Source organism: Pseudomonas cyclaminis (assembly GCF_015163715.1).
Lineage (GTDB): Bacteria > Pseudomonadota > Gammaproteobacteria > Pseudomonadales > Pseudomonadaceae > Aquipseudomonas > Aquipseudomonas cyclaminis.
The window spans coordinates 1-54,058 of record NZ_JADDUM010000059.1; the positions used below are offsets into that span (position 1 = coordinate 1).

At 59.0% G+C, this 54,058-nt stretch carries 41 protein-coding genes and 4 pseudogenes; 33 read left to right on the forward strand and 12 right to left on the reverse strand.

Going from position 1 to position 54,058, the window contains the following annotated elements; genetic code table 11:
• Positions 1–36: 36 nt before the first annotated feature.
• From tsaC to IQK56_RS09185, 3 genes and pseudogenes are all read right to left on the reverse strand, one after another.
• Positions 37–594, reverse strand: a complete 558-nt coding sequence (gene tsaC, locus IQK56_RS09175; RefSeq protein ID WP_150761162.1) for an L-threonylcarbamoyladenylate synthase type 1 TsaC — start codon at positions 592–594, stop codon at positions 37–39.
• A 75-nt stretch (positions 595–669) separates the two neighbouring features.
• Entirely contained in the window at positions 670–1,773 is a 1,104-nt protein-coding gene (dprA, locus tag IQK56_RS09180) for a DNA-processing protein DprA (protein WP_193862173.1), read from the reverse strand.
• Between the two features lie 63 nt (positions 1,774–1,836).
• A pseudogene (locus IQK56_RS09185) lies at positions 1,837–2,603 on the reverse strand (peptidoglycan-binding protein).
• Positions 2,604–2,738: 135 nt separating this feature from the next.
• On the opposite strand from IQK56_RS09185, the gene def reads away from it, so the two are divergent.
• The 5 genes and pseudogenes from def to IQK56_RS09210 all read left to right on the forward strand — a co-directional run bounded on the left by def (position 2,739) and on the right by IQK56_RS09210 (position 7,287).
• A complete protein-coding gene (gene def / locus IQK56_RS09190; RefSeq protein ID WP_099586151.1) occupies positions 2,739–3,245 on the forward strand; it encodes a peptide deformylase in 507 nt (168 codons plus the stop codon).
• Between the two features lie 69 nt (positions 3,246–3,314).
• The gene (fmt, locus tag IQK56_RS09195; RefSeq protein ID WP_150761160.1) at positions 3,315–4,268 is read left to right on the forward strand and encodes a methionyl-tRNA formyltransferase; all 954 of its coding nucleotides are present in this window, start codon (positions 3,315–3,317) and stop codon (positions 4,266–4,268) included.
• Positions 4,265–5,574 (forward strand): annotated as a pseudogene (rsmB, locus tag IQK56_RS09200) (16S rRNA (cytosine(967)-C(5))-methyltransferase RsmB). Before fmt ends, rsmB begins: the two are co-directional and overlap by 4 nt.
• Positions 5,575–5,595: 21 nt before the next feature.
• Positions 5,596–6,969: a Trk system potassium transporter TrkA gene (gene trkA / locus IQK56_RS09205; protein ID WP_112192829.1), complete on the forward strand. Its 1,374-nt coding sequence runs from the start codon at positions 5,596–5,598 to the stop codon at positions 6,967–6,969.
• A gap of 18 nt (positions 6,970–6,987) precedes the next feature.
• On the forward strand, positions 6,988–7,287 hold the full coding sequence (locus IQK56_RS09210; RefSeq protein WP_193862175.1) for a tetratricopeptide repeat protein: 300 nt from the start codon (positions 6,988–6,990) through the stop codon (positions 7,285–7,287).
• A 73-nt stretch (positions 7,288–7,360) separates the two neighbouring features.
• Here IQK56_RS09210 and IQK56_RS09215 read toward each other — a convergent pair whose 3' ends face one another.
• Complete coding sequence (locus IQK56_RS09215) at positions 7,361–8,248, reverse strand: lysophospholipid acyltransferase (protein WP_122306920.1); 888 nt, start codon at positions 8,246–8,248, stop codon at positions 7,361–7,363.
• A 40-nt stretch (positions 8,249–8,288) separates the two neighbouring features.
• Entirely contained in the window at positions 8,289–8,846 is a 558-nt protein-coding gene (locus IQK56_RS09220; RefSeq protein WP_193901643.1) for a DNA-3-methyladenine glycosylase I, read from the reverse strand.
• Positions 8,847–8,927: 81 nt separating this feature from the next.
• Between IQK56_RS09220 and glyQ the strand changes: the two are divergent.
• From glyQ to IQK56_RS09240, 4 genes and pseudogenes are all read left to right on the forward strand, one after another.
• Positions 8,928–9,880, forward strand: a pseudogene (glyQ, locus tag IQK56_RS09225) (glycine--tRNA ligase subunit alpha).
• Complete coding sequence (gene glyS, locus IQK56_RS09230) at positions 9,877–11,931, forward strand: glycine--tRNA ligase subunit beta (protein ID WP_122306922.1); 2,055 nt, start codon at positions 9,877–9,879, stop codon at positions 11,929–11,931. The pseudogene glyQ and the gene glyS overlap by 4 nt, the downstream one beginning before the upstream one ends.
• A gap of 2 nt (positions 11,932–11,933) precedes the next feature.
• Complete coding sequence (gene gmhB / locus IQK56_RS09235; protein ID WP_183140497.1) at positions 11,934–12,470, forward strand: D-glycero-beta-D-manno-heptose 1,7-bisphosphate 7-phosphatase; 537 nt, start codon at positions 11,934–11,936, stop codon at positions 12,468–12,470.
• Between the two features lie 83 nt (positions 12,471–12,553).
• A complete protein-coding gene (locus IQK56_RS09240) occupies positions 12,554–13,324 on the forward strand; it encodes a lysophospholipid acyltransferase family protein (protein WP_193862177.1) in 771 nt (256 codons plus the stop codon).
• 179 nt (positions 13,325–13,503) lie between these two features.
• Here IQK56_RS09240 and IQK56_RS09245 read toward each other — a convergent pair.
• Positions 13,504–15,784: pseudogene (locus IQK56_RS09245) on the reverse strand (CHASE2 domain-containing protein).
• Positions 15,785–16,161: 377 nt separating this feature from the next.
• Here IQK56_RS09245 and IQK56_RS09250 point away from each other — a divergent pair.
• The gene (locus IQK56_RS09250) at positions 16,162–16,884 is read left to right on the forward strand and encodes a response regulator transcription factor (RefSeq protein ID WP_122306925.1); all 723 of its coding nucleotides are present in this window, start codon (positions 16,162–16,164) and stop codon (positions 16,882–16,884) included.
• Positions 16,885–16,989: 105 nt separating this feature from the next.
• Here IQK56_RS09250 and gyrB read toward each other — a convergent pair whose 3' ends face one another.
• From gyrB to dnaA, 4 genes are read right to left on the reverse strand one after another with little or no spacing between them, the layout of a single operon-like run.
• Positions 16,990–19,407, reverse strand: coding sequence for a DNA topoisomerase (ATP-hydrolyzing) subunit B (gene gyrB / locus IQK56_RS09255; protein ID WP_122306926.1), 2,418 nt, complete (start codon positions 19,405–19,407; stop codon positions 16,990–16,992).
• Positions 19,408–19,411: 4 nt separating this feature from the next.
• A complete protein-coding gene (gene recF / locus IQK56_RS09260; RefSeq protein ID WP_122306927.1) occupies positions 19,412–20,515 on the reverse strand; it encodes a DNA replication/repair protein RecF in 1,104 nt (367 codons plus the stop codon).
• A 20-nt stretch (positions 20,516–20,535) separates the two neighbouring features.
• A complete protein-coding gene (dnaN, locus tag IQK56_RS09265) occupies positions 20,536–21,639 on the reverse strand; it encodes a DNA polymerase III subunit beta (RefSeq protein WP_150761155.1) in 1,104 nt (367 codons plus the stop codon).
• 38 nt (positions 21,640–21,677) lie between these two features.
• Positions 21,678–23,198 (reverse strand): chromosomal replication initiator protein DnaA, encoded by a 1,521-nt coding sequence (gene dnaA / locus IQK56_RS09270; protein ID WP_099586139.1) that lies wholly within the window; start codon positions 23,196–23,198, stop codon positions 21,678–21,680.
• Positions 23,199–23,784: 586 nt separating this feature from the next.
• On the opposite strand from dnaA, the gene rpmH reads away from it, so the two are divergent.
• The 23 genes from rpmH (at position 23,785) to IQK56_RS09385 (ending at position 45,830) form a co-directional block, all read left to right on the forward strand.
• Complete coding sequence (rpmH, locus tag IQK56_RS09275) at positions 23,785–23,919, forward strand: 50S ribosomal protein L34 (protein WP_003213577.1); 135 nt, start codon at positions 23,785–23,787, stop codon at positions 23,917–23,919.
• Positions 23,920–23,935: 16 nt separating this feature from the next.
• On the forward strand, positions 23,936–24,340 hold the full coding sequence (gene rnpA / locus IQK56_RS09280) for a ribonuclease P protein component (RefSeq protein ID WP_053128141.1): 405 nt from the start codon (positions 23,936–23,938) through the stop codon (positions 24,338–24,340).
• Positions 24,333–24,578 (forward strand): membrane protein insertion efficiency factor YidD, encoded by a 246-nt coding sequence (gene yidD / locus IQK56_RS09285; protein ID WP_010207715.1) that lies wholly within the window; start codon positions 24,333–24,335, stop codon positions 24,576–24,578. The genes rnpA and yidD overlap by 8 nt, the downstream gene beginning before the upstream one ends.
• Positions 24,579–24,580: 2 nt before the next feature.
• Complete coding sequence (gene yidC / locus IQK56_RS09290; RefSeq protein ID WP_193862178.1) at positions 24,581–26,263, forward strand: membrane protein insertase YidC; 1,683 nt, start codon at positions 24,581–24,583, stop codon at positions 26,261–26,263.
• A 79-nt stretch (positions 26,264–26,342) separates the two neighbouring features.
• The gene (gene mnmE, locus IQK56_RS09295; RefSeq protein WP_122306931.1) at positions 26,343–27,713 is read left to right on the forward strand and encodes a tRNA uridine-5-carboxymethylaminomethyl(34) synthesis GTPase MnmE; all 1,371 of its coding nucleotides are present in this window, start codon (positions 26,343–26,345) and stop codon (positions 27,711–27,713) included.
• A gap of 550 nt (positions 27,714–28,263) precedes the next feature.
• Positions 28,264–30,156 carry a tRNA uridine-5-carboxymethylaminomethyl(34) synthesis enzyme MnmG gene (gene mnmG / locus IQK56_RS09300; RefSeq protein ID WP_193862179.1) on the forward strand — a complete coding sequence of 631 codons (1,893 nt, stop codon included), beginning with the start codon at positions 28,264–28,266 and terminating at the stop codon, positions 30,154–30,156.
• Positions 30,153–30,797 (forward strand): 16S rRNA (guanine(527)-N(7))-methyltransferase RsmG, encoded by a 645-nt coding sequence (gene rsmG / locus IQK56_RS09305; protein ID WP_122306933.1) that lies wholly within the window; start codon positions 30,153–30,155, stop codon positions 30,795–30,797. The genes mnmG and rsmG overlap by 4 nt, the downstream gene beginning before the upstream one ends.
• Before the next feature lie 18 nt (positions 30,798–30,815).
• Positions 30,816–31,613 carry a ParA family protein gene (locus tag IQK56_RS09310; protein WP_032885161.1) on the forward strand — a complete coding sequence of 266 codons (798 nt, stop codon included), beginning with the start codon at positions 30,816–30,818 and terminating at the stop codon, positions 31,611–31,613.
• A 9-nt stretch (positions 31,614–31,622) separates the two neighbouring features.
• Complete coding sequence (locus IQK56_RS09315; RefSeq protein ID WP_017135124.1) at positions 31,623–32,495, forward strand: ParB/RepB/Spo0J family partition protein; 873 nt, start codon at positions 31,623–31,625, stop codon at positions 32,493–32,495.
• Between the two features lie 148 nt (positions 32,496–32,643).
• On the forward strand, positions 32,644–33,051 hold the full coding sequence (locus tag IQK56_RS09320; protein WP_010565865.1) for a F0F1 ATP synthase subunit I: 408 nt from the start codon (positions 32,644–32,646) through the stop codon (positions 33,049–33,051).
• Between the two features lie 16 nt (positions 33,052–33,067).
• Positions 33,068–33,937, forward strand: coding sequence for a F0F1 ATP synthase subunit A (gene atpB, locus IQK56_RS09325; RefSeq protein ID WP_017736231.1), 870 nt, complete (start codon positions 33,068–33,070; stop codon positions 33,935–33,937).
• A 133-nt stretch (positions 33,938–34,070) separates the two neighbouring features.
• Positions 34,071–34,328, forward strand: coding sequence for a F0F1 ATP synthase subunit C (gene atpE, locus IQK56_RS09330; RefSeq protein WP_002555987.1), 258 nt, complete (start codon positions 34,071–34,073; stop codon positions 34,326–34,328).
• Between the two features lie 56 nt (positions 34,329–34,384).
• Entirely contained in the window at positions 34,385–34,855 is a 471-nt protein-coding gene (locus IQK56_RS09335; protein WP_008439543.1) for a F0F1 ATP synthase subunit B, read from the forward strand.
• A gap of 12 nt (positions 34,856–34,867) precedes the next feature.
• Positions 34,868–35,404: a F0F1 ATP synthase subunit delta gene (locus tag IQK56_RS09340; RefSeq protein ID WP_017528669.1), complete on the forward strand. Its 537-nt coding sequence runs from the start codon at positions 34,868–34,870 to the stop codon at positions 35,402–35,404.
• Positions 35,405–35,425: 21 nt separating this feature from the next.
• Positions 35,426–36,970, forward strand: coding sequence for a F0F1 ATP synthase subunit alpha (gene atpA / locus IQK56_RS09345; RefSeq protein ID WP_003177064.1), 1,545 nt, complete (start codon positions 35,426–35,428; stop codon positions 36,968–36,970).
• Between the two features lie 50 nt (positions 36,971–37,020).
• Positions 37,021–37,881 (forward strand): F0F1 ATP synthase subunit gamma, encoded by an 861-nt coding sequence (gene atpG, locus IQK56_RS09350; protein WP_028618578.1) that lies wholly within the window; start codon positions 37,021–37,023, stop codon positions 37,879–37,881.
• Positions 37,882–37,908: 27 nt separating this feature from the next.
• Positions 37,909–39,285, forward strand: a complete 1,377-nt coding sequence (gene atpD / locus IQK56_RS09355) for a F0F1 ATP synthase subunit beta (RefSeq protein ID WP_003177062.1) — start codon at positions 37,909–37,911, stop codon at positions 39,283–39,285.
• A 44-nt stretch (positions 39,286–39,329) separates the two neighbouring features.
• Entirely contained in the window at positions 39,330–39,746 is a 417-nt protein-coding gene (locus tag IQK56_RS09360) for a F0F1 ATP synthase subunit epsilon (RefSeq protein WP_003177061.1), read from the forward strand.
• Between the two features lie 123 nt (positions 39,747–39,869).
• Positions 39,870–41,237, forward strand: a complete 1,368-nt coding sequence (glmU, locus tag IQK56_RS09365) for a bifunctional UDP-N-acetylglucosamine diphosphorylase/glucosamine-1-phosphate N-acetyltransferase GlmU (RefSeq protein ID WP_150674556.1) — start codon at positions 39,870–39,872, stop codon at positions 41,235–41,237.
• 228 nt (positions 41,238–41,465) lie between these two features.
• Positions 41,466–42,233, forward strand: a complete 768-nt coding sequence (locus IQK56_RS09370) for a DeoR/GlpR family DNA-binding transcription regulator (RefSeq protein WP_193862180.1) — start codon at positions 41,466–41,468, stop codon at positions 42,231–42,233.
• Positions 42,234–42,243: 10 nt separating this feature from the next.
• The gene (gene glmS, locus IQK56_RS09375) at positions 42,244–44,076 is read left to right on the forward strand and encodes a glutamine--fructose-6-phosphate transaminase (isomerizing) (RefSeq protein ID WP_122306938.1); all 1,833 of its coding nucleotides are present in this window, start codon (positions 42,244–42,246) and stop codon (positions 44,074–44,076) included.
• Between the two features lie 60 nt (positions 44,077–44,136).
• The gene (locus IQK56_RS09380) at positions 44,137–44,502 is read left to right on the forward strand and encodes an avidin-fold protein (protein ID WP_150674613.1); all 366 of its coding nucleotides are present in this window, start codon (positions 44,137–44,139) and stop codon (positions 44,500–44,502) included.
• 125 nt (positions 44,503–44,627) lie between these two features.
• Positions 44,628–45,830, forward strand: coding sequence for a Fic family protein (locus IQK56_RS09385; protein ID WP_246500186.1), 1,203 nt, complete (start codon positions 44,628–44,630; stop codon positions 45,828–45,830).
• Between the two features lie 7 nt (positions 45,831–45,837).
• On the opposite strand, the gene pbpC is transcribed toward IQK56_RS09385, so the two are convergent.
• Positions 45,838–48,135: a penicillin-binding protein 1C gene (pbpC, locus tag IQK56_RS09390; RefSeq protein ID WP_193862181.1), complete on the reverse strand. Its 2,298-nt coding sequence runs from the start codon at positions 48,133–48,135 to the stop codon at positions 45,838–45,840.
• Entirely contained in the window at positions 48,116–53,923 is a 5,808-nt protein-coding gene (locus IQK56_RS09395) for an alpha-2-macroglobulin (protein ID WP_193901645.1), read from the reverse strand. The genes pbpC and IQK56_RS09395 overlap by 20 nt, the downstream gene beginning before the upstream one ends.
• Positions 53,924–54,058 lie beyond the last annotated feature (135 nt).

Below are 54,058 nucleotides of genomic sequence, written 5' to 3' on the forward strand. Positions count from 1 at the left end.
GGAGCCGGGCTTGCCCGCGATGGCCACAACTCGGTCTCAGGAAGGCCGCACCACCTCACCCGTCACCAAATCCCGAATCAAGCTCGGGTTCTTGCGCCCACCCAGGGCGCCACCCAACACCACGTCCACTTGGCCACGAAAGTATTGCTCCACGCGGATCCGCGTGCGCGCGGCTGGGCGACCCTGAGGGTTGGCCGACGTAGAAATCAACGGCCCTACCAACGAGCACAAGTCCCGCACCAGTGGATGGTCAGACACCCGCAGCGCCACGGTGTCATGCACACCCGTAACCCATTGCGGCAGTAAATCCTGATGCGGCACCAACCAGGTATTCGGCCCAGGCCAGGTGCTGGCCATGCGGTCGATCCAGGTATCCGGGAAGTCTTCGAACAGGAAGTCGAACTGACGGATATTGTCGGCAACCAGGATCAGGCCCTTGTCCACCGAGCGATTCTTGATCGCCAGCAGCCGGTCCACCGCCTCTTCGTTCCAAGGGTCGCAACCCAGGCCCCAGACCGCCTCGGTTGGATAGGCAATCACCGCGCCTGCGCGAATTTCCCGTGCGGCTTCCAGCACACGCCACCTGTTGACCATTGTTTACTCTCCGGACTAAAGCTCTGCGCAGTTTACCCATCTTCGTTACAAAACCTAGTTCCAAAAAACTTGCCGCTACGAAAGCTGGCAGCGCGCCAGCCAGCGCCCGCTTTCGCAGATGACCAAGCCTTCCAGTTCCAACTCGGTGAGGGTCGCCAACACCTGGGACAAAGGCCGACCGCTGGCAATCGCCAGGGCTTCGCTGGTGTGAGGTGCCGCGTGCAGCAACGCCACCAACGGATGGGTCACCGGCATCGGCGCCGGGCGCGACAATGCCTGCCAGCCCCGCAAGCCTTCAAGGATGTGTTCAATGGTTTCCACCAGCGTCGCACCCTCGCGGATCAACTGATGACAACCCTTGGCCCCAGGGTGATGGATTGAGCCAGGGATCGCGTACACCTCACGGCCCTGCTCGGCGGCCAGCTTCGCGGTGATCAGCGAGCCACTGGCCACGCTGGCCTCCACTACCAGTACGCCCAACGACAGACCACTGATGATGCGATTGCGCCGGGGAAAGTTGCTCGCCTGGGGCCCGGCGTCCAGCGGGAACTCGGACACCACGGCACTGCCTTGGGCAATCATCGCCTCGGCGAGCCGTCGGTGGCGCTGTGGATAAAAATTTTCCAGGCCCGTGCCAAGCACGCCGATGGTATGTCCACCCACATCCAATGCCGCTTGATGCGCGGCGCCGTCGATACCCAGCGCAAGGCCACTGGTGATGACAAAACCGGCACTGGCCAAACTGCGGGAAAACGCGGCGGCGGTGTCCATGCCAGGGCGCGATGCGCGCCGGCTGCCGACCATCGCCAGTTGCGGTTTTTCCAGGATTGAAGGGTCGCCAGCGACGAATAACAACGGCGGCGCATCGTCGATCTGGGCGAGCAAAGCGGGGTACTCCGGCTGGTCCCACATCAGCAAATGCTGGGCCGGGCGCCCTGACCAGGCCAATGCTTGACTGGCGCCATCACGGATTTCCGGACTGCGCCGGGCGTCGGCACTGATGGGGGGCAACCCCAGCGCACGCCAGGCACTGGCCGGCGCACTCATAGCCTTTGAAGCGCTGCCGAACGCTTCGATCAACAACCTGAAACGCTTCGGGCCTACTTCCGGCAGCCTGTGCAAGCGTAGCCGGGCTTCCAGCTCTGACGGGGAAATTTCACTGCTGTTTATCGGAAACATCTGATCATCCTTGACCGGAACAAGCTGTGGATAACTCTGTTGGTAACTTATTTAGCAGGCTATTTATTGCGTTTGCTCAGCAGTCTCGAAACGGTCCATAACGGCCAGTGGCCGCGAGGCATTGAGAACCAGGCCATAACTGAGTTTTTCGTAGGTGCGGAACACCAACAGCGTGCCGGCGCGCTCATCGGGTAACTTCGTCGGGGCGCCGGTGAGCGGGTCACGGACGGTGGCGCCGGTTTTGATAACGGCCAGCAATTGGCCCTCGACCAGCCCATCACGCCGGCCTTTGTTCAGGGTAACGGCGTCCAGCACGCCGATCTGGGTCACGCCCCTGGGGATATCGATGATTTTTCCTTCAATGAAAGGCGCTGATTTCTGAGGCTCCAGCGCCGTGGGCAATTGGGCGCGGAGCAGACGGTCCCCAGGACGCACCTCCTGGGTGACCCGTTGCACGGCGAGCGTGCTGAGGTCCCCCGCCATCACAAAGCGAGCAGTACCGATGTCATCGGCGTTGATACCCAGCAATTCATGGGTCTGGGGGTCGGTGTAGACCTTGCCTCGGCGAAAGATCCCATAGCTCGGCTGGGCCGGGTCCAGGTCGCCCTGGCGTGCACACGCTCGCCCTGAGAGCCCAGCACGCGCCCGGCCTCGGCCGCGACAATGTAAGGCGCTGTGTCCAGATCCCGGGGCGTATCAAGAATGCGGTTATGCAATAAAAAGCGCTGGATGGCCTGTTGCGTCGGTAGATCCAGACGCTGGCCGGGTGAAGGAACCAGCGCTGCGGCAAACGGAACCCACAGCAGCAAGACGAGTAGCGATTTCCTCATGGGGTGAATCTCCTTTATTATGTGCGTTCGCGTGAAATGCCAGAGCCCTCGCGGCTTTCGAAGCTTTCACACCGGCCGTATGGGTCCATCCCACCGCCGATTTGCCTTTACCTCACATGTGCAGCAATTACGCTTATGGCTATTTTGAACATCCTCGAATTCCCCGACTCGCGCCTGCGCACGATCGCCAAACCGGTGGCCGTAGTGGACGACAAGGTTCGTCAGTTGGTCGATGACATGTTTGAAACAATGTATGAAGCCCCGGGCATCGGCCTCGCCGCCACCCAGGTCAACGTGCATCAGCGCATCGTAGTCATGGACCTGTCGGAAGACCGCAGCGAACCGATGGTGTACATCAACCCTGAGTTCGAACCGCTGACCGAAGAGATGGGCGAATACCAGGAAGGCTGCCTGTCGGTGCCGGAGTTCTACGAGAACGTCGAGCGCCCGCTGCGCGTCAAGATCAAGGCCCTGGACCGCGACGGCAAGCCGTTCGAGCTGATTGCCGAAGGCCTGCTGGCGGTCTGCATCCAACACGAATGCGACCACCTCAACGGCAAGTTGTTTGTCGATTACCTGTCCACGCTCAAGCGTGATCGGATCAAGAAGAAGCTGGAAAAAAAGCATCGCCAGCAAGCTTGATGCCCTCCTTCCAAAGGCTTGCTGCGGCAAGCCTTTTTCTTTTGTGACTGCTTTTAACCGAGACCTTCCATGACCGAGCCACTGCGCATTGTTTTTGCCGGCACCCCCGAATTCGCCGCCGAACACCTCAAGGCGCTGCTTGCCAGCCCTTACGATGTCATTGCGGTGTATACCCAGCCGGATCGCCCGGCCGGTCGCGGGCAAAAACTGATGCCGAGCCCGGTCAAGCAGTTGGCTTTGGAGCACAACATTGCTGTGCTGCAGCCGCCGACCCTGCGCAACGCCGACGCCCAGGCCGAACTGGCCGCGCTCAAGCCCGACCTGTTGGTGGTGGTGGCCTACGGTTTGATCCTGCCGCAAGTGGTGCTGGATATTCCGCGCCTGGGCTGCATCAACAGCCACGCGTCGCTGCTGCCACGCTGGCGCGGTGCGGCGCCGATCCAGCGCGCGGTGCAAGCCGGTGATGCTGAAAGCGGTGTCACCGTGATGCGCATGGAGGCGGGCTTGGACACCGGCCCGATGCTGCTCAAAGTGGTGACGCCGATCACCGGCGCAGACACTGGCGGCAGCCTGCACGACCGCCTGGCCGAAATGGGCCCGCCTGCCGTGATCCAAGCGATCGATGGTCTCGCTGCCGGCACTCTGGAAGGCGAAGTGCAGGACGACAACCTGGCCACCTACGCCCACAAATTGAATAAAGACGAAGCGCGTATCGACTGGAGCCGCCCGGCGGTGGAACTGGAGCGCCTGGTGCGTGCCTTCAACCCGTGGCCGGTCTGCCACAGCACCCTCAATGGCGAAGCCTTGAAAGTGTTGGCCGCCTCCCTGGCGGACGGCAAAGGCGCCCCCGGTGAAATCATTGGCGCCAGCAAAGACGGCCTGTTGGTCGCCTGTGGCGAGCAGGCCCTGTGCCTGACCCGTCTGCAATTGCCCGGCGGCAAGGCGCTGAATTTCAGCGATTTGTTCAACAGCCGTCGTGAGAAATTTTCCCTGGGCACCGTACTTGGGGTGGCCGCGCAATGAACCCACGTCTGGCCGCCGCCAAGGCTCTCGCCGCCGTACTCAACGGCAAGGCTTCGCTGAACAGTTCACTGCCGACGCAGTTGGATAAGGTCGAGGACCGCGATCGCGGCTTTACCCAGGACCTGGCCTTTGGCACCGCCCGTTGGCAGCCGCGCTTGTCGGCGCTGGCGGCCAAGCTGCTGCAAAAGCCATTCAAGGCGGCCGATGCTGACGTCGAAGCGCTGCTGCTGGTGGGGCTTTATCAGTTGCTCTACACCCGCGTGCCGGCCCACGCCGCCATCGGTGAAACCGTCGGTTGCGCCGACAAGCTGAAAAAGCCCTGGGCCAAGGCCTTGCTCAATGCCGTACTGCGCCGCGCCCAGCGCGAAAGCGAAGCGCTGCTGGCCGAGCTGGAACATGACCCGGTGGTGCGCACCGCCCACCCGCGCTGGCTGCAAAAATCCCTGAAGGCGTTCTGGCCCGAGCAGTGGGAAGCCATCTGCGCGGCCAACAATGCGCATCCACCGATGATTTTGCGGGTCAACCGTCGTCATCACGCGCGTGACGCCTACCTGCAATTGCTCGCCGACGCGGGTATCAACGCCACGCCGTGCGTGTACAGCGTCGATGGCATTGTGCTGGAAGCCGCCACTGACGTGCGCAGCCTGCCGGGCTTTGCCGAGGGTTGGATCAGCGTGCAGGACGAAGCCGCGCAATTGGCTGCCGATTTGCTCGACCTGGCGCCCGGCCAACGCGTGCTCGACGCCTGCTGCGCCCCGGGCGGCAAGACCTGTCACATCCTGGAAGTCGAAAAAGACCTGGCCGGTGTCGTCGCCGTCGACCTGGAAGCCAAGCGCCTGGTGCGCGTACGGGAAAACCTCGCACGCCTTGGCCTGAGCGCGACCTGATCGCCGCCGATAGCCGCGACACCGCCACCTGGTGGGACGGCAAACCATTCCAGCGCATCCTGCTCGATGCGCCATGCTCGGCCACCGGCGTGATCCGCCGCCACCCGGACATCAAGCTCACCCGCCAACCCGACGACATTGTCGCCCTGGCCACCCTGCAAGGTGAACTGCTGGACGCCCTGTGGCCGACCCTGGAAGTCGGCGGCATCCTGCTCTACGCCACCTGCTCCACCTTGCCCACCGAAAACACCGAGGTGATCCAAGCCTTCCTCGCCCGCACCAGCGGCGCCCGGGAGCTGGACCTCGCCACGACGGCCGGCATCAAGCAGCCTCACGGTCGCCAATTGCTCGCGCAAGAAGGCGGACACGATGGCTTCTACTACGCCAAACTGATCAAGATCGCCGCCGCACGCGGCTGAATGGTTTAAGGGAGTGACCGGATGAAAATCATCATCCTTGGGGCAGGGCAGGTGGGCGGCACACTGGCGGAACATTTGGCCAGTGAAGCCAATGACATCACCGTGGTGGACACCGACGCTGAGCGTCTGCGCGACTTGGGCGACCGCCTGGACATCCGCACCGTACAAGGTCGTGCGTCGTTTCCTACGGTGCTGCGTCAGGCCGGTGCCGACGATGCCGACATGCTGGTGGCCGTGACCAACAGCGACGAGACCAACATGGTCGCGTGCCAGGTCGCCCACACCCTGTTCCACACCCCGACCAAGATCGCCCGTGTCCGCGAAGCCGCCTACCTGACCCGCGCCGGCCTGTTCGATAACGACGCCATCCCGGTCGACGTGCTGATCAGCCCGGAGCAGGTGGTGACCCACTACATCAAGCGCCTGATCGAAATTCCGGGCGCCCTGCAGGTGATCGACTTCGCGGGTGGCAAAGCGCAGTTGGTCGCAGTGAAGGCCTATTACGGCGGCCCACTGGTCGGCCAGCAACTGCGCCAGTTGCGCGAACACATGCCCAATGTGGAAACCCGCGTAGCAGCGATTTTTCGGCGTGACCGGCCGATCCTGCCCCAGGGCGATACGGTGATCGAGGCCGACGACGAGGTATTTTTCATCGCGGCCAAAGCGAATATTCGCGCCGTGATGAGCGAAATGCGCCGGCTCGACGAAAACTATAAACGCATCGTCATCGCCGGCGGCGGGCAGATCGGTGAGCGCCTGGCCGAGGCCATCGAAAGCCGCTATCAAGTGAAGATCATCGAGATGAATCCGGCGCGCTGCCGGCATTTGTCCGACACCCTCGACAGCACGGTCGTCCTGCAAGGCAGCGCCTCGGACCGCGACCTGCTGATGGAAGAAAACATTGCCGACGCCGACATCTTCCTGGCCCTGACCAACGATGACGAAGCCAACATCATGTCCTCGCTGCTGGCCAAGCGGCTGGGGGCGAAGAAGGTGATGACCATCATCAACAACCCGGCCTATGTCGACTTGATCCAGGGCGGCGACATCGACATCGCTATCAGCCCGCAACTGGCGACCATCGGCACCTTGCTGGCCCACGTACGCCGTGGCGATATCGTCAGCGTGCACTCACTGCGCCGGGGCGCGGCGGAAGCCATAGAAGCGATCGCACACGGCGATGCCAAGTCGAGCAAAGTGATCGGCAAGGCCATCCGCGATATCGGCCTGCCACCGGGCACCACCATTGGCGCGATTATTCGCGATGAAGAAGTGATCATTGCCCACGACGATACGGTGATCGCTACCGGCGACCACGTCATCCTGTTCCTTGTGGATAAAAAACACATCCGCGACGTGGAGAAGTTGTTCCACGTGGGGCTGAGCTTTTTTTGATCAAACGGAGTGGTTCAAATGCTCGAATCCCTGGAAAAAATGCTCGCCAAGGGTGTGGATAATTCGCTGCTGCGCTTTGGGCTGGGCAAGGGTTATCTGGATCTGAAGGACAATGCCAAGGCGACCGAGCATTTGCAGAAGTGCGTCGAGTTTGATCCGAAGTATTCGGCGGCGTGGAAGTTGTTGGGTAAGGCGCAGTTGGGGCAGGGTGACAATGCCGCAGCGCGACAGGCGTGGGAGAAGGGCATCGAAGCGGCCGACAAGCAGGCCGAGAAAGAGATGACGGTGTTCCTGAAGAAACTCGACCGCCAGGCCTAGGCGGAACTCAAATGTGGGAGGGGGCAAGCCCCCTCCACATTAGATGTGTGTTGTTCTTTAGATCAGCGATGAATCAATACCACCGTTCCTCACCCGGCGGGCGTTTCTTGAAGCGCTTCATGCTCCACATATACTGGCTCGGGTAAGCGCCGACATAGCGCTCCACCACCTTGCTCATCGCCGCGCAGGACGTGGCCGTGTCGGTGCTGTACATGTCTTCCGGCGCCGCTTCGAGGATGACTTTGTAGCCCGAACCGTCCGGCAGTCGCAGGGCGTGCAGGAACACACCAACAGCCTTGTGACCCGCGAGCATGTTGGGCACGAACTTGCTGGTCAGCGCCTGGGTGGCGAAGAACGGCACGAAGATCCCAGCCGATTCCGCCGGCTCCGGGTCAGCGGGAATACCCACCTGGCCACCTTTACGCACTTCCTTGATCACACTGAGAATGCCTTCCTTGGTGGAAGCCGCAACGCGGTTGCCCAACTGCACACGCTGTTTGCGCAGCAACTCATCCACCGCCTTGAGCTTGGGCGGGCGATAGAAAATGATCGGTTTGCACTGGTTGCAATAGAAGTGGTTCAACACCTCCCAATTACCCAGGTGGCTGGTGATGCCGACCACGCCTTTGCCCGAGGCCAATGCTTCGTGCAGCACTTCGAGGCCTTCGACTTCACGCACCAGGTCGATGGAACGTTGCGCCGGCCAGATCCAGGCACAGGCGCTTTCGGTCAGGGACTTGCCGATGTCCATCAGGCTCTGGCCGACCAGGCGCTCGCGGGCGGCCGGGTCCATGTCCGGGAAACACTTTGAGAGGTTGATCCGCACCGTCTCGCGAGAGCGGTTGGGGGTTTTCCACATGATCCAGCCAATCGCCGTGCCGACGGCCTGGACAGCACGCCAGGGCAGCAGGGCAAACAACCGAAGAGCGCCTACCAGCAAGGCGCCTTTAAACTTTTCCACAGGTCACTCCCATTCGTGTGTGGTGCGCAAAGCACGCATTCTAACCGGCGTTGACCAAGTCCGCGTAACGGTCGCAGTCCTGGGTGTGGTCCATGACCATGCCCGAGGCCTGCATGAACGCGTAGCAAATGGTCGGTCCGACAAAGGTGAAGCCGGCTTTTTTCAGGGCTTTGCTCATGGCTTCAGCCTCGGGCGTGATCGCCGGGACTTCGCTGCGATCCTTGAAGTGATTGACCTTGGGCACGCCGCCGACAAACGACCAGAGCAAGCCCACCGGATCTTCCAGCGCCAGCCAGGACGCGGCGTTGCGGCGAGTGGCGTTGAGCTTGAGGCGGTTGCGCACGATGCCAGGGTCGAGCATCAGCGCTTCGATCTCGTCGTCGCTCAATTGCGCCAGGCGCTGCGCATCAAAACCGAACAAGACCTTTCGATAATGCTCGCGTTTGCGTAAAACGGTGATCCAGGAAAGGCCCGCCTGGAACCCTTCGAGTAAAAGCAACTCGAACAAACCCTGCGCATCGCGCAGCGGCGTTCCCCACTCCTGATCGTGATAAGCCATGTACAGCGGATCTTCAGAACACCAAAAGCAGCGTGGCATAAGGCTCCAGGGGATGGTGGCGCGGCCGAATCGGGTATACTCCCGCTCTTTAAATCGCAGCCCAAGTAACAGGTGAATTTCGTGAGCCAGCCTACGCCAGCCGTGCGTACCTTCCAAGACTTGATCCTCGCCCTCCAGCAATACTGGGCCGAGCAAGGTTGTGTGGTACTTCAGCCCTACGATATGGAAGTAGCGCCGGCACTTTCCACACCGCTACCTTCCTGCGGGCCATTGGCCCGGAAACCTGGAACGCCGCTTATGTGCAGCCCAGTCGTCGCCCGACTGACGGCCGCTACGGCGAAAACCCGAACCGTCTGCAGCACTACTACCAATTCCAGGTGGTATTGAAGCCGAACCCGGACAACTTCCAGGAACTGTACTTGGGCTCGCTCAAGCATGTTGGCCTGGACCCGCTGGTCCACGATATCCGTTTCGTCGAAGACAACTGGGAATCGCCGACGCTGGGCGCCTGGGGACTGGGCTGGGAAGTCTGGCTCAACGGCATGGAAGTGACGCAGTTCACCTACTTCCAGCAGGCCGGTGGCATCGAGTGCTACCCGGTGACCGGCGAGATCACCTACGGCCTCGAGCGTCTGGCCATGTACCTGCAAGGCGTGGACTCGGTCTACGACCTGGTGTGGGCTGACGGCCCGTTCGGCAAGGTGACCTACGGCGACGTGTTCCACCAGAACGAGGTGGAGCAATCCACTTACAACTTCGAACACGCCAACGTCGAGAAGCTGTTCGAACTGTTCGACTTCTATGAAAGCGAGGCCAAGCGCCTGATCGAACTCGACCAGCCGCTGCCGTTGCCAAGCTATGAAATGGTGTTGAAGGCGTCCCATACCTTCAACCTGCTGGACGCCCGCCGTGCCATCTCGGTAACCGCGCGCCAGCAATACATCCTGCGTGTGCGCACCCTGGCGCGTTCCGTCGCCCAAGCCTACCTGTTGGCTCGCGCCAAGCTGGGCTTCCCGATGGCAACCCCGGACCTGCGTGATGAAGTGTTGGCTAAGCTGGAGGCTGCACAATGAGTGCTCAAGATTTCCTGGTTGAACTGGGCACCGAAGAGCTGCCACCCAAGGCACTCAACACCCTGGCCGATGCGTTCCTGGCCGGTATCGAAAAAGGCCTGCAAAGCGCTGGCCTGAAGTTTGAAGCCAAGAAAGTCTACGCCGCGCCACGTCGCCTGGCCGTGTTGCTGACCGCGCTGGAAACCCAGCAACCGGACCGCAGCATCAACCTCGACGGCCCGCCGCGCCAGGCGGCTTTCGATGCCGAAGGCAACCCGACCCAGGCCGCCCTTGGTTTTGCCAAGAAGTGTGGCGTGGAGCTGAGCGAGATCGATCAGAGCGGTCCGAAACTGCGCTTCAGCCAGGTCATCACCGGCAAGCCGACTGCCAGCCTGCTGCCAACCATCGTTGAAGACTCCCTGAACGACCTGCCGATCCCCAAGCGCATGCGCTGGGGTGCACGCAAAGAAGAATTCGTGCGCCCAACCCAATGGCTGGTGATGCTGCTCGGTGACCAGGTCATCGACTGCACCATCCTCGCCCAGAAGGCTGGCCGTGATTCCCGTGGTCACCGCTTCCATCATCCTGAAGCCGTACGCATCACCTCGCCGGCGAACTATGCCGCCGACCTGCGTGCCGCTTACGTGCTGGCCGATGCCAATGAGCGTCGCGAGCTGATCAGCAAGCGCACCGAAGAGCTGGCCCGCCTGCAGGAAGGCACCGCCATCGTGCCGCCAAGCCTGCTCGACGAAGTGACCGCGCTGGTTGAATGGCCAGTGCCGCTGGTGTGCTCCTTCGAAGAACGCTTCCTCGATGTGCCGCAAGAAGCCCTGATCACCACCATGCAGGACAACCAGAAGTACTTCTGCCTGCTGGACGTGGACGGCAAGTTGCTGCCGCGCTTCATTACCGTGGCCAACATCGAAAGCAAAGACCCGCAGCAGATCATCGCCGGCAACGAGAAAGTCGTTCGCCCGCGCCTGACCGACGCCGAGTTCTTCTTCAAGCAAGACAAGAAGTCGAAGCTCGAAGACTTCAACCTGCGCCTGCAAAACGTGGTGTTCCAGGAAAAACTCGGCAGCGTCTACGACAAGGCTGCGCGCGTTTCCAAACTCGCTGCCTACATTGCACCCCGCATTGGCGGCGATGCGGCCTCGGCCGCCCGTGCCGGCTTGCTGTCCAAGTGCGACCTGGCCACCGAGATGGTCGGCGAATTCCCTGAGATGCAAGGCGTTGCCGGTTACTACTACGCCCTCAATGATGGCGAGGCCGAAGACGTTGCGCTGGCACTGAACGAGCAGTACATGCCACGCGGTGCCGGTGCCGAGCTGCCGACCACCCTGACCGGTGCGGCCGTGGCCATCGCCGACAAGCTGGATACCCTGGTGGGTATCTTTGGTATCGGCATGCTGCCTACCGGTAGCAAAGACCCGTATGCCCTGCGCCGCGCAGCCCTGGGTGTACTGCGTATCCTGATCGACAAGAAGCTCGACCTCGACCTGACCCAGGCCGTGGTGTTCGCGGTTGGTCAGTTCGGAACCAAGGTCAAGCAAGCCGGCCTGGCCGAGCAAGTGCTGGAGTTTGTGTTCGACCGCCTGCGTGCGCGCTACGAAGACGAAGGCGTGGACGTCTCCGTCTACCTGTCCGTGCGTGCCCTGCAACCGGGTTCGGCGCTGGACTTCGATCAGCGCGTACAAGCCGTACAGGCCTTCCGCAAATTGCCGGAAGCCGATGCCCTGGCCGCTGTGAACAAGCGTGTGTCGAACCTGCTGAGCAAGGCCGAAGGCCTGGGCAACGGCGATGTCGACCCTGGCCTGTTTGCCGATGCCAAGGAGTTCTCGCTGAACTCGGCCATTGCCAAGGCAGAAAACGCCGTGAAGCCGCTGATCGCCGAGCGTAACTACGCCGAAGCACTGGCGCGCCTGGCCACATTGCGTGAGCCGGTGGATGCGTTCTTCGAAGCGGTGATGATCAATGCCGAAGATGCCGGCGTGCGGAAAAACCGCTATGCCATGCTGGCGCGTCTGCGCGGCCTGTTCGTCAACATTGCCGACATTTCGACCCTGAGCTGACCATGGTGAAACTGCTGATTCTCGATCGGGACGGGGTGATCAACTACGACTCCGACGCTTACATCAAGTCGGTGGCGGAGTGGATACCACTGCCCGGCTCGATCGAGGCCATCGCGCAGTTGAGCAAAGCCGGCTGGACAGTGGCGATTGCCACTAACCAGTCCGGCATTGCCCGTGGCTACTACGACATCGCCACCCTGGACGCCATGCACGCGCGCTTGCGCACGTTGGTGGCCGAACAGGGGGGTGAGGTGGGGCTGGTGGTGTACTGCCCCCACGGGCCGGATGAGGGCTGCGATTGCCGCAAACCCAAGCCTGGCATGTTGAAAACCATTGCAGAACATTACAAGGTGCCGTTAGCTGGGATATGGTTCGTCGGGGACAGCCTCGGTGACCTGGAGGCGGCCAAAGCCGTCGACTCTCAGCCAGTTTTAGTAAAGACCGGGAAAGGCGAAAAGACCCAGGCGAAAAACCTGCCGGTAGGCACTTTGATTTTTGACGATCTGGCGGCCGTTGCCGCAGAACTTATCAACAACTAGCCGCCCTCGACATCCTGGCCAAGGAGTGTTCGGGAGTGCGCTTTTCAACAGGCGGGCCGTGTCCCGCAACGGTAAATGCCGCCATGTCGATCTTGCAGGCCATCAGAACCTTTTTCTTTTACCTGCTGCTGGGCACCAGTTCGCTTCTCTGGTGCACCCTGAGCTTTTTTATTGCGCCCTTCCTGCCGTTCAAGGCGCGCTATCGCTTTATCAACGTCTATTGGTGCCGCTGTGCGTTGTGGCTGACCAAGGTGTTCCTGAACATCCGTTTTGAGATCAAGGGCGCTGAAAACGTCCCGGAACAGCCCTGCGTGATTTTGTCTAACCATCAGAGCACCTGGGAAACGTTCTTCCTCTCGGCGTACTTCTCGCCGTTGAGCCAGGTGCTCAAGCGCGAATTGCTGTACGTACCGTTCTTTGGCTGGGCGATGGCCATGTTGCGCCCGATCGCCATCGACCGTGACAACCCCAAAGCGGCGCTCAAGCACGTGGCCAAGAAGGGCGACGAGCTGCTCAAGGACGGCGTTTGGGTGCTGATCTTCCCGGAAGGCACGCGGGTGCCCTTTGGCACCGTGGGTAAATTCTCCCGAGGTGGCACGGCCTTGGCGGTCAACGCCCATCTGCCGGTGTTGCCGATCGCGCATAACGCCGGCAAGTTCTGGCCGAAGACGGGTTGGGCAAAACGCGAAGGCACTATCACCGTGGTGATTGGCGAACCTATGTACGCAGAAGGCGAAGGCCCACGCGCCATTGCCGCGCTGAATGAGCGTGCGCAGGCGTGGAATGAAGCGCAGCAACGGGCCATGGGTTCCCTGCCGCCGAAGCCGGTTGTGGTAGACACTCCGGTGGTATGAGCATCTGTGGATAACCTGTGCACGGTTTGTTGGCGAATTGGCTTTTTTGCTTCATAACAAGCTGATTTACTTACATATTTCCAGAGGCCTAAAAATCCCTAAAAACGTGCATAAGTTTTTTCCGCATAAAAAAACCGGTCCTTGTGACCGGTTTTTTATGCACAGCGCAAAAGTACGTTTTAGCACTCGTCCAGCAAGGGCAATCGCAGGCTGAATGTGGTGCCTTTGCCCACACTGCTTTCACATTCGATACGTCCTCCATGACGCTCCACGACCGCTTTGACCATGGTCAGCCCAAGCCCCAACCCATCGCTGCCCTGGGCTGAATCAAAACGTTTGTACTGGCTGAACAACTCCGGTAAATCTTCGGCAGCTATCCCTGGGCCTTGGTCACTGATCCGACATTCCAACCAGCCTTGCGTGCTGCTGTGTCTCAACCGGATGGTAGTGCCGGACGGCGAGTATTTGATCGCATTCTCCAGCACGTTGAATAACGCGCGGGTGAGCAGCGACTGGTCGGCTGACACCATCCCTTCATCTGCCTCGTCCAGATCGTGGACCAGATGAATGCCCTTGAGCTGTGCGATCAGCGCCACTTGGTCAAAAGCATCCATGACCAGCATGGCGAACAGCGTTGGCTGGAAGTGGTAACCGTCGGCCTCGGCTTTTGCCAACTGAACAAAGGATTCAGTCAGGCTCAAGGCGCGGCGTACTTGCTGCTCTATCTGAGCAAACACTGGCGACTCGGCGCTGTGTACGTCGAGCAGTGCCAGGATCGCCGAGTGCGGCGCACGAAGATCATGGGAAAGGAAACGCAGCATGGTTTCTCGATGCTGCTGGGCCTCACGCTCCTTGCTGAGGTCAGTGAGGCTTAGCAGCCAACCCAGCGCCACATCTCCTTCGGCCGGTAGCAGGGGTGCCAACTCCATGCGCAGGCTACGTTGGTGGATATCCCGAAACTCAACCAACTCCAATGCCGAAAGGGCAGGGCGCACGCCGTTGTGCAGGGGTGGATAACCCAGATCAACCAACTGGTTCAACAGGTTTTGGTTGACCAGATCATTGCCGAACACGTCGCGGGCAATGCGGTTAGCCAGCAATATAGTGCCTTGGGTGTCTGTGATCAGCGTCGCCACCGGCAGGCACTCCAGGCCATCGGCCATAAAGCGCCGAGTGTCCCGCGTGCGGCTCACCGCTTGCTCCAGGGCAAAGATGCGCCCCTGCAACACATCACCTTTGCTGGCCGGCGCACGGCGGCGTTCGGGCAAGACTTTGGGTTCGTTATCCAACCGCGCCAACTCCCAGCCAAAGTAGGCCAGGATCACACTGAGGCGCCGCCAGTTCCAGATCAGGTAGCTGAGCAGCAAACCGATCAGGCAGGCCGCAGGCGACCACCAGTAGCCCAGACGCAGCAGGGCAAATGAGCCGAGCAAGGCCGTGAACATACACCCCAGCGTCATCCATAGTGCATAGCGTGGGCGGTAGAGCAGCAGGCCCAGCAGCAGCGCCACCCAGGACGTTGCCATCACGGCTGACAGCCATTGGGGCAGATCCACGACGCTGCGCCCTTGCAGTAGACCGTTGAGCACGTTGGCCTGGATCTCTACACCTGCTGTAGTGCCAAGCATGGGGGAGAGCGGTGTGACAAAACGATCGCCCATGCCCGAACCTGGCGCGCCTACCAAATAAGGCGTTGCGCAACCGCTCAGGAGGGACTTCGCCGCGTAATACGCTGACATAAGACACACTCGGAAAGCGGCTGTCGGGGTCGATATACGGGATGCGAACTGCATGTTCCTGATGCCAGCCCTGGGAGTTCGAATCGCGAGGCTCACCTGGCATCTCGGAGGGTTGGCCACTCATCGTGAACGCCAGCCATGCCAACTGAGGCGCCGTGGCATCGGGTGGGCCCTCGCGCAAATACAGGCTGCGCACCACGCCATCGCTGTCCGCTTCCACGTTGATATGCCCTATGCCTTTGGCACATTTAAGCAGCGGCTGCAGTTGTCCTCTGGGCTGGCTATAGCTGGCAGAATCATTACGCGCCAGGGGCAACAATACATTGCCGGCATTGCACACTGCGTCGGCCAGGCGTTTATCAGTAGCGGGATCGGCAGGATCGCTGAAGATCACGTCGAACAGGATGGCGGTGGGTTGTGCAGCACTCAGGCGGTCGATCAGGTCGGCGTGCAAACTACGGGGCCAAGGCCACTGTCCCAGCTTCTTCAAGCTGGCGTCGTCGATGGTCACCAATAAGATACGCGGGTCCACCGGCAGCGGTGTCAGTTGGCGCAGGCTGTCATACAGCGGATTGTTCAGCGCCAAGCCAGCGCTCGTCGAGAGGTAGGCTGTGATCGGCAACAACAGCAAACCGATCCACAACCACTCACGAACCAAGCCGTGGAACAGCCGTTGGGCATGGGTGGGTTGACGTTTTTCAGCCTTGCCCCAGAGCATCATTGATCAGCGTGTCCCTGTTGTTGGCGTACGAAAGGAAGTGGCATAGCGCCCAGTGAAGCTCATTTTCGAGGCGGTGGAAAAGTTTTCCTGCGTGAGGCTCATAAAGGTAGAAGCTCCACAGTACCTACTATCAGGGCACAGAAGTCTACGGCAGCGCACGCGTCGGCTGATCCTTTTCCTTAAGGCCTGGAGCCGGTATCTTTCCCACATCGGTACCGAGGACTTTAACTGGGTTGATCACTCATTGAACCCAGCGTACCGAGAGATCCAAGGGGCCGACGAATCTGCGCACAATTCTTCAGATTCGATGGCTGGCATCTGCGCAGTACGTGCCCTCACTACGACTGCCGTACTCTTCAAAATGAAAGGACCCACCCATGCGTGTCGCAATACTGGATGACGAACCCGCTGAATTGCGAAGGGTGGAACAGACACTGCGACAAATCCCCAGCACCGCCGAACAGCCCTGGACCCTGCATTGTTTCGAGCGGGGTGAGGACCTGCTACGTCAATTGCGTCGGGAAACCTTTGACCTGCTGATACTCGATTGGCAACTGCCCGATATCACCGGCATTGCGTTGCTGCGCTGGACCCGTGAGCACATGGAGTCGCCACCCGCCGTGATCATGCTCACCAGCAGGGATGCTGAAAGCGATATCGTCACTGCATTGAACAGTGGCGCCGATGACTACGTCAGCAAACCCTTTCGTCCCAATGAACTCAAGGCTCGGGTTACCGCCGTTCTACGCCGCCATGGCCTGCAAAAGTCGGCTACCCAGGAAGTACAAAGTTTCAACGATCTAACCTTCGACGACGCCGAGTTGACCGTCACCCGGGCGGGAAAACCGATCAACCTTACTGAACGCGAATACCGCCTGGCGAGTTGCTTGTTCGCCAACTTAGCGCGACCGTTGTCTCGCGAGTACCTTTATGAGCGGTTCTGGACCCATGAAGAAATGGTGTCGTCGCGGCCGTTGGATACGCATATCTATCGCCTGCGCAACAAGCTCGGGCTTACCGCTGATAGGGGTTGGCAGCTATTGACGATTTATGGGTATGGGTACCGATTGGAGAGCGTGGCGACCGCTTCCCCTGGTTGAAAAGGGGGATGTTCCACGTGGAGCATTTAAAAAATACCGATTTCCACGTAATAAAAAAGGCCAACGCATAGCGTTGGCCTTTCTGTTTTGCGGGTCTCGCCTGGATCAGAAGTCCAGGTTAGACACTGCCAGAGCGTTGCTTTCGATGAAGTCACGGCGAGGCTCGACCGCATCACCCATCAGGGTGTTGAAGATCTGATCCGCACCAATGGCGTCTTCGATGGTCACGCGCAGCATGCGACGCTGGGCAGGGTCCATGGTGGTTTCCCACAGTTGATCCGGGTTCATCTCGCCCAGACCTTTGTATCGCTGGATAGTGTGGCGCTTGGTGCTTTCGGCCATCAACCAGTCCAACGCTTCCTTGAACTCCTTGACTGCTTTCTTACGCTCGCCACGCTGAATGTAAGCGCCGTCATCCAACAGGGTGCTGAGTTGAGCGCCCAAGGTAACCACAGTCTTGTAGTCGTTGCTGCCGAAGAAGTCGCGGTTGAAGGTGACGTAGTTCGACAGGCCGTGGGAGATCAGTTCAACCTCTGGCAGCCACACGTTACGTTCACGGTCTTCACGCAGACTGGCTTTGTACACCAGGCCAGACTTCTCGACGGTGCGCAGACGTACTTCGTACTGGGCCAGCCAATCCTGCATGTGTGCGTGATCGCCCAACTGCTCCAGGGTGATGGCCGGAAGGTAAATGAAGTGCTCGGTCAGCTCCTGAGGGTACAGGCGCGACAGGCGCTTGAGGGTCTTCATCACCATACGGAAGTCGTTAACCAGACGCTCCAACGCTTCGCCGGAAATACCCGGGGCTTCGTCGTTCAAGTGCAGGCTCGCATCTTCCAGGGCCGACTGCGTCATGTACTCTTCCATGGCGTCGTCGTCTTTGATGTATTGCTCTTGCTTACCCTTTTTCACTTTGTACAACGGTGGCTGGGCGATGTAGATATAGCCACGCTCGATCAGCTCAGGCAACTGACGGAAGAAGAAGGTCAGCAGCAGGGTACGGATGTGCGAACCGTCGACGTCAGCATCGGTCATGATGATGATGTTGTGATAGCGCAGCTTCTCGATGTTGTATTCATCGCGGCCGATACCGCAGCCCAGCGCCGTGATCAAGGTGCCGACTTCCTGGGAGGAAATCATCTTGTCAAAGCGGGCCTTTTCAACGTTGAGGATCTTGCCCTTCAACGGCAGAATGGCCTGGGTGCGACGGTTACGACCCTGCTTGGCGGAACCACCAGCAGAGTCACCTTCCACCAAGTACAGTTCGGAGAGGGCAGGGTCCTTCTCCTGGCAATCAGCCAGTTTGCCCGGCAGGCCGGCGATATCCAGCGCGCCTTTACGGCGGGTCATCTCACGAGCCTTACGTGCGGCTTCACGGGCACGCGCGGCATCGATCATCTTACCGACGACCAACTTGGCTTCGTTCGGGTTCTCCAGCAAGAAGTCGGAGAAGTACTTACCCATCTCCTGTTCAACAGCCGTCTTCACTTCGGAAGACACCAGCTTGTCTTTAGTCTGGGAGCTGAACTTGGGATCCGGCACTTTTACCGAGATAATCGCGGTCAGGCCTTCGCGTGCATCGTCACCCGTGGTGGCGACTTTATGCTTCTTGGCCAAGCCTTCGGCTTCGATGTAAGTGTTCAGGTTGCGCGTCAGTGCGGAACGGAAACCCACCAAGTGAGTACCGCCGTCGCGCTGTGGAATGTTGTTGGTGAAGCACAACAGATTCTCGTTGAAGCTGTCGTTCCACTGCAGGGCGATTTCAACGCCGATGCCGTCTTCACGCTGGACGTTGAAGTGGAATACCTGGTTGACCGCAGTCTTGTTAGTGTTCAGGTATTCAACGAACGCACGCAGACCGCCTTCGTACTTGAAGAGTTCTTCCTTTCCGCTGCGCTCGTCTTTAAGGACGATACCCACACCGGAGTTGAGGAAGGACAGTTCACGGATACGCTTGGCCAGGATGTCCCAGCTGAAGTGAATATTCTTGAACGTTTCAGCCGACGGCTTGAAGTGAATCTGCGTGCCGGTCGACTCACTGTCGCCAACGATTTTCATCGGCTCCTGTGGAACGCCGTGGACGTAAGTCTGTTCCCAGATCTTTCCGCTACGGCGGACAGTCAGGATCAACTCTTCGGACAACGCGTTCACTACCGAAACACCTACACCGTGCAAACCGCCGGATACTTTATAGGAGTTATCGTCGAACTTACCGCCAGCGTGGAGCACGGTCATGATGACCTCTGCTGCCGAAACGCCTTCTTCTTTGTGCACATCTACCGGGATGCCACGACCGTTGTCGCGCACGGTAATGGATTCATCCGGGTGGATGATGATGCTGATGTCGTCGCAGTGACCGGCCAAAGCTTCGTCGATGGAGTTGTCGACCACCTCGAACACCATGTGGTGCAGACCGCTACCGTCATCAGTGTCGCCAATGTACATACCGGGACGTTTGCGTACGGCATCCAAACCTTTCAGCACTTTAATGCTGGTCGAGTCGTACGTGTTTTCTTCGCTCATGCCTTCACTCCCGATGGTCGTGGGTCTGGGTGATACGGCCTTGTTCCACGTGGAACAAAGCGACTGGCGTTTCCGTCTGCCAGCCTTCCCTCAATAATTCGTGGTCTACACAGGTGATAAACACCTGGCAGCGTAAGTCTTCCAATAAGCGGCATAGCGCGCGGCGGTGTTGCTCGTCGAGTTCAGACGGCAAGTCATCCACCAGATAAATACACTGGCCGCGTCGGGCTTGGCTAACCAGATGGCCCTGGGCAATACGCAGAGCACACACCACCAACTTCTGCTGGCCGCGGGACAAGATATCCGCAGCATTATGAGCGCCTAATCTAAGACGCAAATCAGCCCGTTGGGGTCCGGCCTGGGTATGACCAATTTGCTGATCCCGGTGCAGGGACGTGGCGAGCACTGCGCTCAGTTCACGCTCTTTGTCCCAACCACGGTAGTAGCTCAGCGTCAGCCCTTCGAGATCCAACAGCTCACTCAAAGTCTGCTCAAAGACTGGTTTCAAGGCTTTGATATAGGCGCGGCGGTATTCATCTATTTCGTCGCTGGCCAGGCACAGTTCCCGGTCCCAGGCCGCTTGCGAAGCGGCGTCAAGTGTACCATGCCGCAGCCACGAGTTCCGCTGCCGCAGGGCCTTCTGCAGGCGCTGCCAAGTGGCCATGAAACGCGGTTCCACGTGGAACACTCCCCAATCGAGGAATTGCCTGCGGATTTTGGGAGCGCCTTCCAACAGCCGAAAGCTGTCAGGGTTGATCAACTGCAATGGCAGGATCTCTGCCAATTGCGCAGCACTGCGCGCATTTTGCCCGTCGATGCGAATCTGGAATTCACCGCCTCGATCACGCGATATCCCCAGGCTGCTGTGCCCCCCCTCCGCCAGTTCAACCTGGCCAAAGACAGTGCACGCCAATTGTTCGTACTGGATAACCGGTAACAAGCGCGCACTGCGAAAGGAACGGGCGAGCCCCAGCAAGTGGATAGCTTCCAGCACGCTGGTTTTCCCACTGCCGTTGGCACCGTGGAGGATATTAATGCGGGGGGAGGGGGAGAAGGTCACCGGGTGCAGGTTGCGCACCGCGGTGACTGAAACGCGACTGAGGGACATCTAGCGTCTGCTGAGCATGATTACAGGCGCATCGGCATAACAACATAAGCCGAATCATCGTTGTCGGATTCCTGCACAAGGGCGCTGCTGTTGGAGTCGGACAGGATCAGGCGCACCTGTTCAGTGGTCATCACACCCAGTACGTCCAGCAGGTAGCTCACGTTGAAGCCGATTTCCAACGAACCGCCGTTGTAGTCAACGCCTACTTCTTCTTCCGCCTCTTCCTGCTCCGGGTTATTGGCCTGGATTTTCAGCTGACCGTTGGCCAGTTGCAGACGAATACCACGGTATTTTTCGTTGGACAGAATCGCTGTACGGCTGAACGCTTCACGCAGTGCCTGACGATCGCCGATCACCAACTTGTCACCGCCTTTAGGCAGCACGCGCTCGTAATCGGGGAATTTGCCGTCGACCAGCTTTGACGTGAAGGTGAACTCGCCGGTGGTGGCGCGAATGTGGTGCTGACCCAATACGATGCTGACATTGCCATCCGGCTCGGTGAGCAGGCGCGCCAGTTCAAGAATACCTTTACGCGGCACGATTACCTGGTGACGGTCTGGCTGACCGATATCGGCACGCATTGAGCACATCGCCAGACGATGACCATCGGTGGCCACTGCACGGATAATGCCTTCGGATACTTCCAGCAACATACCATTGAGGTAGTAACGCACGTCCTGCTGGGCCATGGCGAAGCTGGTGCGCTCGATCAAACGACGCAGTCTGCTTTGCTCCAGGCTGCACGTCAGCGAGCCCGGGCCTTCTTCCACGGTTGGGAAGTCATTGGCCGGCAAGGTCGACAACGTGAAACGGCTGCGACCGGCCTTGACCACCAACTTTTGCTCATCAACCTTGATGTCGATCAGCGCGTCGTTCGGCAGGCTTTTGCAGATGTCCATCAGCTTGCGTGCCGGCACGGTGATCTCGCCGGGTTCAGCAGGCTCTTCCAGCTGCACGCGGCCAACCAATTCGACTTCCAGGTCGGTACCAGTCAGGGACAACTGCTGGCCTTGGACAACCAGCAATACGTTGGAGAGCACCGGCAAGGTCTGTCGGCGCTCGACGACGCCTGCGACCAGTTGCAGGGGTTTCAACAGGGCTTCGCGTTGAATGGTGAAATGCATGGTCTAGTCCCTTGCCTTAATAAGCTGCGCTGGTGTCATCAAGTGGTCAGTGTACGCAGCAGGTTCTTGTAGTCCTCGCGAATATCCGCGTCGGATTCCTTAAGTTCGTTGATCTTGCGGCATGCGTGCAAGACCGTAGTGTGGTCGCGACCACCAAACACATCGCCGATTTCCGGCAGGCTGTGGTTGGTCAACTCCTTGGAGAGGGCCATGGCCACCTGGCGCGGACGAGCCACCGAGCGCGAACGGCGCTTGGACAGCAGATCGGAAATCTTGATTTTGTAGTACTCGGCCACGGTGCGCTGGATGTTGTCCACACTCACCAGTTTGTCCTGCAGTGCCAGCAAGTCTTTCAGGGATTCGCGAATCAGCTCGATGGTGATGTCGCGACCCATGAAGTGCGAGTGAGCGATGACCCGCTTGAGCGCGCCCTCCAGCTCACGCACGTTGGAGCGAATGCGTTGGGCGATAAAGAAAGCGGCGTCGTGTGGCAGATCGACTTTCGCCTGATCGGCCTTTTTCATCAGGATCGCAACACGGGTTTCCAGCTCCGGCGGCTCGACTGCTACGGTCAGGCCCCAGCCGAAGCGCGATTTCAAGCGCTCTTCCAGGCCTTCGATTTCCTTCGGATAACGGTCACTGGTCAAGATGACCTGTTGGCCGCCTTCGAGCAGGGCGTTGAACGTATGGAAAAACTCTTCCTGGGAACGCTCCTTGCGTGCGAAGAATTGGATGTCATCGATCAGCAAGGCGTCAACGGAACGATAGAAGCGCTTGAACTCGTTGATGGCATTGAGCTGCAAGGCCTTGACCATGTCAGCCACGAAGCGCTCCGAGTGCAGGTACACGACCTTGGCATTCGGGTTCTTCTTTAATAGGTGGTTACCCACAGCGTGCATCAAGTGAGTCTTACCCAAGCCCACGCCACCATAAAGGAACAGCGGGTTGTAACCGTGCTTGGGGTTATCCGCCACTTGCCAGGCCGCGGCGCGAGCAAGCTGGTTGGATTTACCTTCGACGAAATTTTCGAAGGTAAAGGTGCGGTTCAGGTAACTGGTGTGCTTGAGCGCGCCTTCTACCTGCACTGTGCGCTGTTCGGCGCGAACCGGTGCCTGTTGCGAGCTGGCGCCAGCCATTGGGTCGAAGCTGTCGCGAGACGGCTCTTCATTAATAGGCGCATTTTTCTGCGACGCTGATTTCGAAGGCGTCTGGGCAAGCGGCGCAGGCGAATTGTTAACAGGTGCCACTGCGGCCTGAGCCTGCGAGGCACTCGCCGCCAATGGCGCATTCGGCGCAGCGCGAGGCGCCGAGCTGCGTTTGCTGCCTATTAACAAGGAGAGAACGGGCGCGAGACCGTTGCCATGTTCGTCGAGCAATTCGAGAACGCGGCTCAGGTACTTTTCGTTGACCCAGTCGAGAACGAAACGGTTGGGCGCATAAACGCGCAACTCGTCGCCTTCGGCTTCGACCTGTAGCGGACGGATCCAGGTGTTGAATTGCTGGGCAGGCAGCTCATCGCGCAAAAGCTCTACGCACTGCTGCCAAAGTTCCACTGACACGGATATCCCCTAAGTTGAAAGCCGGTGAGGCAAAAACAGCCGCCATTGTAGCGGCGAGCCGCCCACTTATCCACATGTAGGTTGCCCACAGGGCACCCAAAATCAATGTCTTATCCGGGAAAAAGGCGACCAATGGTCTGTGCATAAGCTCTGTGGATAAGCGCCCCTGAGCTCGTTGCACAAGTGGGGGGGAAAGTCTGTGGGTAACCGGCCTGTGGATAACATGCCATTCCACACACAGCTTATCCGACAGCGCAGCACAGGCAGAGCACCGCTTCTCCCCCGTGTTGTCATCCTCTGTACACCACGTAGAATGTGGCCTTAAAGCAGTTATCCACAGAGGATGGCCTGCCTAGCTTTTATAAGCTTTACAGAAAAGCTTTAAATAACTTCCTTCTTTATTTTTATATCTATGACATTGCTCGTGGAAGGCAGGCGGATAGAAAACGGCGTTTTGCCCTATAGCGATCTAATTGAAGGAAAAGCTGGTTGGAAATTGACCTAGAGGCTTGCTTTCTCTAGAATCGCCGGTCTCTTAAAACGGGGGCCATTCCGGCCCGTTGTGGACGAACCAGGTAACAACGCCATGAAACGTACTTTCCAACCAAGCACCATCAAACGCGCCCGTACTCACGGCTTCCGTGCTCGCATGGCTACCAAGAACGGCCGTGCTGTCCTGTCGCGTCGCCGCGCCAAAGGTCGTGCGCGTCTGGCAGTTTGATAATCCGGTACTGGTGGTGAGTCAGGACTTCAGTCGGGAAAAGCGTTTGCTAACCCCCCGGCACTTCAAGGCAGTCTTTGACTCCCCCACCGGCAAGGTTCCGGGGAAAAATCTCCTGCTCCTTGCGCGTAACAACGATCTTGATCACCCCCGTCTCGGGTTGGTGATTGGCAAGAAGAGCGTAAAGCTCTCCGTTGAGCGCAATCGCCTCAAGCGTCTGATGCGCGAATCGTTTCGCCTCCACCAGGACACTCTGGTTGGTTGGGATATTGTTATCGTCGCGCGCAAAGGCTTGGGGGATGTAGAAAACCCCGAATTGATTCAGCATTTCGGCAAGCTCTGGAAACGTCTGGCGCGTACCAACAAGCCAGCACCAGCAGTCAGCACCGAAACTGTAGGGGTAGACAGCACCGATGCGTAAACTGGCACTCGTTCCGATCCAGTTTTATCGCTATGCCATTAGTCCTCTGATGGCCAGTCACTGTCGTTTCTACCCCAGTTGTTCCTGCTACGCGTTAGAGGCCATAGAAAATCATGGTCTTCTGCGCGGTGGCTGGCTGACCTTTCGTCGTTTAGGTCGCTGTCATCCGTGGAATCCCGGTGGTTATGACCCGGTTCCACCTATCCCTACCTCCCGTTCTTCTTCGATGGCCGAGTAATCATGGATATTAAACGCACGATCCTGATCGTCGCCCTGGCAATCGTGTCCTATGTCATGGTTCTTAAGTGGAACCAGGATTATGGCCAAGCTGCCCTGCCGACTCAGAATGTTGCTACCAATCAGGCTGCGCCGGCTATTCCGGACACTCCGTTGGGTACCAATGCGTCCGCGAGTGCCGATGTTCCCAGCGCGAATGGCGAGACAACCGCCCCTTTAGAAACGCCAGTGGTCACCAATAAAGACCTCATCCTTGTAAAAACGGATGTGCTCGACCTGGCTATCGATCCACAAGGTGGTGATATCGCGCAGTTGAAACTGCCGCTATATCCACGTCGCCAAGATCATCCAGATGTGCCGTTCCAACTGTTCGATAACGGCGGTGAACGTACTTATCTGGCGCAAAGCGGCCTGACCGGCACCAATGGTCCGGATGCGCGTGCTACCGGTCGTCCGGTTTATTCGACCGAAAAGAAGACTTATCAACTGGCTGATGGCCAAAATCAGTTGAACGTCGACCTGAAATTCAGTCTCGACGGCGTCAATTACATCAAGCGCTTCAGCTTCACTCGCGGTTTGTACGACTTGAAGGTCACTTACCTGATCGACAACACCAGCGAAAAACCTTGGAGCGGCAACCTGTTTGCCCAACTCAAGCGTGATGGCAGCTCGGATCCATCTTCCAGCACCGCCACCGGCACCGCGACTTACCTGGGCGCTGCCCTGTGGACAAGTAGCGAGCCGTACAAAAAAGTGTCGATGAAAGATATCGACAAGGGCGCGCTGAAAGAAACCGTCCAAGGCGGCTGGGTCGCCTGGTTGCAACACTACTTCGTGACCGCATGGATCCCGAACAAAGGTGAAGCCAACCTGGTTCAAACCCGTAAAGACAGCCAAGGCAACTACATCATCGGCTTTACTGGCCCGGCGCTGACCGTCGCACCAGGTGCCAACGCTGAAACCAGCGCTACCCTTTACGCCGGCCCGAAAAGCCAGGCCGTACTGAAAGAGTTGTCCCCAGGTCTGGAACTGACTGTGGATTACGGCATTCTGTGGTTCATTGCCCAGCCGATCTTCTGGCTGCTGCAACATATCCACAGCATTGTGGGTAACTGGGGCTTCTCGATCATCTTCCTGACCATGCTGATCAAGGGGATCTTCTTCCCTCTGTCGGCTGCCAGCTACAAGTCGATGGCGCGTATGCGTGCCGTGGCCCCGAAACTGGCCGCGTTGAAAGAGCAACATGGTGATGACCGGCAGAAAATGTCGCAGGCCATGATGGAGCTGTACAAGAAAGAGAAGATCAACCCGCTGGGTGGATGCTTGCCGATCCTCGTGCAGATGCCAGTGTTCCTTTCGTTGTACTGGGTACTCCTGGAAAGCGTGGAAATGCGCCAGGCACCGTTCATGCTGTGGATAACTGACCTGTCGATTAAAGACCCGTTCTTTATCCTGCCGATCATCATGGGCGCCACCATGTTCATCCAGCAGCGTCTGAACCCAACACCGCCGGATCCGATGCAGGCCAAGGTGATGAAAATGATGCCAATCATCTTCACCTTCTTCTTCCTGTGGTTCCCAGCTGGTCTGGTTCTGTACTGGGTGGTCAACAACGTATTGTCGATCTCTCAACAGTGGTACATCACACGTAAAATCGAAGCGGCTACCAAAAAAGCCGAGGCGTAATTTACTCTGTGGATAACCACTCAAGACGCCCCCTAGTGGGGCGTTTTGCTTTCCGTCACTTTTGTTCTGGAACCTGCTGATGAGCGCTCCTCGTGAAACCATCGCTGCTGTCGCTACCGCTCAAGGTCGCGGCGGCGTGGGCATCGTTCGAATTTCAGGGCCGCTCGCCGGCGTGGCAGCACAGGCCATCAGTGGCCGGGAGTTGAAACCGCGTTATGCCCATTACGGCCCGTTTCTGGATGCAGACCAAAGCGTGTTGGATGAGGGCCTGGCCCTTTATTTCCCTGGGCCGAACTCGTTCACCGGTGAAGATGTTCTGGAATTACAGGGTCACGGTGGTCCTGTGGTCCTCGATATGCTGCTGCAGCGCTGCCTGCAACTCGGCTGCCGGCTGGCCCGCCCAGGTGAATTCAGCGAACGGGCATTCCTCAACGACAAACTTGACCTGGCCCAGGCCGAAGCCATTGCCGACTTGATCGAAGCCAGTTCTGCACAGGCGGCACGCAATGCGCTGCGCTCGCTGCAAGGCGCGTTTTCCTTGCGTGTGCATAACCTGACGGAGCAATTGATCAGCTTGCGCATCTACGTGGAGGCGGCGATTGATTTTCCGGAAGAAGAAATCGACTTTCTCGCCGATGGCCACGTACTGGCAATGCTGGATAAAGTCCGCGAGGAGTTATCCACAGTACTGCGCGAGGCCGGGCAGGGCGCCTTGCTACGCGACGGTATGACGGTGGTGATCGCAGGCCGCCCGAATGCCGGCAAATCCAGTTTGCTCAATGCACTGGCCGGCCGTGAAGCGGCTATCGTTACCGAGATTGCGGGAACCACACGGGATATCTTGCGGGAACATATCCACATCGACGGCATGCCTCTCCACGTGGTCGACACCGCAGGGTTGCGTGACACCGATGACCAGGTGGAAAAGATCGGCGTGGAACGAGCGCTCAAGGCGATCGCCGAGGCCGATCGCGTGCTGCTCGTGGTAGACGCCACCGCACCTGAGGCTGTGGACCCTTTTGCACTCTGGCCGGAATTCCTGGAGCAACGGCCGGACCCGGCCAAGGTCACCTTGATCCGCAACAAGGCCGACCTGACGGGCGAAGCCATCGCCATGGAAACCAGCGAGGATGGCCATGTCACGATCAGCCTGAGTGCGAAGTCGGCTGGAGAAGGCCTGGAATTGCTGCGTGACCATCTCAAGGCCTGCATGGGCTACGAGCAGACCTCCGAAAGCAGCTTCAGTGCGCGTCGCAGGCACTTGGAGGCACTGCGTCATGCCAGCGCAGCCTTGGAGCACGGACGCGCTCAGCTGACCCTGGCGGGCGCTGGGGAGCTGCTGGCTGAAGATTTGCGCCAGGCACAGCAACTATTGGGAGAGATCACCGGCGCCTTCAGTTCCGATGATTTGTTGGGACGGATCTTTTCCAGCTTTTGCATCGGTAAATAACCCTTCGTTGTTCACAGACAGGCCATTCGCGCCTGTCTGTTTTGTCCGTTTCAGGGCACCTTTTCATTTTCTGACTCGTCCCTCACATCGAGGCGGCCTTGCCATGGGCGAAATTTAACCCGCCCTACGCATTTCTGTGGATTAAGCCCTGTGAATAACCGCCCCTGTGCCCAGTTGATAACAGGGCCTGAAACCTGAGCAAAAACCCGCCTGTGGATAACCACCTGTTTAATCCACAGGCTTAAAGCACTTATCCAAGGGCCTCATTGGCACATGACCACAGACTTTTGAATCTCTGTACACAACGTTAATAAAGGGCTGTAGAGATCTATCCACAGAAATGGTGCTCAGTAGAAATAAACATAAAAACAAAGATCTTATAAATTTCTTTCTTTTTAATTTCTATTGTCAGTGATTCATCCACAGCTGGTTAAATTTTGTGCAAAGGGTTCTTTAGGAAGGGCGAAGTCCCTATACTTGCCGCCAAAGCTCTAAAACTCTTTCAACAATCAATTCCTGATTACCTACATAAGCAGGCACGAGGTGCGTGGTGGATTTCCCTTCCCGTTTTGAAGTGATCGTCATCGGCGGCGGTCATGCCGGTACCGAGGCAGCACTGGCGTCAGCACGCATGGGCGTAAAAACCCTGTTGCTCACGCACAACGTGGAAACCCTCGGTGCAATGAGTTGCAACCCCGCCATTGGTGGGATCGGCAAAAGCCATTTGGTCAAGGAAATCGATGCCCTTGGCGGCGTCATGGCCATGGCGACCGACAAAGGTGGTATTCAATTTCGCGTGCTCAACAGCCGCAAAGGCCCGGCCGTGCGTGCTACTCGGGCACAAGCCGACCGTATCCTGTACAAGGCCGCGGTACGTGAAACCCTGGAAAACCAGCCGAACCTGTGGATATTTCAACAGGCAGCCGACGACCTGATCGTCGAACAAGACGTGGTGAAGGGCGTCGTTACCCAAATGGGTCTGCGTTTTTTCGCTGAATCCGTGGTGTTGACCACCGGTACGTTCCTGGGCGGACTTATCCACATCGGCATGCAAAATTATTCCGGTGGCCGAGCCGGTGATCCGCCGTCGATTGCCCTGGCAAAACGCCTGCGTGAATTGCCGCTGCGTGTCGGTCGCCTGAAAACCGGGACCCCACCACGTATTGATGGGCGTTCTGTGGATTTCTCGATGATGACCGAGCAAGCCGGCGATACGCCGATCCCGGTGATGTCGTTCATGGGCTCCAAAGAACAGCACCCCAAACAGGTAAGCTGCTGGATTACCCACACCAATGCCAGAACTCACGAGATCATTGCCGCGAACCTCGACCGTTCGCCGATGTATTCCGGTGTGATCGAGGGGATTGGCCCACGCTACTGCCCCTCGATTGAAGACAAAATCCACCGCTTTGCCGACAAGGACAGCCACCAGGTCTTCATCGAGCCCGAAGGCTTGACCACTCACGAGCTGTATCCGAACGGGATTTCCACTTCCCTGCCGTTCGACGTGCAAATTCAGATCGTGCAATCGATTCGCGGCATGGAAAACGCGCACATCGTGCGCCCCGGTTATGCCATCGAGTACGACTACTTCGATCCGCGGGACCTGAAGTACAGCCTGGAAACCAAAGTGATCGGCGGGCTGTTCTTCGCCGGCCAAATCAACGGCACAACCGGTTACGAAGAAGCCGGCGCCCAAGGTTTGCTGGCCGGGACCAACGCGGCACTGCGTGCACAGGGCAAAGACAGCTGGTGCCCGCGTCGCGATGAAGCGTACATCGGCGTGTTGGTCGACGACCTGATTACCCTGGGTACCCAGGAACCGTATCGGATGTTTACGTCGCGAGCGGAATACCGCCTGATCCTGCGTGAAGACAACGCCGACCTGCGCTTGACCGAAAAAGGCCGCGAACTGGGTCTGGTCGATGACGCACGCTGGGCAGCCTTTTGCAAAAAACGCGAAAGCATTGCACTGGAAGAGCAGCGCCTGAAAAGCACCTGGGTTCGCCCAGGCACTGAGCAGGGCGACGCAATCGCCGAAAAATTCGGCACGCCGCTGACCCACGAGTACAACTTGCTGAATCTGCTGTCCCGTCCGGAAATCGACTACGCTGGCTTGGTCGAAGTGACGGGGGGCGGCGCAGAAGATCCACAGGTCGCCGAGCAGGTCGAAATCAAGACCAAATATGCCGGTTACATTGATCGCCAGCAGGACGAGATTGCTCGACTGCGCGCCAGTGAAGACACCAAGTTGCCTCTGGATATCGACTACACCGGGATTTCCGGTCTGTCGAAAGAAATTCAAAGCAAGCTGGGGATAACTCGACCAGAAACCCTGGGCCAGGCTTCACGTATCCCCGGCGTCACTCCGGCAGCCATTTCGCTGTTGATGATTCATTTGAAAAAACGCGGCGCGGGCCGTCAGTTGGAGCAAAGCGCTTGAGTTCGTTGGTCACCTCGCAACATGCCGAAGAGTTATCCACAGGTGCACGCCAGTTGGGCGTTGATCTGACCGCAGTCCAGCACGAGTTGCTGCTGGGCTATCTGGCCCTGTTGATCAAATGGAACAAGGCTTACAACCTCACTGCAGTGCGCAATCCCGACGAGATGGTGTCCCGGCATTTGCTCGACAGCCTGAGCGTGATGCCGTTTATCGAAAACGGTCGCTGGTTGGACGTGGGCAGTGGCGGCGGCATGCCGGGTATTCCCCTGGCCATCCTGTTTCCCGAGTCCCAAGTGACTTGCCTGGACAGCAATGGCAAGAAAACCCGCTTCCTGACTCAGGTCAAACTCGAACTCAAGCTGGATAACCTCCACGTTATCCACAGCCGTGTTGAAGAATTCACGCCTGAACGGCCTTTCAACGGAATTGTTTCCCGGGCGTTCAGCAGCATGGAGAACTTCAGCAACTGGACACGCCACTTGGGTGACCGCGATACCCGCTGGCTGGCAATGAAGGGCGTCCATCCAAGCGATGAGCTGTTAGCATTGCCGACAGACTTCCACCTCGATAGCGAACACGCCTTGGCCGTACCCGGTTGCCAAGGCCAACGCCATCTGCTGATACTGCGCCGCACGGCATGATTGGGAACACAAGCAAGAATGGCTAAGGTATTCGCGATAGCGAACCAGAAAGGTGGCGTGGGCAAAACCACCACCTGCATCAACCTCGCAGCATCCCTGGTCGCGACCAAGCGCCGGGTGCTGTTGATCGATCTCGATCCACAGGGCAACGCCACCATGGGTAGCGGTGTGGATAAACACGGCCTGGAAAACTCGGTCTATGACTTGCTGATCGGCGAGTGCGACCTGGCCCAGGCCATGCACTATTCCGAACACGGCGGTTATCAACTGCTGCCGGCCAACCGCGATTTGACCGCGGCGGAAGTGGTGCTGCTGGAAATGCAGATGAAAGAAAGCCGTCTGCGCAGCGCTTTGGCGCCGATCCGCGAGAACTACGACTACATTTTGATCGACTGCCCACCGTCGCTGTCGATGCTCACACTCAACGCGTTGGTGGCTGCCGATGGGGTGATTATCCCCATGCAGTGCGAGTACTACGCGCTGGAAGGTTTGAGCGACCTTGTGGATAACATCAAGCGTATTGCCGAGTTGCTCAACCCGAACCTGCAGATCGAAGGCTTGCTGCGCACCATGTTCGACCCGCGCCTGAGCCTGATGAACGATGTGTCGGCACAGCTCAAGGAACACTTCGGCGAGCAGCTTTACGACACGGTGATTCCGCGCAACATTCGTCTGGCCGAAGCGCCAAGCTATGGCATGCCTGCGTTGGCGTACGATAAATCGTCCCGTGGCGCCATTGCCTACCTGGCTCTGGCTGGCGAGATGGTTCGCCGCCAACGCCGCAACTCCCGCACCGCTGCAGCCCAGCCAACTTAAGGAATCCCCATGGCCGTCAAGAAACGAGGTCTCGGACGTGGACTGGATGCACTGCTGAGTGGTCCGACCGTCACATCGCTTGAAGAACAAGCGGTGCAGGCCGACGAGCGCGAGCTGCAGCACTTGCCCCTGGACCTGATCCAGCGCGGCAAATACCAGCCACGCCGGGACATGGATCCACAGGCGCTGGAAGAGCTGGCCAACTCGATCAAGGCCCAGGGCGTGATGCAGCCGATCGTGGTGCGTCCGATTGGCGGTGGTCGTTTTGAAATTATTGCCGGTGAACGCCGGTGGCGTGCCAGCCAGCAGGCCGGCAAAGAGACCATCCCTGCGATGGTGCGTGATGTGCCGGATGAAACCGCCATCGCCATGGCGTTGATCGAGAACATCCAGCGTGAAGATCTCAATCCGGTCGAAGAAGCGATCGCATTGCAGCGTCTGCAGCAGGAATTCCAGTTGACCCAGCAACAAGTGGCCGACGCGGTGGGCAAATCCCGCGTCACCGTGTCCAACTTGCTGCGCCTGATCGCATTGCCGGAAGTCATCAAGACCATGTTGTCCCATGGCGACCTGGAAATGGGTCACGCCCGGGCTTTGCTCGGTTTGCCGGAAAATCAACAAGTTGAAGGGGCGCGACACGTTGTCGCACGAGGGCTCACCGTTCGTCAGACTGAAGCGCTGGTTCGCCAGTGGCTCAGTGGCAAACCTGCACCGGTCGAAACCGCCAAACCTGATCCGGATATCGCACGTCTTGAGCAACGCCTGGCCGAGCGCCTGGGCTCTGCGGTGCAGATTCGCCACGGCAAGAAGGGCAAAGGCCAATTGGTGATCGGATATAACTCCCTCGATGAGCTTCAGGGCGTCCTTGCCCACATCCGCTGAAACATTTGCTTATGTAGCGCGTGATCGGAAATCACTACCCGGCAGTTGAATAGGGGCAGAACCGCCCCTATACTCTGCGCGCATTTTGTCGGCACAAATTATGCCAAGTTATTGATTTCCGGCAGCCGACCATTGAGGAGCAAGAGTGATGGAAACCCGCACGCCAAACACGTTGCCGTTCCATCGCTTGGCCGTTTTCCCGGTTTTATTGGCTCAATTTGTCATCTTGCTGATCGCCGCATTGGCGCTTTGGTACTGGCATGGAGTCGTAGCCGGATATTCAGGACTCTGCGGAGGCCTGATAGCCTTGCTGCCCAATATGTATTTTGCTCACAGGGCCTTTCGGTTTTCCGGCGCCCGAGCAGCCCAGGCTATCGTCCGGTCTTTTTATGCTGGCGAGGCAGGGAAACTGATTTTGACGGCAGTGCTGTTTGCACTGACCTTTGCAGGTGTGAAGCCATTGGCGCCGCTGGCTGTATTCGGCGTCTTCGTGTTGACCCAACTGGTCAGCTGGTTCGCTCCCCTGCTAATGAAAACAAGACTTTCGAAACCTTAGGGCGTTTGAGGCAACCATGGCAGAAACAACCGCTTCGGGCTATATCCAGCACCACTTGCAGAACCTGACCTTCGGTCAGCTTCCCAACGGCGGCTGGGGCTTTGCCCACTCCGCAGCAGAAGCCAAAGAAATGGGCTTCTGGGCTTTCCACCTGGACACTCTGGGTTGGTCGGTCGCACTGGGTCTGATCTTCGTCCTGATTTTCCGCATGGCGGCAAAGAAGGCGACTTCGGGTCAGCCGGGTGCTTTGCAGAACTTCGTTGAAGTATTGGTCGAATTCGTCGATGGCAGCGTGAAAGACAGCTTCCATGGTCGTAGCCCGGTGATTGCACCGCTGGCGCTGACCATCTTCGTCTGGGTGTTCCTGATGAACGCCGTCGACCTGATCCCGGTTGACTGGATTCCTCAGTTGGCCATGGCGATTTCCGGCGATCCGCACATCCCATTCCGTGCCGTATCGACCACTGACCCTAACGCTACCCTGGGCATGGCCCTGTCGGTATTTGCGTTGATCATTTTCTACAGCATCAAGATCAAGGGCATCGGCGGCTTCATCGGCGAACTGACCCTGCACCCGTTCGGCAGCAAGAACATCTTTGTTCAAGCCCTGCTGATCCCGGTGAACTTCCTGCTGGAATTCGTGACCCTGATCGCCAAGCCGATTTCCCTGGCTCTGCGACTGTTCGGCAACATGTATGCCGGCGAGCTGGTGTTCATTCTGATCGCTGTGATGTTCGGCAGCGGCCTGCTCTGGCTTAGCGGCCTGGGCATTGTTCTGCAGTGGGCGTGGGCTGTGTTCCACATCCTGATCATTACCCTGCAGGCCTTCATCTTCATGATGCTGACCATCGTCTACCTGTCGATGGCGCACGAAGAGAACCATTAAGACCAGTCTCGACTAGTCTGATGTCCTTCCCGGTGAAACGGGAAGGTGGCCCACCAGGGCTATGAAACGATTTGTTTTACCGCTTTAAAATCTAAAAAACCTAAACCATACGACGTAAAAGTCGGGAGGAAAGATGGAAACTGTAGTTGGTCTAACCGCTATCGCTGTTGCACTGTTGATCGGCCTGGGCGCCCTGGGTACTGCCATTGGTTTCGGCCTGCTGGGCGGCAAGTTCCTGGAAGGCGCAGCGCGTCAGCCAGAAATGGTTCCAATGCTGCAAGTTAAAATGTTCATCGTCGCCGGCCTGCTCGACGCCGTGACCATGATCGGTGTTGGTATCGCTCTGTTCTTCACCTTCGCGAACCCTTTCGTTGGTCAACTCGCCGGTTAATCACTCGTCTTTTCGAGTGATTGGTGTGTTGTGCAACGAATGAGCGAGGTATTGGCGTGAACATTAATGCAACCATTATTGGTCAGTCCTTAGCGTTCTTGATTTTTGTCGTTTTCTGCATGAAGTTTGTATGGCCTCCGGTCATCGCAGCTCTGCACGAACGTCAGAAGAAGATCGCGGATGGACTGGACGCTGCAGCACGAGCAGCTCGCGACCTGGAGTTGGCCCAAGATAAAGCGGGTCAACAACTGCGCGAAGCGAAAGCTCAAGCAGCCGAAATCATTGAGCAAGCCAAGAAACGCGGTAACCAGATCGTTGAAGAGGCTGTTGAAAAAGCCCGTATCGACGCTGACCGTGTGAAGGTTCAGGCTCAGGCCGAGATCGAGCAGGAACTGAACGGTGTCAAAGACGCGCTGCGTGCCCAACTGGGTGCTCTGGCCGTTGGCGGTGCTGAGAAGATCCTGGGTGCCACAATCGATCAAAACGCGCACGCGGAGCTGGTTAACAAACTGGCTGCTGAAATTTAAGCGAGGGCGATCATGGCAGAATTGACCACGTTGGCCCGACCTTACGCTAAGGCAGCCTTCGAGCACGCCCAGGCCCACCAGCAGCTGGCCTCTTGGTCAGCCATGCTCGGCCTGGCTGCAGCAGTGTCGCAAGACGACACCATGCAGCGCGTGCTCAAGGCCCCGCGACTGACGAGCGCAGACAAGGCCGCCACTTTTATTGAAGTGTGCGGCGACAAGTTTGATGTGAAGGCACAGAACTTCATCAACGTCATTGCCGAAAACGACCGTCTCCTGCTTCTGCCGGAGATTGCCGCTCTGTTCGACCTGTACAAGGCCGAGCAAGAGAAATCGGTAGACGTTGAAGTGACCAGTGCTTTTGCATTGAACCAAGAACAGCAAGACAAACTCGCCAAGGTTCTCAGTGCACGACTCGACCGGGAAGTGCGCCTGCAAGTTGCGGAAGACCCATCCCTCATTGGGGGTGTTGTCATTCGCGCCGGCGACCTGGTTATCGATGGCTCGATTCGCGGCAAACTCGCGAATCTTGCCGAAGCATTGAAATCTTGAGTTTGAAGGGGCAGCAGAGCAATGCAGCAACTCAATCCTTCCGAAATAAGTGAAATTATCAAGGGCCGCATCGACAAGCTCGATGTGACCTCCCAAGCCCGTAACGAAGGCACTGTCGTCAGCGTATCTGACGGCATCGTGCGGATTCACGGTCTGGCCGACGTAATGTACGGCGAGATGATCGAGTTTCCGGGCGGCGTCTACGGTATGGCCCTCAACCTGGAGCAAGACTCCGTAGGTGCCGTTGTATTGGGCGCGTACACCAGTCTGGCTGAAGGCATGAGCGCCAAGTGCACAGGCCGCATCCTGGAAGTTCCGGTTGGTAAGGAACTGCTGGGTCGCGTAGTCGACGCACTGGGTAACCCTGTTGACGGCAAAGGTCCACTGGGCAACACCGAGACCGACGCGGTCGAGAAAGTTGCTCCAGGCGTGATCTGGCGTAAGTCGGTAGACCAGCCTGTACAGACTGGCTACAAGGCTGTCGATGCCATGATTCCTGTCGGCCGTGGCCAGCGTGAGCTGATCATCGGTGACCGTCAGATCGGTAAAACCGCTCTGGCAATCGACGCGATCATCAACCAGAAGAACAGCGGCATTTTCTGCGTCTACGTAGCTATTGGTCAGAAACAATCGACCATCGCCAACGTGGTGCGCAAGCTGGAAGAAAACGGCGCCCTGGCCAACACGATCATCGTGGCTGCCAGTGCTTCGGAATCTCCTGCGCTGCAATTCCTGGCACCGTACTCCGGTTGCACCATGGGTGAATTCTTCCGCGACCGCGGTGAAGACGCGCTGATCGTTTATGACGATCTGTCCAAGCAGGCAGTGGCTTATCGCCAAATCTCCCTGCTGCTGCGCCGTCCACCAGGCCGTGAAGCTTACCCAGGCGACGTGTTCTATCTCCACTCCCGTCTGCTGGAGCGCGCATCCCGCGTTTCGGAAGAGTACGTAGAGAAGTTCACCAACGGCGCAGTGACCGGCAAAACCGGTTCCCTGACCGCACTGCCGATCATCGAAACCCAGGCTGGCGACGTTTCCGCGTTCGTTCCGACCAACGTGATTTCCATCACCGACGGTCAGATCTTCCTGGAATCGGCCATGTTCAACTCGGGCATCCGTCCTGCAGTGAACGCCGGTGTTTCGGTATCCCGTGTGGGTGGTGCCGCTCAGACCAAGATCATCAAGAAGCTCTCCGGTGGTATCCGTACCGCTCTGGCTCAGTACCGTGAACTGGCGGCATTCGCCCAGTTCGCTTCTGACCTGGACGAAGCGACCCGTAAGCAACTTGAGCATGGTCAGCGCGTTACCGAGCTGATGAAGCAGAAGCAATACGCCCCAATGTCGATCGCTGACATGGCGTTGTCGCTGTATGCCGCTGAGCGTGGGTTCCTGACCGACGTTGAAATCGCCAAGGTCGGCAGCTTTGAACAAGCGCTGATTGCTTACTTCAACCGCGATCACGCCGAATTGATGGCGAAGATCAACGTGAAGGGTGACTTCAATGACGATATCGACGCTGGCATGAAAGCCGGTATCGAGAAGTTCAAGGCCACCCAAACCTGGTAAGCCGCAGCGGGAGCCGCAAGGCTCCCGCTTGCTAACCTGATAGGTGTTACATGGCAGGCGCAAAAGAGATTCGCAGTAAGATTGCGAGCATCAAAAGCACGCAAAAAATTACCAGCGCCATGGAAAAAGTGGCGGTCAGCAAAATGCGCAAGGCACAAATGCGCATGGCTGCTAGCCGTCCTTATGCGGAGCGTATCCGCCAGGTAATTGGGCATCTGGCCAACGCCAACCCGGAATACCGCCACCCGTTCATGATCGAGCGCGAAGTTAAGCGTGTGGGTTATGTGGTAGTGAGCAGTGACCGTGGTTTGTGCGGTGGTTTGAATACCAACCTGTTCAAGGCCCTGGTCAAGGACATGGCGGTAAACCGCGAAAACGGCGTCGAGATCGATCTGTGTGTCGTTGGTAGCAAGGGTGCGGCCTTTTTCCGCAACTTCGGCGGTAACGTCGTTGCAGCTATCAGCCACCTGGGTGAAGAGCCGTCGATCAATGATTTGATCGGCAGTGTGAAGGTGATGCTGGATGCGTACCTGGAAGGCCGGATTGACCGCCTGTCCGTGGTATCCAACAAGTTCATCAACACCATGACCCAGCAGCCAACCGTGGAGCAATTGATTCCACTGGTGGCGACTCCGGATCAGGAACTCAAGCACCACTGGGACTACCTCTACGAACCAGACGCCAAAGAGCTGCTTGACGGCTTGATGGTGCGCTACGTGGAGTCGCAGGTGTACCAGGCGGTGGTCGAGAACAACGCAGCTGAACAAGCGGCGCGGATGATCGCGATGAAAAACGCTACCGATAACGCCGGTGATCTGATCAGCGATTTGCAGCTGATCTACAACAAGGCGCGTCAGGCTGCGATCACCCAAGAGATCTCGGAAATCGTCGGCGGCGCTGCCGCGGTTTAACGGTTCAAATATTCAGAGGATCCAGCTATGAGTAGCGGACGTATCGTTCAAATCATCGGCGCCGTTATCGACGTGGAATTTCCACGCGACAGCGTACCGAGCATCTACAACGCGCTGAAAGTACAAGGCGCGGAAACTACTCTGGAAGTTCAGCAGCAGCTGGGCGACGGCGTAGTTCGTACCATTGCGATGGGTTCCACCGAAGGCTTGAAGCGCGGTCTGGACGTTATCGACTCTGGCGCTGCCATCTCCGTACCGGTCGGTAAAGCGACCCTGGGCCGGATCATGGACGTACTGGGCAACCCGATTGACGAAGCGGGTCCGATCGACACCGAAGAGCGTTGGGGCATTCACCGTCCAGCACCTTCGTTCGCGGAACAAGCTGGCGGCAACGACCTGCTGGAAACCGGCATCAAGGTTATCGACCTGGTTTGCCCGTTCGCCAAAGGCGGTAAAGTCGGTCTGTTCGGTGGTGCCGGTGTCGGCAAGACCGTAAACATGATGGAACTGATCCGTAACATCGCCATCGAGCACAGCGGTTATTCCGTGTTCGCCGGTGTGGGTGAGCGTACTCGTGAGGGTAACGACTTCTACCACGAGATGAAGGACTCCAACGTTCTGGACAAAGTGGCACTGGTTTACGGTCAGATGAACGAGCCGCCGGGTAACCGTCTGCGCGTAGCACTGACTGGCCTGACCATGGCCGAGAAGTTCCGTGACGAAGGTAACGACGTTCTGCTGTTCGTCGACAACATCTACCGTTACACCCTGGCCGGTACTGAAGTATCCGCACTGCTGGGCCGTATGCCTTCCGCAGTAGGCTACCAGCCGACCCTGGCTGAAGAGATGGGCGTTCTGCAAGAACGTATCACTTCGACCAAGGAAGGTTCGATCACTTCGATCCAAGCGGTATACGTACCTGCGGATGACTTGACCGACCCGTCGCCAGCGACCACCTTCGCCCACTTGGACGCCACCGTCGTTCTGTCCCGTGACATCGCTTCCCTGGGTATCTACCCAGCGGTCGATCCACTGGACTCGACTTCGCGCCAGCTGGACCCGAACGTGATCGGCCAGGAGCACTACGACACCGCTCGCGGCGTTCAGTACGTGCTGCAGCGTTACAAAGAACTGAAGGACATCATTGCGATCCTGGGTATGGACGAGCTGTCGGAAGCCGACAAGCAGTTGGTAAACCGTGCTCGTAAGATCCAGCGCTTCTTGTCGCAGCCGTTCTTCGTGGCTGAAGTCTTCACCGGTGCTTCGGGTAAATACGTTTCCCTGAAAGACACCATTGCTGGCTTCAAAGGCATCCTCAACGGTGACTACGACCACCTGCCAGAACAAGCGTTCTACATGGTCGGCGGCATCGAAGAAGCGATCGAGAAAGCCAAGAAACTGTAATCCAGGCGCCCGGCAACGGGCGCTCATCAGGTTGAGGCAATCAGATGGCTATGACAGTCCATTGCGATATCGTCAGCGCGGAAGGGGAAATCTTCTCCGGTCTGGTAGAAATGGTGATTGCACACGGCGAACTCGGTGACCTGGGTATTGCCATGGGCCACGCGCCGTTGATCACCAGCTTGAAGCCAGGTCCGATCACTCTGACCAAGCAAGGCGGGGAAAAGGAGGTGTTCTACATCTCCGGTGGTTTCCTTGAGGTTCAGCCGAACATGGTCAAGGTACTTGCCGACACTGTGCAACGTGCTGGCGACCTGGATGAAGCCTCCGCTCAGGAAGCCGTCAAGGCTGCCGAGAAGGCCCTGAACGAAAAGGGTGCGGACTTCGACTACAGCGCTGCTGCTGTACGTCTGGCCGAGGCTGCAGCCCAGCTGCGCACGCTCCAGCAGATCCGCAAGAAGTAAGCGGCCACGCCGTCATGCTTCATGTGCGATTGATTAAAAAGGGTAGCCTCGGCTACCCTTTTTCTTTTTTTGCAAAACACTTCTCTGGTCTGAACCCGGACCGCCCAGGATTGGTAGCCATTCATGTCTCTTGAAATCGTCATTCTCGCCGCAGGCCAGGGCACTCGCATGCGTTCAGCCCTGCCCAAGGTGCTGCACCCGGTGGCCGGCAACTCCATGCTTGGCCATGTTATCCACAGCGCCCGGCAGTTGGACCCGCAACGCATCCACGTAGTGATCGGCCACGGTGCCGATGCAGTGCGTGAGCGCCTGGCCGCGGACGACCTGAATTTCGTATTGCAGGACAAGCAACTGGGCACCGGCCACGCCACCGCGCAAGCCGTACCGTTCATCACCGCCGATACGGTACTGATCCTATATGGCGACGTGCCGCTGATCGAAGTGGAAACCCTGCAACGCCTGCTCAAGCACGTAGTGCCTGGCCAGATGGGACTGCTCACCGTTGAGCTGGAGGACCCCACTGGCTACGGGCGCATCGTGCGCAATGCTGACGGCAAGGTCGCCGCCATCGTTGAACACAAGGACGCCAGCGAAGCCCAACGCGCCATCACCGAAGGCAATACCGGGATTCTCGCCGTCCCTGCCAACAAGCTTGCTGACTGGATGAGCCGCCTGTCCAACAACAACGCCCAGGGCGAGTACTACCTCACCGACGTCATCGAGATGGCCGTGAGTGATGGCCTGCTGGTCGCCACCGAACAGCCCCACGACCCAATGGAAGTGCAGGGCGCCAACGACCGCAAGCAGCTTGCAGAGCTTGAGCGTCACTATCAGTTGCGCGAAGGCCGTCGCCTGATGGCTCAGGGCGTGACCCTGCGTGATCCGGCTCGCTTTGACGTGCGCGGCGAGGTGACCGTGGGCCGTGACGTGCTGATCGACATCAACGTGATCCTGGAAGGTCGCGTAATCATCGAAGACGACGTGGTGATTGGTCCGAACTGTGTGATCAAGGACAGCACCCTGCGCAAGGGCGTGGTGGTCAAGGCCAACAGCCATATCGACGGCGCGGTGATGGGCGAAGGCAGCGATGCCGGCCCGTTTGCACGGTTGCGTCCGGGCAGCGTGCTGGAGGCCAAGGCCCATGTGGGTAACTTTGTCGAACTGAAAAATGCCCACTTGGGTGAAGGCGCGAAAGCGGGTCATCTGACCTACCTGGGCGACGCAGTTATCGGTGCGCGTACTAACATCGGCGCCGGCACCATCACCTGCAACTACGATGGCGCCAACAAACACGTGACGGTGCTGGGCGAAGATGTGTTTATCGGCTCGAATAATTCGCTGGTAGCTCCGGTGAAGGTCGGCGATGGTGCCACCACGGCCGCCGGTTCCACTATCAACCAGGATGTGGATAACTTGCAGCTCGGCGTAGCCCGCGCCCGCCAACGCAACATCGACGGCTGGAAACGCCCGGTCAAAATCAAAAAGACCTGAGTTATCCACAGCCTTATCAGCGGTGCTATCCAAATGTGGGAGGGGGCTTGCCCCCGATGGCGGATTTTCAGTCAATGTTTTAGTCGGCTGATCTACTGCTATCGGGGGCAAGCCCCCTCCCACATTTGTCATGTGTTGTTCGAAAAATCTGGTCCCGACGCTTGACGATATCTCACCAATAGGTTTTGATTGCCTTCGTTATCTTTCGAAACGAAACTTATCATCACCATGTCGAAACGAAATACACCCCAGCGACGCCACAACATCCTTGCCTTGCTCAATGAACAGGGCGAAGTCAGCGTGGACGAACTGGCCAAACGTTTCGAAACCTCGGAAGTCACCATCCGCAAGGACCTGGCCGCCCTCGAAAGCAACGGCCTGCTACTGCGCCGCTACGGTGGCGCAGTCACCATGCCCCAGGAACTGGTCGGCGATGCCGCTCAGCCGATCTCGGCCCATAAGCGGGCGATTGCCCGCGCGGCGGTGATGCGTCTGCGTGAACACGCCCGCATCATCATCGACAGCGGCAGTACCACCGCCGCCATGATTCCAGAACTTGGCCACCAGCCTGGCCTCGTGGTGATGACCAACTCCCTGCACGTGGCCAGCGCCTTGAGCGAACTGGAACATGAGCCGGTGCTGTTGATGACCGGCGGCACCTGGGACCCGCACTCGGACTCGTTTCAGGGCCAGGTTGCCGAGCAGGTTTTGCGTTCCTACGACTTTGATCAACTGTTCATCGGAGCCGACGGCATCGATCTGCAGCGCGGTACCACCACCTTCAACGAACTGTTGGGCCTGAGCCGCGTGATGGCCGAGGTCGCCCGTGAAGTGGTGGTGATGGTCGAATCCGACAAGATCGGCCGCAAGATTCCCAACCTGGAACTGCCCTGGAGCAGCGTCCATACCCTTATCACCGATGATCGCCTGCCGCTTGAGGCCCGCGACCAGATCCAAGCCCGCGGCATTACGCTGATATGCGCGGCAATCATCTAGGAGAAACACCATGTGTGGAATTGTAGGCGCAGTCGCCGAACGTAACGTGACCGCGATTCTGATCGAAGGCCTCAAGCGCCTGGAATACCGTGGCTACGACAGCGCCGGTGTGGCCGTCTTCAGCAACGCCGGCAAGCTTGAGCGCATGCGTCGCCCAGGCAAGGTCAGCGAGTTGGAACAGGCTCTGGCTGGCGAGCCGCTGGTCGGCCGCCTGGGCATTGCCCACACCCGTTGGGCCACCCACGGTGCGCCTTGCGAACGCAACGCCCACCCGCACTTCTCCGGCGACCTGGCCGTGGTGCACAACGGCATCATCGAAAACCACGAAGTGCTGCGCGAGCAACTCAAGAGCCTGGGCTACGTGTTCACCTCGGACACCGACACCGAAGTCATCGCCCACCTGCTCAACCACAAGCTCAAGGACCACAGCGACCTGACCACCGCCCTCAAGGCCACGGTCAAGGAACTGCACGGCGCCTATGGCCTGGCCGTGGTCAGCGCCAGCCAACCCGACCGCGTGGTTGCCGCGCGCAGTGGCAGCCCGCTGGTGATCGGCCTGGGCCTGGGGGAAAACTTCCTCGCCTCCGATCAACTGGCCCTGCGCCAGGTGACTGACCGCTTCATGTACCTGGAAGAGGGCGATATTGCCGACATCCGCCGCGAAAGCGTGGCGATCTGGGACGTTAACGGTAACTCCGTCGAGCGCGAAGCCGTGCAATACCGTGACGGTGCCGAAGCCGCCGACAAAGGCGAATACCGCCACTTCATGCTCAAGGAAATCCACGAGCAACCGGCTGTGGTCCAACGCACATTGGAAGGTCGACTGAGCCAGAACCAAGTGCTGGTCAACGCGTTCGGCCCGCAAGCCGCCGAGCTGTTCGCCAAAGTGCGCAATGTGCAGATCGTCGCCTGTGGCACCAGCTATCACGCGGGTATGGTTGCCCGCTACTGGTTGGAAGAACTGGCCGGCATCCCTTGCCAGGTCGAAGTCGCCAGCGAATTCCGCTACCGCAAGGTGGTGGTGCAGCCCGATACCCTGTTCGTGACTATCTCCCAGTCCGGCGAAACCGCTGACACCCTGGCCGCCCTGCGCAACGCCAAGGAGCTGGGTTTCCTCGCCAGCCTGGCGATCTGCAACGTCAGCATCAGCTCGCTGGTGCGTGAGTCCGACCTGACCCTGCTGACCCAGGCTGGTCGCGAAATCGGCGTGGCTTCCACCAAAGCCTTCACCACCCAACTGGTCGGCCTGTTGCTGTTGACCCTGTCGCTGGGCCAAGTGCGCGGCACTCTGGCCGAAGGCGTCGAAGCGACCCTGGTGGAAGAACTGCGCCGCCTGCCGACCCGCCTGGGCGAAGCCCTGGCCATGGACAGCGTCGTGGAAAAAGTCGCCGAGCTGTTCGCCGACAAGAACCACACTCTGTTCCTCGGCCGTGGCGCGCAATACCCGGTGGCGATGGAAGGCGCCCTCAAGCTCAAGGAAATCTCGTACATCCACGCCGAAGCCTACCCGGCCGGCGAGCTCAAACACGGCCCACTGGCCCTGGTGGATGACGACATGCCAGTGGTCACCGTAGCGCCGAACAACGAACTGCTGGAAAAGCTCAAATCCAACCTGCAGGAAGTGCGCGCCCGTGGCGGCCAACTGGTGGTATTCGCTGATGAGAAAGCCGGCATGACCAACGGCGAAGGCACCCACGTCATCAACATGCCGCACATCAACGACACCCTGTCGCCGATCCTCTACACCATCCCGCTGCAACTGCTGTCGTACTACGTGGCCGTGCTCAAGGGTACCGACGTTGACCAGCCGCGCAACCTGGCCAAATCGGTGACGGTGGAGTAACACCCCACGCACCTGGAGGCTCGCCGGGTCTCCAGGTTTCAACGCAAGGACGCTACGTTGATCCCATCTTCCTTTCCCCAACCCGGCGAGCGTTTGCACAATCGCCGGTTTGCGGTCGCCAGCAACACCCATGGCCTTTCCGGTACCGGCACAGTGTTTCATTACCTTGTCGACGGCGATGCCATTTCCAGTACCTACCAAGGCGGCCGAATCCGCATGGGGACGCAAGTCGGTCGCGTCACCGGTGCCGACACCATTGAGCTGCTGTTTCAGTGCCTGACGTTGGACGGTGAGTTGCTGTCCGGATGGTCGCGAGGCACGGTCGCTGTGGATAAGTCTGGGCGTACCCGCCTGAGCTTTGTATGGGGTTGGTTGTCGGGTGCTACCGGAGGCGGGGAGTCGAACTACCTTGAATTAACCGGTTAGCAAAAAACAGAAAATAAATCGGAAAAATCTTGAGGAAAAAGATATATAGAACCCTCTATTAATCCCGCTAGTATTGGACTTAAAGGAAAAATAGATCCGAAAATAAATCGGAACAGGTGAGCAAAATGACGCATAAATTCATGTCCGGAAATCACTGGCTGGAACCTGTCTGGCCGTCCCCCGGTTTCCCTGCGTCGATTTTACGTACGGCAGAAACGCTGTCGTTTCGTGCTGGAAAACTCACCGGTTTACTGCCCGAGAGCACAGCGACCCGTATTGGCGGGCTGATGCGAATCACCAATAGTTATTACAGCAACCTGATTGAAGGTCAGTACACTGAGCCCGCCACGCTCTCAGCCCGGGTGCCGAGGCGCGAAAGCAAAGCATTGCGCGAGCTGGCCGAAAGTCATATCGGCGTTCAGGAGTTGCTGGAAAGGGCTGTGCGCAGAACGAAGTCAACAGAGGTCCCTTGGTCTGTTTTCTATGCACCTCAATTTTTATCTTCAATCCATCGTCGCCTTTTCGCCGGCGCCAGCGATGAAGAGTTAGGACTCAGCGATGGCCGCATGCTTGTACCGGGCCAATTGAGGGATACAACACAACGTAATGTGCTGGTTGGTGATCATGCCGCGCCTGCGTGGGAGTCTGTCACCCCCATGCTCACCCGCCTTCAACAGGTATATGGTGGGCAACCTGATCTCACCTCCCGAATTCTTAGCTCGCTTGCTTACCACCACCGTCTTGCGTTCGTTCACCCATTTGAAGACGGCAATGGACGCGTGGTGCGCATGATTACCCATTTGCAGTTGATGCGACTTGGGCTCGCATCGCCTTTTTGGTCACTTTCCCGAGGGCTGGCACGAAAACAGGACGAATACTACGCACGCTTGCGTGTCGCTGATCAGGCTCGTCGAGGGGATCTCGACGGTCGTGGTCAGCTCACTCAGGGTGGGCTGTTCGAGTTTGTAGAGTTCATGCTTCAGGTCTGTATTGACCAAATAGAATATGTTGAACAGGCGATGGATCTTGTAAACCTGCGTCGCCGGCTTGAGAAAGTGATTGGGCTTGAAGGGCGGTTTGTGGAATCTGGGGTCAAGCAAGAAATGGCCAAGGCAATCCATATCTTGCTTACGCAGGGAGAGATCGCCCGTGCGGACTTCAAAGTGTTCTCCGGTCTGCATGACCGCGTGGCGAGCGACCAGCTCAAGAAATTGATTGATATGGGGGTGGTCGAAGCGCCGTCGGCGAAATCACGCTCAATTTTTCCTGGGTTGCCCGTCTGGTTCGCTCAGATGATATTCCCGGATCTGCACCGGCGCTTTTACTGAACCAGGCTCACGGCACAAACTCCACCTTCAACCCCCTACTCGCACTGCGCCCCTGATCATCACTGACCCTTAACCGATATTCCCCCGACTTGCCCGGCCGCCAGTTCAGCGTGGCTTGCGGTGTGCCCTGGCCGATCAGGGTCTGGTCGGCGAACCAGTACAGGGTCGTTGCATCGCTGGCGGCGTTGGCGTTCAGCGGGATGCTTTCCTGGGGTTGGGACAGCCGCAGTTGGTAGCTCACCTGGGTCAGCGGTGAGCGAATCTGCGGCGCTTCGCTCTGGTCGGTGATGCGGTTGGGCTGGCAGTTTTTCATCACGCTGGGTGGCGTGCGGCGGGGCAGGCCGGCGGCGCGGTACAGGCGTTGCACGTCGCTGGGCCAGAATTCGAAGATTTCCTCTCGCGTGTATTGCGGATCGAATGGCGGGCAGGCGGCCTTGCCGGTACGGGTGTCGATCAGCACCGGGCGGTGCAGGTTGGACACGCGAATCGGCGAGACGCCGGGGATGTACCAGGTCTTACGGGTTTGCGGGCACCAGCGGTTGGGCAGCTCGCCGGAGGCGGCGCAGACATCGATGCGCACCAGCCCGGCGGGTGGTTTGTCGGCTTTGATTGCGACGTTGGGCAATGCCAGGGGCAACGCGTCAGCAATGCGGAAGAACAACGGCGCGGCGGTCTTGGCACCGATAAACGCCGGGTTCGGCCGGCCATCGAAGTTACCCACCCACACCACCAGCACATACGGACCGACCAGACCGGCGCTCCACGCATCGTGGAAACCCCATGACGTGCCGGTTTTCCAGGCGGTGCGCCAGTGGCGGCCTGGCAGACCATCCGGACGCGGGTTGCGCCGTAGCATGTCGCGCACCATAAAGGCCGCCTGGGGCGTGAGCAGCTGCGGGCCAGTGGTTTGCGGCTGTTCCTGCAAGTAGCGCAACGGCCGCAGATGCCCGTCTCCCGCTAACATCACATACAGCCGCGCCAGCTCCTCCGGGGTCATCTCGCCACCACCCAGTGCCAGGGCCAGGCCGTAATGGCTTTCGTCGCGCAGGCCTTTGATGCCGGCGCGTTGCAGCAAACCGTAGAGAGACGGCGACTTGACCTGGCTGGCCAGCCACACGGCCGGAATATTGCGACTACGGATCAACGCATCCCGCGCCGTCAGTGGCCCGACAAAACTGCCGTCGAAGTTTTCCGGTTGGAAGTAGCCGAAGTTACTCGGTAAGTCCTTGAGGATGCTCATGGGGTGAATCACCCCTTGGTCCAGCGCCAGCCCGTAGAGAAACGGCTTGAGCGTTGACCCCGGCGAGCGCCGTGAAAGCACGCCATTGACCTGCCCATGGATGCTTGTGGATAAGTAATCCGCCGAGCCCACCAACGCCTTCACGCTCAGGTCGCGGCTGTCGATCAGGATCGCCGTGGCGTTTTCCACACCGGTGCTGCGCCGTTCGGCGATAAACCCGCTGATCAGGCGCTCCAGCAATTGCTGCAAAGGCAGATTGAGGGTGCTGTTCAATTCGTTACCGGCCTGGGATGCCAGCAATTGTTCGCTCACGTGTGGCGCCAAAAAAGGAATCTGCTGGCGGTTGCGTGCTTCCAGGGGTAAGTCCAGCAGACTGTCGTTGCGCAGGTCTTGTGGATAAGTCTCGCGCCAGTCAGCCATCAGGCGCAGCCGGGCGTTTTGCAGCGAAGGCCCGAAGCGCGCCCGACGGCCCGGTTGCTGAGGAATCACCGCCAATGCCAAGGCTTCGGACAATGACAACTGCGCCGCCGACTTACCGAAGTAAATGCGGCTGGCCGCTTCGGCACCTTCGATATTGCCGCCCATGGGCGCCAGGTTCAGGTACGCCTCAAGGATGTCGTGTTTGCTGTAGCGCGCCTCCAGCCACAGCGCCAACGCCATCTGCTGCAATTTGCCGGGCACCTGGCGGGTGTTGAGATCCCACAGGCGCCGCGCCAGTTGCATGCTCAAGGTCGAGCCGCCCTGGCGCTGGCCACCGCTGTAGGTGGCCATGGCCGCCCGCAGCAACGCCGGGGGATTGATCCCCGGGTGCCAGTAGAAATTGCGGTCTTCCTTGAGCAGCAGGGCCTCAATCAATGAAGGCGAAATGCGCTCCAGCGGTAGCCACAGGCGATATTGGCCGTCATCCGCGAGGGTCATGCGCAGCAACGAGCCATCGTCGGCCAACACCACCCGCGACGAAGTGACGGCCTGTTCCAGCGGCGCATGGGGCCACAGCCGCAGCCCCGCCAGTACACACGCCGCTGCCAGCAGGGGCGCCAGGCGTCTAAGGCTTGGTAATTTCAAGCTGGCCTACTTTGCCGCGTCCTTGCAGGGTGGTTTCGTACATGCCTTCGGCGTAGGCCGGTGGCGTGTTGAACGTCCCTGCATTGGTGGCGCGCACGCGGTACACGAAAGTGCCTACATCCCGCAGCGCAGTGCCGTACAACACCACCCGATCATCCCGCACATCCACGTAGTCCGGCTGCCAGTTGCTCAGCTCGGTTTCGCCGATGGGCGCTTGCCAGGTGTCGGCTTCTTCGCCGTCAGCGGTTTCCACATACTCGGAATCGTCGCCTTCACTTTCCTCGGTGCTGGCGGCTTCCGGCTCCGGCGGCAAGTTATACACAGGCTCGACGCCACCCGGCAGTAGGTCAACCACAGCCACTTGCTGTACCTGATCACGGTCGGTGGCGCGCAGACGCAGGCGCACCAGGAACTCCTCGCCCACCGCCACCTTGCTCACCGGCTCGCCTTTGAGGTCGAGGTATTCATGGATGATTTCCAGGCCATTGTTGATCGGCTTGAGCTTGGCACCCTTATCGAAACCGGCCTCGCTGAGCATGTAGAAGGCCGCAGGGCCGTCGGATTTTTCCATGACCAGCTTCTGCGTGGCACCCGGTACGGCGGCACGCGGTGGCTGGCCGGCCATCTCCAGCAATTGTTGCTGCTTGTCGCTCAGCCAGGCGGTGGCCTTGAGAGTCATGTCGCTTTGCGCACGCTCGCCATAGTTGTCCAAGGCGCGCAGCAACAAGGCCGCCGACAGCGAGTTGTAGCGCTGCTCGTTGAGGCGTTTACCTAGCTTGTCCAGCAGCGCCGTGGGCACGTCATCCATCAGTTCCGGGAAGTGGCGCGCCAGCAGGTGCAAGTGTTCGGCGTCGTGCACGAGTGGGTCGTAGTACAAACCGTCGCTGTCCCACTTATCCACCAGCGAACGCCATGGGGTTTTGCGAAACAGCGTATCGGCCTGGCGATCCTGCTTGAGCAGTTTGTAGCTGGCTGCCAGGTAGGCAGCGCCCAGGTCGTTCTGCCAGCTGTCCTTGAAGTAACTTTCGTAGCGCTCGCGGATGTCGCTCAGCGCGCCGCTCACCAGAATCCCCTGACGGCTCAGCAGGTAACTGGCGTAGGCACGGTTGCGCAATTCCGACAGACCTTCGCTCGGGCCGTTGGCCAGGTCTGTCAGATACGCATTGGACCGCACCAGCAGATCTTCCGGCACCGGCAGCCCGCGCTCCTTGGCTTCGATCAGGAAGTCGGTTGCGTACAGGCTGGCGTACGGCGCCACGTCCGGGTTGGCCGCCCACAAACCAAAGCCACCGGCCTGGTTCTGACGCTGGCGCAACATGCGCACCGCGCTGTTGAAGGCTTGCTCAGCCTCGGGTGCGGTGCCGCCCCAGATCAAGGCCGGCATGGCCTTGGACACCAATTGCTCGGTGCACGCATAGCCGTAGTCATCCAGGTAATGCTTGAGGCCGTTGGCCCATACCAGCGGCGAGGCGGCCACGCCCAGTTGCACATCACGCAGTTGGCTGAACAGTTCACGTGTGGGCTTGAGTTCTTTGCTGGCGCTGTCGAAACGACCCAGGCTCAGGGCCACGCGATGCTCGCTCAATGGCCGGATCGAGGTGGTTTCTGCCACCTGGATCCGCTTGCCATCCGGCAGCACCGCGACAAAGCGCAGGTCCGCCGACCCGAGCGTGTCGCCGACCTTGATCTTGAACTCCGCAGTGCCTTCCTTGCGCGGTTGCAGCGACAGGGTGCCGCCCTTGTTGCCCTGCACCACGAGGCCGGTGCTGGTCTGCACTTCAAACTTCACATCCGCCGCTGCATCGAGGTTGCTGAACACCCCGGCGCTGACGTTGAACACATCCCCCGGCGCCACAAAGGCCGGTACGTTGGGCGTGATCACAATCGGCCCGCGCACGTCGGTCGTGGCCTCGCTGACGCCCACGCTGTCGGTATCCACCGCGACGGCAAACAGGTGCAACTTGCCATTGAAGCTGTCCGGTACCTGGTAATGCAACACGGTCTCACCGGCCGGCAAATCCACCAGCCCGGACCACCAGGCCACCGGCGGCTGATGTTTACGCTTGAACGGGTTGAGATGGTTGGCCAGGGCGCCTTCCGTATCGCCACCCGGCGCTGCCCCACTGAGCAGGCGGCTGAATTCCGGCAGGATCAAGTCAAGGATCTGACTGGTGCCGACCTCCAGCGCACGTTTCTGGAAGAAGAAACCCAGCGGATCCGGCGTCTGATAGCGCGCCACTTGCAGGATGCCTTCGTCCACCGCGTAGATCACTGCGCGGCCCGGCCGGTCGGCGTTGACCTTGATATCCAAGGTCTGCCCCGGCTCGATCTTCGCCGGACCTTCGACCTTCAGTGCCATGCGCCGCGCATCCAGGTTGATGCTGAAGGGCACCACGCCGTAGGACAGCGGGCTCATATAAACCTCAGACGAGCCGATGTCGCGCACGAACTGCACGTTGACGTAGGCATTGCCCTCAAGCCCCGCAGGTACGCGGATATGTTGCACGCTGTTGGTGCTGTCAGCCTTGAACCACTGCTGGGTGTAGACCTTGTCGCGCTCGATGGTGATCAAGCCCGCGCCGGTGTACGGCGCGCGAATGCTGATGGCGATCTCATCACCGGTGGCGTAGCTGCGTTTATCCAGGCGCAGCTGCAGCTCGGCATTACGCTCCAGGGAGCGCGAAGTGTTACCGCGCCCGGCCACGCTGTAGTCGATCTGGTTGAGCAGGTTGCCGTTGGCGTCCTTCACTTGCAGGGTGAAATCCCCTGGCGTGCCGGTGTTCAGGGTCTGCTTGGCGCCGTCCTTGGTCATCTCCAGCGGTGAGGCCGGTTGGCTGATGTTCTTGATGCGCGACTCGTACTTGTAGGTGCCGTTGGATTGCTTCACCAGCACCGACACATAACGATGCTCGACCACTTCGCTGGTCAGGCCATCCACCGCCAACGGCGAAAGGTCTGGCGCGACCGCCAGCCATTGCACCTGGCGCGGTGCGTCCTTGGCGACGTACGACAGCGAGTCCTGACTTTTCACACCCACCAGGTACGGCGCGGACGACACCAGCAACGCACTTTGCGCCGCCACGTTGCGGCCCCCTTCGGCCTCGAACACCTGGGTCATCACCTGCAAGCGATAGGTGCTGTTGGCGAAACGTTGCAGGTTGAGGTCCAGCACCGCCTGGCCGTTATCGTCGACGGTGGTTTCGGCTAGGTCTTCGGTGCTGGCGTCCTCCAGGGAATCATTGAGGCGGAAGCGGTAGTCGGGGTAACGGTCGAAGGCCGCGAGCGTCGGGCTCAGGGACATTTTCGCGGTGACGCGACGGCCCGCAGCCGGGGCGCCGAACAGGTGCATGGCGGTGACTTTGGCCACAACCTGGTCCGGGGGAATCCAGCCCTGCACCGGTGTGTCGTGCAGGCTCAGGCTGACTTTCATGCGGTCCGGCTCGAAGTCGCGGACCTTGAAGCTGACACTGCCCAGGTCGGTGCGGGTCTGTTTCTGGCCAATCAACTGCAAGGTCGCGGTGTATTCCCCGGCGGGGGCGACTTCGCTGCTGGGGAAATCAAAGGTTTCAAACCCGCTGGCGGACAGCTTCAGCGGCTGGCGAATCACTTCCAGACCGCGTGGGTCGGTGATCTGCAGCTCCACCGGCAGGCCCTGCAGGGCGCCTTTCCAGTTGCCGCTGCGCACGATCATGCCCAAGTGTGCGGTTTCGCCAGGTCGGTACAGGCCGCGGTCGGTAAACAGGTAGGCGCTGAGGCGATCAATCGCACCGTCTTCTTCCAAACCGCCTACGTCGAAGCGCGACAAATCCAACTGCTGGGACTGACGGGCAATCGGCAGGAACGACTGGTCATTGCCGCGACTGACCACATACATCAGCGGCGTTTTCTCACGGCGCAGTTCATCCAGCTTGGCGAAATGCACATGGCCCTCGCCGTCGGTGTGGCCGCTGCTCACCGGCAAGCCGTTGCGGCCGATGATGTCGACCTGCGCGTCGGCCACCGGCGAACCATTGCCGATGGACTGCACATACACATCATGGCTGCCGTCACTGGAGCGCTTGGCAATGATGCCCAGGTCAGTCACCACGATAAACCGCAGGTCGCTGGTGCTGCTGCGGTCGTAGTCGAAGGTACGCTCGGCCGGCTCATCCTGTGGGCTGAGCTTGAGCACAAAAATGCCGCGACGGCCGCCATTGGCGGTGAGGTAGTGGCTCAAGTCCACGTTGTCGTAGACGGTTTTGGCCGGGTCATTGGATGACAGCGCAATGTCCAGGGACTGACGCTCGACCATGCGATCAAAATACTCATTGCCGAAGTTCGGCCGGGCAAAACTGCCGCTGCTCTGGTCCACCAAGTGCTGCAACTGGTTGGGCAGCAGGCGGGCGATTTCCACATGGGCGCCTGGCACGCCACGGGCCATGAAGCCCAGGCGTTTTTCGCCGGTGAGGCTGAGCAGGGCGCCGTCAGACAGGAACTGCAACGTGCGCGGATACGCCGGCATGCTCACCAGCGACGCCGTAGGATTTTTTGCCAGATAACCGCCAATGGCTTCCAGGTTGGCGGGCACGCGCACATACAGCGCACGACCGGCCGGGGCCTTGAACTTGAAGGCGTGCAGTGTGTTCAGCGGTTCGACGCTGGGCACGTGTGTCAGGTTGACCTTGGTGCTGCGGGCGAGCAGGGCGTCGTCGATCTCATTGGTGGTGTAAGGACGCGTGTCGTCCTGGGCTTTTTCTGGCAACAACCAGGCCTGGACCTTACCGGCGATGGTGTCATCGGCTACGGCGCTGGAACTGCTGAACATCAGCACTGGCTCAGGCTCGGCGCGTTCGTTATCAACAAAGCTGACTTCAGCGCCGGTAAAGGTCAGGCGATAGCGGCCGGGTACGGTGACCTCGGCCACCAACGGCGCTGCGCTGGCATTGCCGCCGTCACGGGCCTTGATGCCTTCGTCGAGCTTGGCGCTGACCGGGGTGCTTTCCAGCGGGGTGGCCAGGGCGGCGGAACGTACGTAGGCGTTGAGCTTTTTCTCGTCGAAGGTTATTTCCGGGCGATTGGGCAACTGGGCGTCGCGGTAGGCCAGGCCTTTGCCGAGGGTCACGGTTACACGCTTGCGTAGGTTGTCTTCATCCACCGGGTGGGAAAACCGGAAGGTCGCCACCAGCTGTTTCAGCGTCGGGTTGGATGGATCCTGGTACAACTCGTTGGCGGCCAGGGTGGCGCGGAACGGTTGGGTGGAGAACTGGGTGCTGTACTGATCCAGCAATACGCCGTCTGCCAGCAGGTTTTTCTTGGCCAGATCGAGGGTGTAATGGGCGTCGATGGGCCAGTCTTTTTCCGGCACGAACAACAGGCTGCGGTCATCCGCCCAGCGCCAGGTGCCCGCGACCTCAGGCTTGAGGGTAATGCCCTCGGTAACAGGCTTGCCAATGGCGGCAAGCGGCGCCACGGACTCAGCGAAGCGCACCTGCAAGTTATCCACAACCGGCGTGGGCTGGGTGTAGTCAGTCAGGTTGGGCTTGTGCAGCGAGTAGCTCGCGGTATGCGGCTGCGGCAGGTTGGAATACCAGTGCCAGCCGTAGAAGCCAGCCGCCGCGAGCAGCACGAGCCCGATAACCCCGGCACCTGTCTGACGCGGGTAAGCGCGGGCTTTAGCGCCCAGTTTCGCCACGCCACGGCCGATAGCTCGTAGCCACAGCGGAGGATGCCATTGGCCGAAAACGGCCCCCACCACGGTCAGAAACACGCCGACAACACGACGGCTGATGGCTTTGAGCGAATCGAACATGGTGAGCATCCCTGGCTAAGTGCGGCGTATCTTACAGGGTCTTTGATACAAAAGATGACGCCGATATACGCCGCACGGCGGGATCTTTCTGTTGGAACTCAGCGCCTGGTTCAGGGCTGCTTCGCAGCCCAGCGC

Bases quoted from the DNA above. Each gene is read 5' to 3' on its own strand.
- IQK56_RS09220 (WP_193901643.1), bottom strand. From the start codon at position 8,846: ATGCCACGCTGCTTTTGGTGTTCTGAAGATCCGCTGTACATGGCTTAT.
- mnmE (WP_122306931.1), top strand. From the start codon at position 26,343: ATGAGCGCTCCTCGTGAAACCATCGCTGCTGTCGCTACCGCTCAAGGT.
- glyS (WP_122306922.1), top strand. From the start codon at position 9,877: ATGAGTGCTCAAGATTTCCTGGTTGAACTGGGCACCGAAGAGCTGCCA.
- IQK56_RS09340 (WP_017528669.1), top strand. From the start codon at position 34,868: ATGGCAGAATTGACCACGTTGGCCCGACCTTACGCTAAGGCAGCCTTC.
- fmt (WP_150761160.1), top strand. From the start codon at position 3,315: ATGACCGAGCCACTGCGCATTGTTTTTGCCGGCACCCCCGAATTCGCC.
- IQK56_RS09315 (WP_017135124.1), top strand. From the start codon at position 31,623: ATGGCCGTCAAGAAACGAGGTCTCGGACGTGGACTGGATGCACTGCTG.
- atpA (WP_003177064.1), top strand. From the start codon at position 35,426: ATGCAGCAACTCAATCCTTCCGAAATAAGTGAAATTATCAAGGGCCGC.
- dnaN (WP_150761155.1), bottom strand. From the start codon at position 21,639: ATGCATTTCACCATTCAACGCGAAGCCCTGTTGAAACCCCTGCAACTG.
- recF (WP_122306927.1), bottom strand. From the start codon at position 20,515: ATGTCCCTCAGTCGCGTTTCAGTCACCGCGGTGCGCAACCTGCACCCG.
- glmU (WP_150674556.1), top strand. From the start codon at position 39,870: ATGTCTCTTGAAATCGTCATTCTCGCCGCAGGCCAGGGCACTCGCATG.
- IQK56_RS09210 (WP_193862175.1), top strand. From the start codon at position 6,988: ATGCTCGAATCCCTGGAAAAAATGCTCGCCAAGGGTGTGGATAATTCG.
- IQK56_RS09310 (WP_032885161.1), top strand. From the start codon at position 30,816: ATGGCTAAGGTATTCGCGATAGCGAACCAGAAAGGTGGCGTGGGCAAA.
- atpD (WP_003177062.1), top strand. From the start codon at position 37,909: ATGAGTAGCGGACGTATCGTTCAAATCATCGGCGCCGTTATCGACGTG.
- rpmH (WP_003213577.1), top strand. From the start codon at position 23,785: ATGAAACGTACTTTCCAACCAAGCACCATCAAACGCGCCCGTACTCAC.
- IQK56_RS09240 (WP_193862177.1), top strand. From the start codon at position 12,554: ATGTCGATCTTGCAGGCCATCAGAACCTTTTTCTTTTACCTGCTGCTG.
- atpE (WP_002555987.1), top strand. From the start codon at position 34,071: ATGGAAACTGTAGTTGGTCTAACCGCTATCGCTGTTGCACTGTTGATC.
- atpG (WP_028618578.1), top strand. From the start codon at position 37,021: ATGGCAGGCGCAAAAGAGATTCGCAGTAAGATTGCGAGCATCAAAAGC.
- tsaC (WP_150761162.1), bottom strand. From the start codon at position 594: ATGGTCAACAGGTGGCGTGTGCTGGAAGCCGCACGGGAAATTCGCGCA.
- yidD (WP_010207715.1), top strand. From the start codon at position 24,333: ATGCGTAAACTGGCACTCGTTCCGATCCAGTTTTATCGCTATGCCATT.
- gmhB (WP_183140497.1), top strand. From the start codon at position 11,934: ATGGTGAAACTGCTGATTCTCGATCGGGACGGGGTGATCAACTACGAC.
- IQK56_RS09320 (WP_010565865.1), top strand. From the start codon at position 32,644: ATGGAAACCCGCACGCCAAACACGTTGCCGTTCCATCGCTTGGCCGTT.
- IQK56_RS09370 (WP_193862180.1), top strand. From the start codon at position 41,466: ATGTCGAAACGAAATACACCCCAGCGACGCCACAACATCCTTGCCTTG.
- IQK56_RS09385 (WP_246500186.1), top strand. From the start codon at position 44,628: ATGACGCATAAATTCATGTCCGGAAATCACTGGCTGGAACCTGTCTGG.
- gyrB (WP_122306926.1), bottom strand. From the start codon at position 19,407: ATGAGCGAAGAAAACACGTACGACTCGACCAGCATTAAAGTGCTGAAA.
- trkA (WP_112192829.1), top strand. From the start codon at position 5,596: ATGAAAATCATCATCCTTGGGGCAGGGCAGGTGGGCGGCACACTGGCG.
- IQK56_RS09395 (WP_193901645.1), bottom strand. From the start codon at position 53,923: ATGTTCGATTCGCTCAAAGCCATCAGCCGTCGTGTTGTCGGCGTGTTT.
- IQK56_RS09250 (WP_122306925.1), top strand. From the start codon at position 16,162: ATGCGTGTCGCAATACTGGATGACGAACCCGCTGAATTGCGAAGGGTG.
- dprA (WP_193862173.1), bottom strand. From the start codon at position 1,773: ATGTTTCCGATAAACAGCAGTGAAATTTCCCCGTCAGAGCTGGAAGCC.
- yidC (WP_193862178.1), top strand. From the start codon at position 24,581: ATGGATATTAAACGCACGATCCTGATCGTCGCCCTGGCAATCGTGTCC.
- def (WP_099586151.1), top strand. From the start codon at position 2,739: ATGGCTATTTTGAACATCCTCGAATTCCCCGACTCGCGCCTGCGCACG.
- glmS (WP_122306938.1), top strand. From the start codon at position 42,244: ATGTGTGGAATTGTAGGCGCAGTCGCCGAACGTAACGTGACCGCGATT.
- atpB (WP_017736231.1), top strand. From the start codon at position 33,068: ATGGCAGAAACAACCGCTTCGGGCTATATCCAGCACCACTTGCAGAAC.
- IQK56_RS09360 (WP_003177061.1), top strand. From the start codon at position 39,330: ATGGCTATGACAGTCCATTGCGATATCGTCAGCGCGGAAGGGGAAATC.